This is a genomic window from Nocardia sputi, assembly GCF_023501985.1.
Map to the genome: position 1 here is coordinate 1 of NZ_JAMFLC010000019.1, position 57,671 is coordinate 57,671.

The 57,671-nt window shown below is 68.3% G+C and carries 53 protein-coding genes and 1 pseudogene; 20 read left to right on the top strand and 34 right to left on the bottom strand.

Annotation, left to right across the window (positions count from 1 at the left end; translation table 11 throughout):
- Window positions 1–577: 577 nt before the first annotated feature.
- From tyrS to M8859_RS23940, 3 genes are all read right to left on the bottom strand, one after another.
- Complete coding sequence (gene tyrS / locus M8859_RS23930; protein ID WP_159924011.1) at window positions 578–1,867, bottom strand: tyrosine--tRNA ligase; 1,290 nt, start codon at window positions 1,865–1,867, stop codon at window positions 578–580.
- Between the two features lie 220 nt (window positions 1,868–2,087).
- Entirely contained in the window at window positions 2,088–2,450 is a 363-nt protein-coding gene (locus M8859_RS23935) for a DoxX family protein (RefSeq protein ID WP_308221227.1), read from the bottom strand.
- A 12-nt stretch (window positions 2,451–2,462) separates the two neighbouring features.
- Complete coding sequence (locus M8859_RS23940; protein WP_159924009.1) at window positions 2,463–3,104, bottom strand: DNA-3-methyladenine glycosylase; 642 nt, start codon at window positions 3,102–3,104, stop codon at window positions 2,463–2,465.
- Between the two features lie 332 nt (window positions 3,105–3,436).
- Between M8859_RS23940 and M8859_RS23945 the strand changes: the two genes are divergently transcribed.
- From M8859_RS23945 to M8859_RS23960, 4 genes are all read left to right on the top strand, one after another.
- A complete protein-coding gene (locus M8859_RS23945; RefSeq protein ID WP_249644851.1) occupies window positions 3,437–4,951 on the top strand; it encodes a multicopper oxidase family protein in 1,515 nt (504 codons plus the stop codon).
- 88 nt (window positions 4,952–5,039) lie between these two features.
- Window positions 5,040–5,771 carry an ABC transporter ATP-binding protein gene (locus M8859_RS23950; RefSeq protein ID WP_249644852.1) on the top strand — a complete coding sequence of 244 codons (732 nt, stop codon included), beginning with the start codon at window positions 5,040–5,042 and terminating at the stop codon, window positions 5,769–5,771.
- Window positions 5,768–6,562: an ABC transporter permease gene (locus M8859_RS23955; protein ID WP_159924003.1), complete on the top strand. Its 795-nt coding sequence runs from the start codon at window positions 5,768–5,770 to the stop codon at window positions 6,560–6,562. The genes M8859_RS23950 and M8859_RS23955 overlap by 4 nt, the downstream gene beginning before the upstream one ends.
- A complete protein-coding gene (locus M8859_RS23960) occupies window positions 6,559–7,197 on the top strand; it encodes a TetR/AcrR family transcriptional regulator (RefSeq protein ID WP_159924001.1) in 639 nt (212 codons plus the stop codon). Before M8859_RS23955 ends, M8859_RS23960 begins: the two co-directional genes overlap by 4 nt.
- A gap of 21 nt (window positions 7,198–7,218) precedes the next feature.
- On the opposite strand, the gene M8859_RS23965 is transcribed toward M8859_RS23960, so the two are convergent.
- From M8859_RS23965 to M8859_RS23990, 6 genes are all read right to left on the bottom strand, one after another.
- Window positions 7,219–7,596, bottom strand: a complete 378-nt coding sequence (locus M8859_RS23965; protein ID WP_236565434.1) for a L,D-transpeptidase — start codon at window positions 7,594–7,596, stop codon at window positions 7,219–7,221.
- Window positions 7,597–7,952: 356 nt separating this feature from the next.
- The gene (locus M8859_RS23970; protein ID WP_159923997.1) at window positions 7,953–8,183 is read right to left on the bottom strand and encodes a Trm112 family protein; all 231 of its coding nucleotides are present in this window, start codon (window positions 8,181–8,183) and stop codon (window positions 7,953–7,955) included.
- 10 nt (window positions 8,184–8,193) lie between these two features.
- Complete coding sequence (locus M8859_RS23975; RefSeq protein ID WP_236565433.1) at window positions 8,194–8,697, bottom strand: GtrA family protein; 504 nt, start codon at window positions 8,695–8,697, stop codon at window positions 8,194–8,196.
- 86 nt (window positions 8,698–8,783) lie between these two features.
- Window positions 8,784–10,970, bottom strand: coding sequence for a hypothetical protein (locus tag M8859_RS23980; RefSeq protein ID WP_372492938.1), 2,187 nt, complete (start codon window positions 10,968–10,970; stop codon window positions 8,784–8,786).
- A gap of 137 nt (window positions 10,971–11,107) precedes the next feature.
- Window positions 11,108–11,599 (bottom strand): GtrA family protein, encoded by a 492-nt coding sequence (locus M8859_RS23985; protein WP_223516971.1) that lies wholly within the window; start codon window positions 11,597–11,599, stop codon window positions 11,108–11,110.
- Window positions 11,596–13,767 carry a hypothetical protein gene (locus tag M8859_RS23990; RefSeq protein WP_236565437.1) on the bottom strand — a complete coding sequence of 724 codons (2,172 nt, stop codon included), beginning with the start codon at window positions 13,765–13,767 and terminating at the stop codon, window positions 11,596–11,598. The genes M8859_RS23985 and M8859_RS23990 overlap by 4 nt, the downstream gene beginning before the upstream one ends.
- A 269-nt stretch (window positions 13,768–14,036) precedes the next feature.
- Between M8859_RS23990 and M8859_RS23995 the strand changes: the two genes are divergently transcribed.
- Both M8859_RS23995 and rffA read left to right on the top strand, forming a co-directional pair.
- On the top strand, window positions 14,037–15,137 hold the full coding sequence (locus M8859_RS23995) for a glycosyltransferase (protein WP_159923993.1): 1,101 nt from the start codon (window positions 14,037–14,039) through the stop codon (window positions 15,135–15,137).
- Window positions 15,127–16,266: a dTDP-4-amino-4,6-dideoxygalactose transaminase gene (gene rffA / locus M8859_RS24000; protein ID WP_159923991.1), complete on the top strand. Its 1,140-nt coding sequence runs from the start codon at window positions 15,127–15,129 to the stop codon at window positions 16,264–16,266. The genes M8859_RS23995 and rffA overlap by 11 nt, the downstream gene beginning before the upstream one ends.
- Before the next feature lie 35 nt (window positions 16,267–16,301).
- Here the strand turns inward: rffA and M8859_RS24005 are convergent, their stop codons facing one another.
- Both M8859_RS24005 and M8859_RS24010 read right to left on the bottom strand, forming a co-directional pair.
- Window positions 16,302–16,901, bottom strand: coding sequence for a class I SAM-dependent methyltransferase (locus tag M8859_RS24005; protein WP_159923989.1), 600 nt, complete (start codon window positions 16,899–16,901; stop codon window positions 16,302–16,304).
- A gap of 56 nt (window positions 16,902–16,957) precedes the next feature.
- Window positions 16,958–19,909: an acyl-CoA synthetase gene (locus tag M8859_RS24010; RefSeq protein ID WP_249644854.1), complete on the bottom strand. Its 2,952-nt coding sequence runs from the start codon at window positions 19,907–19,909 to the stop codon at window positions 16,958–16,960.
- A 787-nt stretch (window positions 19,910–20,696) separates the two neighbouring features.
- Here M8859_RS24010 and M8859_RS24015 point away from each other — a divergent pair.
- The 7 genes from M8859_RS24015 (at window position 20,697) to ilvA (ending at window position 28,561) form a co-directional block, all read left to right on the top strand.
- Window positions 20,697–22,103: a family 2B encapsulin nanocompartment shell protein gene (locus tag M8859_RS24015; RefSeq protein WP_159923985.1), complete on the top strand. Its 1,407-nt coding sequence runs from the start codon at window positions 20,697–20,699 to the stop codon at window positions 22,101–22,103.
- Between the two features lie 14 nt (window positions 22,104–22,117).
- Window positions 22,118–23,659 carry a family 2 encapsulin nanocompartment cargo protein terpene cyclase gene (locus tag M8859_RS24020; protein ID WP_195072373.1) on the top strand — a complete coding sequence of 514 codons (1,542 nt, stop codon included), beginning with the start codon at window positions 22,118–22,120 and terminating at the stop codon, window positions 23,657–23,659.
- 32 nt (window positions 23,660–23,691) lie between these two features.
- Window positions 23,692–24,564, top strand: a complete 873-nt coding sequence (locus M8859_RS24025; protein WP_159923981.1) for a geranyl diphosphate 2-C-methyltransferase — start codon at window positions 23,692–23,694, stop codon at window positions 24,562–24,564.
- Window positions 24,561–25,136: an isopentenyl-diphosphate Delta-isomerase gene (idi, locus tag M8859_RS24030; protein WP_159923979.1), complete on the top strand. Its 576-nt coding sequence runs from the start codon at window positions 24,561–24,563 to the stop codon at window positions 25,134–25,136. Before M8859_RS24025 ends, idi begins: the two co-directional genes overlap by 4 nt.
- A 303-nt stretch (window positions 25,137–25,439) precedes the next feature.
- Entirely contained in the window at window positions 25,440–25,790 is a 351-nt protein-coding gene (locus M8859_RS24035; RefSeq protein WP_159924066.1) for a hypothetical protein, read from the top strand.
- A 348-nt stretch (window positions 25,791–26,138) separates the two neighbouring features.
- Window positions 26,139–27,308, top strand: a complete 1,170-nt coding sequence (locus M8859_RS24040; protein ID WP_249644855.1) for a serine hydrolase domain-containing protein — start codon at window positions 26,139–26,141, stop codon at window positions 27,306–27,308.
- A gap of 47 nt (window positions 27,309–27,355) precedes the next feature.
- A complete protein-coding gene (ilvA, locus tag M8859_RS24045; RefSeq protein WP_372492936.1) occupies window positions 27,356–28,561 on the top strand; it encodes a threonine ammonia-lyase in 1,206 nt (401 codons plus the stop codon).
- Window positions 28,562–28,613: 52 nt separating this feature from the next.
- Here ilvA and M8859_RS24050 read toward each other — a convergent pair whose 3' ends face one another.
- Window positions 28,614–28,937: a DMT family transporter gene (locus M8859_RS24050; protein ID WP_195139858.1), complete on the bottom strand. Its 324-nt coding sequence runs from the start codon at window positions 28,935–28,937 to the stop codon at window positions 28,614–28,616.
- Window positions 28,938–29,058: 121 nt separating this feature from the next.
- Between M8859_RS24050 and M8859_RS24055 the strand changes: the two genes are divergently transcribed.
- A complete protein-coding gene (locus tag M8859_RS24055; RefSeq protein ID WP_249644857.1) occupies window positions 29,059–30,321 on the top strand; it encodes a cytochrome P450 family protein in 1,263 nt (420 codons plus the stop codon).
- 43 nt (window positions 30,322–30,364) lie between these two features.
- Here the strand turns inward: M8859_RS24055 and argH are convergent, their stop codons facing one another.
- The 9 genes from argH to M8859_RS24100 form a co-directional block, all read right to left on the bottom strand.
- Window positions 30,365–31,780 carry an argininosuccinate lyase gene (gene argH / locus M8859_RS24060; protein ID WP_249644858.1) on the bottom strand — a complete coding sequence of 472 codons (1,416 nt, stop codon included), beginning with the start codon at window positions 31,778–31,780 and terminating at the stop codon, window positions 30,365–30,367.
- A gap of 243 nt (window positions 31,781–32,023) precedes the next feature.
- Window positions 32,024–33,226: an argininosuccinate synthase gene (locus M8859_RS24065; RefSeq protein ID WP_159923967.1), complete on the bottom strand. Its 1,203-nt coding sequence runs from the start codon at window positions 33,224–33,226 to the stop codon at window positions 32,024–32,026.
- Window positions 33,227–33,459: 233 nt separating this feature from the next.
- Window positions 33,460–33,852: a tyrosine--tRNA ligase gene (locus M8859_RS24070; RefSeq protein ID WP_249644859.1), complete on the bottom strand. Its 393-nt coding sequence runs from the start codon at window positions 33,850–33,852 to the stop codon at window positions 33,460–33,462.
- 411 nt (window positions 33,853–34,263) lie between these two features.
- The gene (locus M8859_RS24075) at window positions 34,264–34,773 is read right to left on the bottom strand and encodes a DUF2247 family protein (protein ID WP_308221230.1); all 510 of its coding nucleotides are present in this window, start codon (window positions 34,771–34,773) and stop codon (window positions 34,264–34,266) included.
- Between the two features lie 144 nt (window positions 34,774–34,917).
- Complete coding sequence (locus M8859_RS24080) at window positions 34,918–35,280, bottom strand: hypothetical protein (RefSeq protein ID WP_249644861.1); 363 nt, start codon at window positions 35,278–35,280, stop codon at window positions 34,918–34,920.
- A 319-nt stretch (window positions 35,281–35,599) separates the two neighbouring features.
- Window positions 35,600–36,025, bottom strand: a complete 426-nt coding sequence (locus M8859_RS24085; RefSeq protein ID WP_195139861.1) for a HEAT repeat domain-containing protein — start codon at window positions 36,023–36,025, stop codon at window positions 35,600–35,602.
- Window positions 36,025–37,359 (bottom strand): polymorphic toxin type 24 domain-containing protein, encoded by a 1,335-nt coding sequence (locus tag M8859_RS37330; RefSeq protein WP_249644862.1) that lies wholly within the window; start codon window positions 37,357–37,359, stop codon window positions 36,025–36,027. Before M8859_RS37330 ends, M8859_RS24085 begins: the two co-directional genes overlap by 1 nt.
- Window positions 37,356–37,664, bottom strand: coding sequence for a WXG100 family type VII secretion target (locus tag M8859_RS24095; protein WP_159923941.1), 309 nt, complete (start codon window positions 37,662–37,664; stop codon window positions 37,356–37,358). Before M8859_RS24095 ends, M8859_RS37330 begins: the two co-directional genes overlap by 4 nt.
- A 19-nt stretch (window positions 37,665–37,683) precedes the next feature.
- Window positions 37,684–37,998, bottom strand: coding sequence for a WXG100 family type VII secretion target (locus M8859_RS24100; RefSeq protein WP_159923939.1), 315 nt, complete (start codon window positions 37,996–37,998; stop codon window positions 37,684–37,686).
- Window positions 37,999–38,476: 478 nt separating this feature from the next.
- Between M8859_RS24100 and M8859_RS24105 the strand changes: the two are divergent.
- Both M8859_RS24105 and M8859_RS24110 read left to right on the top strand, forming a co-directional pair.
- Window positions 38,477–38,752 (top strand): annotated as a pseudogene (locus M8859_RS24105) (DEAD/DEAH box helicase); the annotation flags it as partial.
- Window positions 38,753–39,072: 320 nt separating this feature from the next.
- Window positions 39,073–39,270: a hypothetical protein gene (locus tag M8859_RS24110; RefSeq protein WP_249644863.1), complete on the top strand. Its 198-nt coding sequence runs from the start codon at window positions 39,073–39,075 to the stop codon at window positions 39,268–39,270.
- A gap of 90 nt (window positions 39,271–39,360) precedes the next feature.
- On the opposite strand, the gene M8859_RS24115 is transcribed toward M8859_RS24110, so the two are convergent.
- From M8859_RS24115 to M8859_RS24145, 7 genes are all read right to left on the bottom strand, one after another.
- Window positions 39,361–39,876, bottom strand: coding sequence for an arginine repressor (locus tag M8859_RS24115; protein WP_195072334.1), 516 nt, complete (start codon window positions 39,874–39,876; stop codon window positions 39,361–39,363).
- Between the two features lie 121 nt (window positions 39,877–39,997).
- A complete protein-coding gene (gene argF, locus M8859_RS24120; protein ID WP_159923937.1) occupies window positions 39,998–40,942 on the bottom strand; it encodes an ornithine carbamoyltransferase in 945 nt (314 codons plus the stop codon).
- Window positions 40,939–42,141 (bottom strand): acetylornithine transaminase, encoded by a 1,203-nt coding sequence (locus tag M8859_RS24125; protein ID WP_249644864.1) that lies wholly within the window; start codon window positions 42,139–42,141, stop codon window positions 40,939–40,941. The genes argF and M8859_RS24125 overlap by 4 nt, the downstream gene beginning before the upstream one ends.
- Window positions 42,138–43,073: an acetylglutamate kinase gene (gene argB, locus M8859_RS24130; protein ID WP_159923933.1), complete on the bottom strand. Its 936-nt coding sequence runs from the start codon at window positions 43,071–43,073 to the stop codon at window positions 42,138–42,140. The genes M8859_RS24125 and argB overlap by 4 nt, the downstream gene beginning before the upstream one ends.
- On the bottom strand, window positions 43,070–44,287 hold the full coding sequence (argJ, locus tag M8859_RS24135; protein ID WP_249644865.1) for a bifunctional glutamate N-acetyltransferase/amino-acid acetyltransferase ArgJ: 1,218 nt from the start codon (window positions 44,285–44,287) through the stop codon (window positions 43,070–43,072). The genes argB and argJ overlap by 4 nt, the downstream gene beginning before the upstream one ends.
- Window positions 44,284–45,357 (bottom strand): N-acetyl-gamma-glutamyl-phosphate reductase, encoded by a 1,074-nt coding sequence (gene argC, locus M8859_RS24140; RefSeq protein WP_159923929.1) that lies wholly within the window; start codon window positions 45,355–45,357, stop codon window positions 44,284–44,286. The genes argJ and argC overlap by 4 nt, the downstream gene beginning before the upstream one ends.
- Before the next feature lie 134 nt (window positions 45,358–45,491).
- A complete protein-coding gene (locus tag M8859_RS24145) occupies window positions 45,492–46,199 on the bottom strand; it encodes an ArsR/SmtB family transcription factor (protein ID WP_159923927.1) in 708 nt (235 codons plus the stop codon).
- Window positions 46,200–46,263: 64 nt separating this feature from the next.
- Between M8859_RS24145 and M8859_RS24150 the strand changes: the two genes are divergently transcribed.
- On the top strand, window positions 46,264–47,091 hold the full coding sequence (locus M8859_RS24150) for an isocitrate lyase/PEP mutase family protein (protein ID WP_249644866.1): 828 nt from the start codon (window positions 46,264–46,266) through the stop codon (window positions 47,089–47,091).
- Window positions 47,092–47,240: 149 nt separating this feature from the next.
- On the opposite strand, the gene M8859_RS24155 is transcribed toward M8859_RS24150, so the two are convergent.
- A complete protein-coding gene (locus tag M8859_RS24155) occupies window positions 47,241–47,732 on the bottom strand; it encodes a pyridoxamine 5'-phosphate oxidase family protein (protein WP_159923923.1) in 492 nt (163 codons plus the stop codon).
- Between the two features lie 63 nt (window positions 47,733–47,795).
- Here M8859_RS24155 and M8859_RS24160 point away from each other — a divergent pair, with 63 nt between their 5' ends.
- On the top strand, window positions 47,796–48,767 hold the full coding sequence (locus M8859_RS24160) for a helix-turn-helix transcriptional regulator (RefSeq protein WP_159923921.1): 972 nt from the start codon (window positions 47,796–47,798) through the stop codon (window positions 48,765–48,767).
- Window positions 48,768–48,791: 24 nt separating this feature from the next.
- On the opposite strand, the gene M8859_RS24165 is transcribed toward M8859_RS24160, so the two are convergent.
- Window positions 48,792–50,009 carry an epoxide hydrolase family protein gene (locus M8859_RS24165; protein ID WP_195072331.1) on the bottom strand — a complete coding sequence of 406 codons (1,218 nt, stop codon included), beginning with the start codon at window positions 50,007–50,009 and terminating at the stop codon, window positions 48,792–48,794.
- Between the two features lie 62 nt (window positions 50,010–50,071).
- Between M8859_RS24165 and M8859_RS24170 the strand changes: the two genes are divergently transcribed.
- Window positions 50,072–51,040 carry a helix-turn-helix transcriptional regulator gene (locus tag M8859_RS24170; protein WP_195072330.1) on the top strand — a complete coding sequence of 323 codons (969 nt, stop codon included), beginning with the start codon at window positions 50,072–50,074 and terminating at the stop codon, window positions 51,038–51,040.
- A gap of 12 nt (window positions 51,041–51,052) precedes the next feature.
- Here M8859_RS24170 and M8859_RS24175 read toward each other — a convergent pair whose 3' ends face one another.
- Window positions 51,053–52,201, bottom strand: a complete 1,149-nt coding sequence (locus M8859_RS24175) for an FAD-dependent monooxygenase (protein WP_236565429.1) — start codon at window positions 52,199–52,201, stop codon at window positions 51,053–51,055.
- A gap of 65 nt (window positions 52,202–52,266) precedes the next feature.
- Between M8859_RS24175 and M8859_RS24180 the strand changes: the two genes are divergently transcribed.
- Window positions 52,267–52,824, top strand: a complete 558-nt coding sequence (locus M8859_RS24180) for a TetR/AcrR family transcriptional regulator (RefSeq protein WP_159923915.1) — start codon at window positions 52,267–52,269, stop codon at window positions 52,822–52,824.
- A gap of 90 nt (window positions 52,825–52,914) precedes the next feature.
- Here M8859_RS24180 and M8859_RS24185 read toward each other — a convergent pair whose 3' ends face one another.
- The 3 genes from M8859_RS24185 to M8859_RS24195 form a co-directional block, all read right to left on the bottom strand.
- Window positions 52,915–54,153 (bottom strand): type III PLP-dependent enzyme domain-containing protein, encoded by a 1,239-nt coding sequence (locus M8859_RS24185; RefSeq protein ID WP_195071710.1) that lies wholly within the window; start codon window positions 54,151–54,153, stop codon window positions 52,915–52,917.
- Window positions 54,154–54,268: 115 nt separating this feature from the next.
- The gene (gene ppc, locus M8859_RS24190; protein WP_249644895.1) at window positions 54,269–57,022 is read right to left on the bottom strand and encodes a phosphoenolpyruvate carboxylase; all 2,754 of its coding nucleotides are present in this window, start codon (window positions 57,020–57,022) and stop codon (window positions 54,269–54,271) included.
- A gap of 78 nt (window positions 57,023–57,100) precedes the next feature.
- Window positions 57,101–57,520: a VOC family protein gene (locus M8859_RS24195; RefSeq protein WP_201295215.1), complete on the bottom strand. Its 420-nt coding sequence runs from the start codon at window positions 57,518–57,520 to the stop codon at window positions 57,101–57,103.
- Between the last annotated feature and the right edge of the window lie 151 nt (window positions 57,521–57,671).

Consider the following 57,671-nt stretch of genomic DNA (forward strand, 5'->3'; position numbering starts at 1 on the left):
CGCCGCCAGCGTTCGTCCTGAGCCAGGATCAAACTCTCCGTTGAAGACTCACAACCACACCCCCGAAAGGGTGCAATCAGATCAAAAACTAGAGTCCGAAAACCTAGCAAAACAATCGCCAGCAAAAAGCTGACAAAAAATGCCCGACCCTCCACACGGGGAGTGCAAGAGCCGGAACCAAAAAATATTTGGCACTGACATTCATCGACACACTATTGAGTTCTCAAAGAACACACGCACACACATCCGGGCCGGTCTCAACCGAACCTTCTGTGAGGCAACTTTTCCAGTCTAAACACGTAGTCAACCGAAGTCAAGTCCTGCCGGATGACCCACGCCACTCTGTATATCAGGCGCTCCTCGTCCTACCTCGTTTCCCGGTCCATCCGCTCAGCGTCTCCGCTTCGCTTCTCGGCTCCGGGTCGGTGTCCGTGTCGCTCTGACTTGGACTAAGTTACGCGGCGGATAACGCTACGTCAAATCGCCTGAACAACTTAGCGTTTCCGCAGGTCAGAGGGCGGGATTCGGAGTGATTGGCGGCTTGAATCACACGGATGTGATTCAAGCCACCACGAGGTTACACCCCTGCCCGCAGAACTCCGGCGAGGTTCTTCTTGCCGCGCCGCAGGACGAGCCAGCGTCCGTGCAGGTAGTCGGCATCGGCCGGAGTCCAATCGATATCGGAGATCTTCTCGTTGTTCACCGAGGCGCCGCCTTCGTTCACCGCGCGGCGAGCGGCCCCACGGCTCTCGGACAAGCCGGTCGCGACCAAGAGATCCACGATGGTGTTCGGCTCGCCTGCCTTGACCTGCGCGACCTCGCCGTCGATCGCAGCTTCGCGCAATGCCGCGCCGAGGGTCGCCTCGTCCAGCTCTCGCAGTTCGCCCCGGCCGAACAGCGCTTGACTGGCCAGCTGCACGGCGCGCGTGTCGGCTTCACCGTGCACCAGGGTCGTCATCTCGGCCGCGAGCCTGCGCTGCGCTTCCCTGGCGTGCGGGCGTTCGGCGGTCGCCCGCTCCAGTTCGTCGAGTTCCTCGCGGGACAGGAACGTGAACCACCGCAGGTAGCGCACCACGTCGGCATCGGCGGTGTTCACGAAGTACTGGTACCAGGCGTAGGGGCTGGTCATCTCGCGATCGAGCCACAGGCTGCCGCCGCCGGTGGACTTGCCGAATTTCTTGCCGTCGGCGGAGGTCACCAGCGGAACGGTGAGGGCGTGCACGGACGCGCCGTCAACCCGGCGGTTGAGCTCGACGCCGGCGATGATGTTGCCCCACTGGTCGGAGCCGCCCACCTGCAGTGTGCAACCGTAGTTGCGGCGCAGCTGCAGGTAGTCGTTGGCCTGCAGCAGCATGTAGCTGAACTCGGTGTAGGAGATGCCCTCGCCCTCCAGTCGTCGCTTGACGGTGTCACGCGCCAGCATGACGTTCACCGAGAAGTGCTTGCCGACATCGCGCAGGAAGTCCACCGCGGACAACGGCCCGGTCCAGTCCATGTTGTCGACGATGACCGCACCGGTGGGTGAGTCGTCCAGGTCGACGAAACGCTCCAACTGGGATCGGATCCGTTCGGCCCAGCCGGCGACGGTGTCGGCGGAGTTCATGGTCCGCTCGCCGACGTCGCGCGGGTCACCGATCAGCCCGGTGGCGCCACCGGCCAGCACGATGGGGCGGTGTCCGGCTCGCTGGAAACGCCTCAGGGCCAGCAGCGGCACCAAGTGGCCCGCGTGCAGACTGGCGGCGGTGGGATCGAAGCCTGCATACAGGGTCAGCGGCCCGGCGGCCGCCGCCGCACGCAAGGCATCCAGGTCGGTGGACTGCGCGATCAGTCCGCGCCAGGTCAGTTCGTCGATGATGTCGCCGCTCACGCTGTCCTATCTTTCCGCACGAGGTCCACGGCCTCGTGCGGACCTCGGTGTGGTGGCACGGCGTGGACAGTTGCCGGACTCTCACCGACCGTCGCCGGCACCTGGGAGGCGCATCGACCTTGAACGCCTATCAGGTCGAGACTGCCGCGATGGCCGACTACAACGCGGCACGACGGCTGGTGGACCGAAGTCGACCGACCGTCCTCGTTCGCGTCTTCGCTCAACGAGACAGCGTTCCACGCACCGCGCGGCGATGCTGTCGTGCCGCTGGTAGGCGATCCAGGCGAACACCACGACCGGCACCAGCGGGAACGGCGCCAGCGCGGGTGCGCCCACGATGAATGAATGCCTGGGTGGCTCCCGCCGATGTCATGGTGACGGAGCGCCCGGCTGCGGTCGGACCGCTCAGCCGCGGCACCGGCAGCCCGACACCACCCGCGACCTCGATCAAGCCTGTGAGGTATCGGAGCCAGTCGCCGAAGCCGATCTCGTCGAAGATTCCCACGGCGTCGGCCTCACCGACGAGTTTCGGCAGCCCGAGGCGATGATCAGCAACAGGCCGAGCAGGATCCGGAGTGTCCACAGGATGCGATCGTCAGGCGGACTTCACGGCGGGCAGCGGAGCACGCGGACTGCGGCGGTACACCGACACCGCCCGCGAACCCGGAAGCCAGAACCGCCACGGCACGTCCGCCGCGCTGCTGACACCGACCCGCGGGCCGCTCGTGATCTCGGCGGCCTCGACCGGGCCGTTCAATTCCAACCGGATCGGCGATGACGGATCGAACAGTGGAGTTCCGTAGTCGCTCAACGTGATTCCCAACGCGCTGCCGAAGTTGCCCGGCCCACGGGCCAAGCCGAGATCGGAGCGCGCGCCCGGGCGACGCGCCCGTACGGTCTCGAGCCCCTCGATCACCTCGCCGGAGCGGATCAGCACGGCGCTGGCGACTCCATCCGGGCCGCTCGTCACGTTGATGCAGGTGTGCATGCCGTAGCTGAGATAGACGTACAGCACACCGGCAGGACCGAACATCACTTCATTGCGCTTGGTCCGGCCACGACCGGAATGCGAAGCCGGGTCCGGCCACGGCCCGGCCGGGTCGCCCCCGTAGGCCTCGACTTCGACGATGCGCACCGCGACCGGTCCCGACCGCAACGTGGCTCCGAGCAAGCGCCGGGCGGCGGCGGGTGGTTCGACGGCGAGTTCCTCGACAGTATGGGCACACACAGTCGCCATTGTCCTCGACGGCTCCGACATGGCTCGCCGAGCCACTGTGACCGCGGCGCGCAGCCCACACTCGGATCGATCACGCCGGAACCCTGGAGGGGTGCCGCTGAGCCGATCCAAACGGTCGGATCACCGAGGCAGGGTTCGCGGGTGGTGACGACCATAGGACAGGCGTACGGGCCGGGACGTGAGTCCCCGAGCTGTGTTCCGAGTCGGACGAGGCGATCGCACGGCGGCCGGACCACCCTGACGGTTGCGTCGCCTGCCGTCAGGGGCGGGACGGGGACGAAATAGGGACGCTCCCGGATGTGTTGGAGCGCCGTCGATTCTACCGTCGGTCCATGTCTTCGGATTCCCGGCCGCGCAGGTGGCGACGGTTGCTCCTGGTCCTCGTCTCCGTCGTGACTCTGCTGGTTCTGGCCATATTCGCCGGCGTGGCCCGGGTGTACGTCGAGGCGACCGTATCCACGGTCGGCAGTACCGACTTCCGGAACGAACTCGTCGTTCCTCCACTCGCGCCGTCCCGGCTCGGCACCGACGGAATTCGTACGTTCGAACTCGACATGCGACCGGGGCGGAGGGAATTCCTCCCGGGCCGGGCTACCGAGACCTGGGGTTTCAACGGCGACTACCTGGGTCCGACGCTGCGGGCGCGGCGCGGGGAGAAGGTGGCGGTCACCGTGCGCAACAACCTGCCGGAGGCCTCCACCGTGCATTGGCACGGTATGCACCTGCCCGCCGCGATGGACGGCGGCCCGCACCAGATGATCGCGCCCGCAGCGGCGTGGACGCCGACTTGGAGCATCGATCAACCCGCTGCCACGCTCTGGTATCACCCCCATCCGCACGGCGCGACCGAGAGCCATGTGCGCCGCGGATTGGCAGGCATGTTCCTGCTCGACGACGACGTGTCCACCGATCTGCCACTCCCCTCGACCTACGGCGTGGACGACCTGCCGGTGATCGTGCAGGACGTGAGATTCGACGGCGCGGCATTCGACTCCGCGCACAGGGTGTTCCGCGATGCCGGATTCCTCGGCGATCGGACGATGGTCAACGGGGCGCTCGCGCCCTACCGGAACGTCGCCGATGAACTCCTCCGCCTGCGACTGCTCAACGCTTCGACCGCACGCACTTACACCTTCGAGTTCTCCGACCTGCGCGTGTTCTTCCTCGTCGCCACGGACGGCGGCCTGGTCGAACGCCCCAGCAGCCTGGCTCGGCTGCGGTTGTCGCCGGGCGAGCGAGCCGAGATCGTGGTGCGGATGCGGCCGGGCGAGCGCACCGTGCTGCGCAGCGGCGAACTCGACGCCGGGCTCGATTTCTGGACCCAGCGTTTCTCCGGTGGGGACGACACCTTCGACCTTCTCGAACTGCGCGCGGCCCATACGCTGCGGCCCTCACCGGCCTTACCCGCGACGCTGGCTTCGCCCACCACGCCGGATGGCGGCGATTCGGTGCGGGAACGGCATTTCGACCTGAACCTGAGCGGGATCAACGGCACGCCGATGGATATGGACCGCATCGACTTCGCGGTCACTCGCGGCACCGCGGAGACCTGGGTGGTGCGCAACAACGACGGGATGCCGCACAACTTCCACGTCCACGACGTGCAGTTCCGCGTGCTCGCACTGAACGACGGCCCACCGCCGGCCGGGCCGAAGGACACCATCTACCTGCCCCCGGGGAGCACGGCGCGACTGGCCACGCGGTTCGACGGCCCGGCGGATACCGACTCGCCGTACATGTACCACTGCCACCTGCTCTGGCACGAGGACCTCGGGATGATGGGCCAGTTCGTGGTCGTGGACCCGGGCCAGGCAGCGGGCAGACCGCCGACACACCACGGCCACTGATTACTCGGTCCGGCGCTCTTGCCTGGTCAGCCCAGGCGAGATAAATTCATCACATAGTGAATTCAACACTCGATGAATTGAGGCGGCCGTGTCGCAACCCACCCCATCCCCCGCAGTCGAAGTACGGAACCTGCGGGTCCGCCGCGGCGGCCGGGAGGTCCTGCGCGACGTCTCGCTGACCATCCCGTCCGGTTCGATCACCGGGCTGCTCGGTCCGTCCGGGTGCGGCAAGACCACGCTGATGCGCTGCGTCGTGGGCACTCAGATCACGGAGTCCGGTGAGGTCACCGCGCTCGGCATCCCGGCGGGCTCCGCGGCGTTGCGCCACCGGATCGGCTACGTCACCCAGGCGCCGAGCATTTACAACGACATCAGCGTCCGCGAGAACGTCGCGTACTTCGCCGCGCTCTACGGCCGCGACCGCTCCGACGTCGACGACGCGATCACGGCGGTCGGCTTGACAGAGCACGCCGAGCAGCGCGGTGACGAGCTCTCCGGCGGCCAGAAGACGCGCGCGTCCCTCGCGTGCGCGTTGGTAGCCCAACCTCAGCTGCTGGTCTTGGACGAACCGACGGTCGGTCTTGATCCCGTGCTGCGGGTCGAGCTGTGGAAGCAGTTCCACGAGCTGGCCGCGAACGGGACGACCCTGTTGGTGTCCAGTCACGTCATGGACGAGGCCGAGCACTGTGACCGGCTGCTGCTGATGCGCGACGGTCAGCTGCTCGCCCAGCTCAGTCCCGACGAACTACGCGCGCGGACCGGGGAACAGAACCTGGAGACCGCCTTCCTCACACTGATCACGATGGGACAGAACGCATGACCGCCACCTCGGCAGCCGCGCCCCGGCGGACGCCCACGATGCGTCCCTACGCCGCGACCACCGGTCGCATCCTGCGGCAGCTGCGCAATGACCACCGCACCGTCGCCATGATCCTGGTGGTTCCCGCCCTGCTGATGACGCTGCTGTATTTCATCTACAAGGACACCCCGACCAACCCGATGAATCCGGTCTCGCTGTTCGACCGAGTCGGCATCAGCATGCTCGGCATCCTGCCGTTCATCGTGATGTTCCTGATCACCGCGATCGCCATGCAGCGCGAACGCACCTCGGGCACGCTGGAGCGGCTGCTGTCCACCCCGCTGACGAAACTCGACCTGCTCGCCGGATACGGCACCGCGTTCTCGCTGGCCGCCGCCGCTCAAGCGACCGTCGCCTGCCTGGTCTCCTTCGGGTTGCTGGGGCTCGGCGCGGCGGGCAGCCCCGGTTGGGTCGTGCTGATCGCGGTGGTCGACGCGGTGTGCGGGGTGGCCCTCGGCCTGCTGGCAAGCGCTTTCGCCCGCACCGAATTCCAGGCCGTACAGTTCATGCCGGTCGTGGTCGCACCGCAGATCTTCTTGTGCGGCTTGCTCGTTCCCCGCGACCAGCTGCCCGATTGGCTGGAGGTGATCAGCGACGTGATGCCGTTGAGCTACGCGGTCGATGCGCTGCAACAGGTTTCAGTGCATCCGGAGGTCACCGGTGCGATGTGGCGTGACCTGGCCATCGTCGCGGCATTCGCGATCGTCGCCCTGTGCCTGGGCGCGGCGACGCTACGACGGCGGACCGAGTGAGGGCAGGCGACGATTCCGGCGGTGCCGAGCGGCCCCTGCGCACCGGGCGTCGACCAGGGCGATCGGGCGCCCGCGAGGCCATCCTCGCGGCCGCCCGCGCGCGTTTCGCCGAGGCGGGCTTCGACAAGACCTCGGTGCGCGCGGTCGCCGCCGACGCGGGGGTGGATCCGGCCCTGGTGCACCACTACTTCGGCACCAAGCAACAGCTCTTCGCAGCGGTGGTGGAGCTGCCGGTGGATCCCGAGGCGACCTTGCGGATCCTCGATTCCGTGCCCCTGGAACAGTTGGGCGAGACCATCATTCGCGCGGTCGTGGGGGTATGGGACTCCCCGGCGGGTCCCGGTGTGGTCGCGGTGGTGCGCAGCATCCTGGCCGGCAACGACGACCCGGCGCTGGCCAGGACGTTTCTCTTGGAAGTCGTGCTGGAACGCGTCCGCCAGCGCATCGCCACCCCGGAGGACGACGGTCGCACCCGGGTCGCACTGGTGGCGTCGCAGATGATCGGCGTGCTGGTGGGCCGCAAAATCATCGGCGTCGAGCCGCTGGCCTCGATGCCCGCGGCCGACCTGGCGGCCACGGTGGGCCCGACGCTGCAACGCTATCTGACCGGTGACATCACGCGGAGACCGGCGTAAAGGTCACCGCTGCGCGGGCCGTCACTCCACGACTTCCACGACGTCACCCGGCCACAGGTACTCGTAAAACGCCTTCGCGCCCTCGTGGGTCATCCGGACGCAGCCGTGCGACTTCTTCTCGATCGGGCCGACGTGGAAGGCGATGTCGCCGTTGAAGAAGGTCGCGTACGGCATCGGAGCGTTGTGCATGGTGCTCCAATGGAACTCCTTCTTGAACGACACGCGGAAGACTCCGGGCGGCGTCTCGTATCCGGGCATCCCGTGCGAAATGGGGGTCGGGCCGTAGACCACCTTGCCCTCGTCCATCAGCCAGGCTTCATCCGTCGACAGCCGCATGCACGCACGGGCCGCCGTGGAACACGGCGCGACCGGCGGCGGGGGCGGAATCAGGGCGGGCATACCCGGAATGTCCGGTCCACCCGGCCAGAGCGGTTCCGCCTGCGCGGGCGCCGCTACGACCAATCCCGCCGCGGCCGCGCAGGCAATCGCACATCGAGCTGTCCAGTTACGTAAACGCGAGCTGCTCATTACGTTCCCGACCTCTCTCCCCATACGCCACCTGTGCCGCTCGTCAGGCTGGCCGCACCGCCCCTTTGCTGGAGCGAATGGACCGTCTCGAGGTGCAAATGATCATGGCGGACCCGGCTTCAAACGGTCAATGGAGGCAAAACGACCGTGACTCATCCGTTGCCCGGGGGACGCCCCGACCGCCGCGAGGCAGACGGGAGAGGAATGGCAGCAGGACGTGCGGAGGATCAGGCGTCGGCCTGCGCGATGAACGCGTCGTGTTCGGCGTCGGTGACGTCCCTGGCTTCGTCGACGAGCAGGACCGGGATGCCGTTCTCGATCGGGTATGCCCGGCGCAGGCGCGGGTTGTAGAGCAGCGCGCTGCCGTCGGCGGCACGGACCAGCCGCAGCGGTCCCTTGTCCTGCGGGCAGGCCAGCAGGCTCAACAGTGTGGCGTCCAGGGTGGTGTGCTCAGGCATACGAGAAAACCTACCTCCCGGGCGGACCGGACCGAGAACCGTCCACACCGAGCGCCGGCGTCCGGCGGAACGAGATGTGGCGATGCCCGAAGAAGCTGGCGCCGGCCACCAGCGCCATCACCGCGACCGCCGACGGGATGCGCGGCAGATGCAGGACCGACACCCCCACCTGGAGCAGCGCCATGTTCAGCGCCAGCCCGCCGGAGTTCACCGCGACGAAGGCGAAGAAATCGCGCCTCAGGCGTCCGCGCACGCGGAACACGAGGGTCCGGTGCAGGAGGAACGCCACGACGACGCTGACGCTGTAGGCCAGGGCGGGTGCGACGGCGGCGGGCACCCGCTCGCCCAGCACCGCCAGCCACGTCACCGTCAAGACCATGCCGAGGCCCGTGTTCACCATGCCCACGAGGGCGAACGCGATCTCTTGACGTCGCACCAATCGCAGCAGCGGACCGGGATCGGCGGGAAGCGGCGTGGTCTTTTCCGCCACGCCGGTGAGCCGGGCGTCCGTCACGAAGGCCCGAGGCGCCTCCGTCACACCCGCGACGTCGCGCCGCATACCCGTCGTCGGCGCGCCGACTCGATCCGCCGCGCCCCCGTTCATCGGACGGCGTCGGCCAAGTCGGTCTCCGGTGTCACGGCCGTGTCGCCCGGGGACGGCGCGTCACCTGCTTCGACCGATCGGTCCGGCCGCCGCCTGCCGCGCCGGTACACCCACTGCAGCAGCGCGATGCCGAGCATCCCGAGCAGCGCCGCGGCGACGCCGATCCGCCAGCCGGGCGGCTGCCAGGACAGCACCAGCTCACCGGAGCTGCCAGCCGGAAGATCGACCGCGACAAAGGTTTTCGCCACCAGGGTGGACGGGATCTCGCGGCCGTCCAGCGTCACCCGGTAGCCCGGCCAGCCGAGCCGCGCGAAGACGACCCGCCCGCCCTCCGGCGAACTCACGCGGACCCTGCTGGTCGTGTCCGATTCGGCGACCGATGTGGCCGTCACGCCCTGGACGGCCGCGACCCGGCCGTCGCGGGCCGAGATCAGGCCGTCGATGCGTTCCAGCACCGCGATGTACTTCTCGTGCCCCGGATAGTCGACCCACCTCCAGCCGGAGGGCGCGGGCTGGTCGCGCGCGTCCGGATACAGGGCGCGATGCAGCACGACCCGATCGACTTTCATCAAGTCGACGATGGTCCGGCCGGTGGTCGGCTCGGCGGCGAAGGCGCGCCGGTAGGCGTCCGGGCAGACGCTGGTGTCCCATCGCATGCACAGCGTCTCGCCGAACCAGTAGTGCCCGTTGGGGGTGTACCCGCTGACGTAGGTCAGCTCGAGATTTTTGGCGTAGTTGCCGAAAACCAGCGAGCCATACGCACCGGAGAGATTCCGTTCCGCCGGCGGGATGAGCATACGGTCCCCGAGTTGGAGCGTTGTGCCCGCGAAATCGGGGAACGCGGCCTTCATCTCCGACCGGTTCTCCGGCAGATTCCAGCCCATCGGCGTCGGTTGCGCGGCCGACACCTGCCAATACGCGATCGGGAACACCGAAACGACGACCAGCGCGCACGCGGCCGCCGTGCCGTGGCTGCGCCCGAGCCAGACCGCCACCGCGCCGAGCGCGGCCACACCGAGCGCCGCGAGGACGTGCCCGACCACCTCCTGCGGGGCGGCCGAGAACGAACGCGCCCACAACAGGCCGATGAGCACCGCGGCCGCGATGCCACGCCGCCGCCGGTCCTGGAAGGTCGCGAAGCGGCCCAGCAGCACGCACACCAGTACCAGCAGGCCGAGCGCGACCATCGGCAGCACCCGGGCGGGCCAGCGCAGCGGGCCGATCGCGCCGGGCCCGGCTGTCCACATCAGCGCCATCACCGCGAACAGCGCGGGCGCGACGAATTCGCGCGCGGCGCGCAGCGCCCGGGGCCAGTCGACGAAGGCCAACGCCGGAATCAGGAACCACGCGATGTAGACCACCGGCATCGGCTGCACGTACCCCCACCAGGAATTGAAGGCGGGCAGCGAACTGGGCAGGCTGGCGTTCAACGACTCCGACCACGGCACCGTGAGGAACTGGTCGTTGTTGATCTGCGCGGTGCCGCGCCAAGTCACCTTCGCCGACAGCATGCTCGGCAGGTAGGTCGCCAATCCGGCCAGAGCCGCACAGGCCGCGACCGTGAGCAGGCGCAGGGAGGGCCGCCACGCCTTCTGATGGACGAGTTCGCCGATCGCGACGGCGCCCACCATCAGACCGGCCTCGACCGCGGGAAAGATGTACTGCACCGAGATGGCCAGGTACAGGAAGACGAACGTCGGAATCGGCCCGCTGCGCCCGCGGGCGTACCGCACCCCCGAAGCCCACGCGTGCGCCATCCAGGCGGTGCCGGTGAACGCGGTCATCCAGCTGGCTTCGTCGAAGAACAGCAGCCATCCCGTGAACGGCATGGCGACGCCGGCCACCGCCGCCCAAGGGGCCTTCGCCCCGTAGGCCGAACAGATCCGATAGACGCCGAGCGCGAGGATGATCGCGAAGATCAGCTTCACCACGGTGGCGTACAGCGCCAGATTGTCGACCGACGGAGCGATCAGGTCGATCAGCAGTTGCGGCGGATTGAGCAGACCGGCTTCTTCGATGGCGTAGTTGCCTGCCATCCAATGCTCGGGCACCAGCGCGGGAAAACGTCCCTCGCGCAGATACCGGCCGAGCATCACCCAGAGCGGGGCGTACTGCGACTCCGTGTCGTCGGTATAGAAATGCCGGGAATTGGCTAGTAGAACGGCACCGTATCCCGCGATCACCCCGAGCGCCGTGATAGCGCCCCATGTGAGATCTTCTCGCGAAGGAAAGGTTCGACGTTCGGCCACGAGTCACAGACCATACCCGCAACTCGGCGCCGTTCCGGCAAGCCAGTGCCGGAAGGCCGTCGGCGAAGGCGCTATCCGGTCGCGTGCGCCGACGGGGTCTCCGGCCTACGGCGGAACGAGATGTAGCGATGGCCGAAGAAACTGGCGAACGCGACCAGCCCCATCACCACGACCGCCGCCGGAATCCGCGGCAGGTGCAGCACCGAGACGGCCAGCGACAGCAGCACCGTGTTCATCAGCAGCCCACCGGAATTCACCACGACGAAGCCGGCGAAGTCGCGCAATACCCGGCCGCGCACCCGGAACACGAGGGTTCGGTGCAGAACGAAAGCGACGACGATCCCCATGCCGTAGGCCAGCACCACCGAGACGGCGGGCGGCCACGCGTCACCGAGCACCGCGAGCCACGCGACCGTCAGCCCCATGCCGAGCAGGGTGTTGCACGCGCCGACCAGGGCGAATGCCACCTCCTGACGACGGACCGCCCGCACCAGCAGGCCTGCCTCGGGCTCCGGTGCCGCCGCGCCGGGATCCGCGACCACGGGACGCGCGTTCGTCTTCACGAAACGACGTCCGCCAATTCGCGATCCGTCTCGGCGGGTTCGGCGGCGCCGGTCTGCTCCGGCTGCTCGCGTCGCCGGGAGCGGATATACAGCCACTGCAGAACGCCGAGGCCGAGCACGCCGGCCAGCGCGGTGGCGATGCCGATCTTCCAGCCCGGGGGACGCCAGGTCAGCACCAGTTCGGCGTTCTGGGTACCCGCGGGAACCTCGACGGCGACGAAGGACTTGGCGACAGTCGTGATCGGAAGAGACTCGCCGTTCAAGGTGACGCGGTATCCCGGCCAGCCCAGCCGGGCGAACACGACCCGGCCGCCGTCGGCCGAGGACACGCGGACGCGGCTGGTGGTGTCGGTTTCGGATATGGACGTCGCGGTCACGTCGTCGGCGGCGGCGACGCGGCCGTTCTTCGTCGAGACGAGTCCGTCCACCCGTTCCAGCACCGCGATGTAGCGCTCGTGACCGGGATAGTCCACCCACTTCCAGCCCTCGGGCGCCGGTTGGTTGCCCGCGTCCGGGAACAGCGCTCGTTGCAGCACCACCCGGTCCAGCTTCATCAGGTCGACCAGCGGCCGTCCCGTGGACTGCTCCGGCGCGAACATCCGCCGGTAGGCGTCCGGGCAGACGCTGCCGTCCCAGCGCATGCACAGCATCTCGCCGAAGTAGAAGTGACCGCTCGGGGTGTAACCGTTCACATAGTCGAGTTCGACGCCGCGAGCGTAGTTGCCGAAGACCAGTGACCCGTAAGCGCCCTCGACGCTCTTGTCCTGAGGCTGCAACAGACCGCGGTCGCCGAGCTGGATCGAGGTACCCGCGAAGTCCGGGAACGCCGCCTTGGCCTCCGATCGCTTCGCGGGCAGGTTCCACGACATCGGAGTCGGTTGCGCGGCGCTGACCTGGAAGTACGCGATCGGGAACATCGCAAGGACGGTGAGAGCGCAGACCGCCGCGGTCCCCTTGGTTCGCCCGAGCCACACCGCCGCGGCCACCAGGGCGGCCAGCGCGAGCGCCGCGACTACGTGCCAGATCGCGTCGTGCGGGTCGGCGGAGAACGAGCGCACCCACAGCAGCAGGATCAGCACGCCCGCCGCTGTGCCGCGGTTCTTCGGGTCGCGCACGGTCCCGTAGCGGCCCAGCAGCACGCACACCAGCACGAGCAGGCCGATGGCCAGCATCGGCAGCACGCGCGCCGGCCAGCGCAGCGGTCCGACCGAGCCGGGACCCGCGGTCCACATCAGCATCATGATCGCGAAGATCGCGACCGCGCTGAGTTCCCGCCAGGACTCCTTGGCCCGGCGCCAGTCGATGAACGCCAGGGCGGGAATCAGGAACCACGCGATGTAGGTGACCGGCAGCGGCTGCACGTAACCCCACCACGAACTGAACGCGGGCAGCGAACTGGGCAGGCTGGCGTTCAACGACTCCGACCACGGCACCGTGAGGAACTGGTCGTTGTTGATCTGCGCGGTGCCGCGCCAAGTCACCTTCGCCGACAGCATCGACGGCAAGAAGGTCAGCAGACCCGCGAGCCCGGCGCAGCCCGCCGCGAGGGTCAGCCGGAGCACCGGCTGCCACTTGCGCTGGTACACGAGTTCGCCCACGGCCACCGCCACCAGCATCAGCACCGCTTCCACCGCCGGGAAGATGTACTGCGTCGAGATGGTCAGATACAGGTAGACGAAGACGGGGACGGGCCCGCCGAGACCGCGCGTGTAGCGCACCGAGGCCGCCCAGGCGTGCACCAGCCACGCGGTGCCGGTGAGCGCGGTCATCCAGCTGGCTTCGTCGAAGAACAGGAAGAAGCCCGACAGCGGCAGCGCGATGCCCGCCACCGCCGACCAGGCCGGCCGCCCGCCGTAGGCGAGGCAGACGCGGTACACCCCGAGCGCTGCGATGATCGAGAAGATCAGCTTCACAACGGTGGCGTACAGCGCGACGTTGTCCACCGAGGGTGCGATCAGATCGATCAGCAGCTGCGGCGGATTGAACAGTCCCGCGTCGTCCATGGTGTTGTTGCCCGACATCCACTGTTCGGGGACCATGACCGGGAACTCCCCCGCGCGCAGCGCACGGCCCAGGCCGACCCACAGCGAGGTGTACTGGGACTCGGTGTCGTCGGTGAAGAAATGCCTGGCGTTGGCCAGCAGGACAGCGAGGTAACCCGCGACCACTCCGAGCGCGGTGATGACCCCCCACCGGTAGACATCTCGCCGCGAATAGACATCCGGCCGCGAGCCGAGCACTGCACTGTCCGTCACGAGTTCCAAACCCTACAGGGCGGCTGTGCGGTTGGCATCGCTCGTGGACGCCGCCAAGATGGGGGCATGATCAGCTGCTCCGGTGGCCGCGTATCGCACCGTGCTAAAGTCCACACCGGTTCGGGCTCTGCAGTTCTGCAACGAGTACCGGCACGCACCGTCATCGAAAGTCGATCCAGCTGATGCCGATTCCCCCCGCCCGTACATTCCGTTCCGGCGCCCCCGCCACGAACGGTGACCCGGCACGGCCCGGCGTGGATCGGCCGCACCGGGTGTCGGTGGTCGTGCCGGTGTACCGGGGTGAGGACACGATCGCGGGTCTGGTCGCCGAACTGCACGATCTCACGCGCCCCGTCGAGACGCCGGGCGGCACCACGTTCACGGTCACCGAGATCATCCTGGTGCACGACCACGGCCCCGACCGTTCCGACGTGGTACTGCAGGAACTGCAGCGAACCTATCCCACGGTGCGCACCGTCTGGCTCAGCCGCAACTTCGGCCAGGACGCCGCCACGATCGCCGGGATGTCGGTCGCGGCCGGTGACTGGATCGTCACCATGGACGAGGACGGCCAGCACGATCCCCGCTTCATCAGCACGTTCCTGGACACGGCCTTGGCGCAGCGAGCCGACCTGGTCTACTCCAAGCCGAGCAACACCAGGCCGCACGGATTCCTGCGCAATCTGACCTCGCGCGGAGCCAAGCTGGTGCTCGCGACGCTGTTCGCGTTCCCGGATTCCACCCGGTTCGAAAGCTACCGGCTCATCCGTGGGGACATCGGCAGGCAGCTCGCCGAAGTCGCCTCCAACGGCGTCTACCTGGACGTCGCGCTGACCTGGGTGGTCGGCGCCGTCGCGCAGGCGCCGGTGGTGTTGCGGGCCGAGGGCAGGGAGGAGTCCGGCTACAACTACCGTCGCCTGTTCTCGCTGTTCTGGAAGATGGTCCTGTGCAGCGGCACCCGCGGATTGCGGCTGGTCAGCCTGCTGGGCGTCACGCTGGCCCTGGCCGGCGTCGTGATGGCCGCGATCGTCGTCTTCGAAGCGCTGACCACCGACGGCTGGGCACCCGAAGGCTGGGCCTCCACCATCGTGGTGCTGCTGCTGTGCTCCGGCGCAGTGCTCTTCTCGCTCGGGCTCATCGCCGAGTACCTGGGCGTGGCCCTGCACATCCTGGTGGGCAAACCGCTCTACCTCACCGTCGAGACGCCGACGCCGCGTCCGGCCGACACTTCGGAATTGACCGCGACCACCGCCAGCAGGGGGACCGACCGGGTTGAGCACTGACCGCGTCATCTTCAGCCGCCCATTCCGGGCGCGCCGGGAACTAGCGAACCTGGAGGCCGTGCTGGCCTCCGACCACAGCCATGGCGACGGACAGTTCACCGCGTCGGCCACCGCGAAGCTGAAGGCGATCACGGGCGCGCCGCACGCCCTGCTCACCACCTCCTGCACGTCCGCGTTGGAGATGGCGGGCCTGCTGCTGGAGCTGGGCCCCGACGACGAAGTGATCGTGCCCAGCTTCGCGTTCACCTCCACCGCCACCTCGATGGCGCTGCGCGGCGCCACATGCGTCTTCGCCGACATCGATCCGGCAACCGGCAACCTGGACCCGGCGTCGGTGGCCGCAGTGATCACCGAGCGGACCAAAGCCGTGGTGGTCATCCACTACGGTGGCGTCGCCGCCGACATGGACGGGTTGCTGGCCCTGGCGAACGCGCACGGCTTCGCCGTCGTCGAGGACAACGCGCACGGGCTCGGCGGCACCTGGCGCGGCAGGCAGCTGGGCACCATCGGCACGATGGGCACGCTCAGCTTCCACGACACCAAGAACGTGCACTGCGGCGAGGGCGGCGCGCTGCTGCTCACCGACGAGATCCTGATGGCGCGCGCCGAGATCATCCGGGAAAAGGGCACCGACCGTGCCCGGTTCCTGCGCGGAGCAGTGGACAAGTACTCCTGGCAGGACATCGGCTCCAGCTATCTGCCGAGCGAGCTGAACGCGGCCGTGCTCGACGCGCAACTGGACGAGTTCGACACCATCCAGGCCGGACGGCACCGGGTGTGGGACGCCTACGCCGCCGCCCTCCCGGACTGGGCCCGCCGCAACGACGTGCGCCTGATGTCCGTGCCCGCCGATCGCGGGCACACCGCGCATCTGTACTACCTGCGCACCCCGACCGAGCGACGCCGCGACGACCTCATCATGCACCTCGCCGCGCAGGGCATCTCCGCCCCGTTCCACTACATCCCGCTGGACTCCAGCCCGGCCGGCTTCAAACTCGGCCGCACTCCGCGACCGTGCGCCCGCAGCGCCGAGTTCTCCGGAACCGTCGTGCGCCTGCCGCTGTGGCCGGATCTCACCGACGCGCAGGTAGCCCGCGTCGTGGACGCGGTCACCGCGTTCACCGTGTGATCGCGTCGTCGCGATAGACGAGACCCGATCACGGCTTACGCGGTGAGGACGTAGAGCTTCTCCCTGCCGCCCGCGATCAGGGATCGCCGTGCCACGCGCGGCGCGTACGGCGTGAAGAACTCGTCCAGCGTCTGCTCGGTGAAGCGGTGCGCCTGCTCGCCGTCGCCCGCGTCGGTGAACCGCTTGCCGATCGTGGCGAGGACCGGATTGTCGCTGGTCGCCAGGTTTCGGACCGGTTCGGCGACGATCACGTGCTTGCCCGCGGCCGCGAGCATCCGATCGAGGAGGGGGCCCGGCTCGGGGAGGAAATGATAGAGGCTGGCCTGCATGATGACGTAGTCGGCGGCGGGCAGTGCGTCATCCGAACGCAGGTTCCATACCCTGCCCCGTCCGCCCGCTTCGTTCACGCGCGCGACGAAACGCTCGTTCAGGTCCAGGCCCGTGTAGTCGACCGACTTGCGGCGCAAGTAGCGGGTGTAGAGCGTCGCAGGTCCGCAGCACAGATCCACCACGCTCGCTCCCTCCGGGACGAGCTCCGCGATAGCGCGATACCGAGCCGTGTAGTGCCTGCCGTACAACCCGCGCATCAGCACCTCGTAGACGGTCCCGTTGCGGTAGATGAGGCTCGTTCTCACAGGCACTCACTATGCCATCGGTCGGTGAATCCGGCGCTTCGGCAACGTGAATCGCGTCAATCGCCGAGCAATGTGTGTGCTTGGTCCTCGGTGAGGATCTCGTAGGCATCGGAAGCCCGGTTGTACCACCAGGTGTCCGGTCCCGGCTCGGGGCGCCCGGCCGCCTGCACCGCACGGGCGGAGGGGCGGAAGGACGAGCTGCGGGGAATGTCGTTCACCACGTACACCAGGTCGGGCCGCTGATCCGGTTCCAGCGCGCGCAACGCCTCGGTGACGTCCTTCGGTTCCAGGTGGAAGCCTTCGCGCACGCTCACTGCGGCCACCGCGATGCAGTGGTCACCGACATTGAGGCCGTAGGTGACTTCCATGTCGACCGCGGTGATGTCGTTGAGCACGTCGACGATCGGCTGCCCGAACACCGGCCCGCGCCGGGTGTGGATCACCGTGTCCGTGCGGTCGATCAGCCAGTAGTCGCCGTCGCTGTCGCGGCGGAACAAATTCTCCGTCGGCATCCAGGAGTCGCCCGCCGTGAAGACCCCGCGCAGGCCGCCGGCGGAGATGTCGATGCCGTCGGACGCTTTGCCGATCAGCAAGCCCACCTCGTTGTCCGCGCAGCGCCGGGCGAAGCCCGAGCCGTCGACCAGAACGCGCTCGGTGAGCGGATCGTAGGCGACCAATTCCACCTTCGCGGTGCCGGGAACCGGCCTGCCCTTGCACCCGCGCTTCTGACCGGCCACATTGGCCAGCACCACGTCGCCCTCGATCGAAGCGTAGAACTCCAGTACCCGGGCGGGTTCGAACTGCTCGACGGTGCGCCGCCACAGCCCGGCGGGCATACCGGAGCCGATGAACAACCGGATGGGGTGGCGATGACCGGCCGGGAACACCTCGGCGTCGAGGATGTCGCGCAGCATGGTCCAGGTGTAGGTGACGACGGTGACGCCGTAGCGGTGCACCTCCTCGGCGAAGCGCTCCGGATTCAGCGACCGGGCCAGCGCGATCCGGCTCCCGCCGGCGACCGCTCCGCCGAGACTGACCAGCAGCCCGGAGGAATGATGCAGCGGGGCGAGGCAGTACACCGTGTCCTTACGGTCGAGATCAGCCGTGGTCGCGGTACCGAACGCCGACAGCGCCCAGCGATGGTTGGTGATGTACTTGGTCTCCAGTCGGTCGCCGGTGCCGGTGACGAGCACGAACGCCAGCTCCCGCGCCAAGCCCGGATCGGGCCGGTACCACGCGGGCAGCTGCACCCGGGCCGGGTCGATCTGCTCGAGGTCGATCAAGCGATCCCCGGAGGGCAGGGACAATTCGCGGGTGTCGCCGCCCCCGAGCACCAGCACCCGGGCGCCGGTCTCGGCGGCCTGCCGCAGGTTCTCCGGGTCGGCGATCAGGGTATCCACGCCGGTCAGCTCGATCGCGCGGCTCAGTTCGCTGTTCGGGGCCAGCAGCACCGCCACCGCGCCCAGCCGCGACAGCGCCGCGACAGCGGCCAACGCGCTCGGCCGTGTCTCCATCACCAGGCCGACCCGCATGGCGGGACGCACGCCCACCGAGATCAGGCCGCGCACCACGTTGTCGATGCGCGTGTTGACCGCCGCGTTGGTGTGCACCCGGTCGTCGAACAGGAACAGGTCCCGCCGCGGCGCGCGCCGCGCCTGCTCGGCCAGCAGTCGGCCGAGTGATACCCGGGTGTGCGGCTGGATCATGCCCAGTCGGGTCAGCCTGGGTAGTGCCCGTGCCGCTTCGCCGGCCAGTTCGATCGAGCCGCGCACCGTGTTGTTCGCGATGCCCTCGAGTGCTTTGCCCACCCCGGTGCCCGCCTCCGCCAGCGTCGCGGCGGTGTGCACCACCCGGGTCGCCGCCGACCGGGGGCGATTGCTCGCCACATGCTCGGCCATCGGCACGATCTCCGGGGGCAGCGGCTTGTCGCCGTCCATCCACTCGACCCACTGCCGCACCAGCGGCCAGGTGTGGTTGGTGGCCGTGCTTCCGGCCACGAGGCCGAAGTGCCCCGCCACCAAGGTCGCCTCGTAGACCTCGGCGTTGGGCGCGGCCCGCACGATGCCGCGCACGGCGGCGGGCTGTCCGATGTCGTCCACCTCGCCGACGAACGCCAGGATCGGGCATTTCAGCTCGGCCAGCGAGATCGGCTGATCGCGGATCACGAAACCGCCGAGCATCAGCCGGTTGTGCGCGACGAACTGCTTGAGCAGGTCCGCCGCGGCGGGGCCCGCGTAACCGACCCAGCCGTCGCTGTTGAGGAAACGGCGCTGGCGCTCCTTCGGCAGCAGCGCCTCCCGGTCGTGCAGCTGACGCAGGAAATCGATCCTGGACTTGGCCGTCTTCACCGGGTCGAGCAATTGGAAGCCGATCCGCACCATGGAGTCGGTGATCGGCAGCCGGGTGACCACGTGGTCGGCCAGGAAGTCGGCGACGTCGGAGACCATGCCGTAGGGCAGTCCGAACGGCATGCCCGCGACGATGTCGACCGGGCTGCCGAAGGTCACGATGCTGTCCACGCCCTTGCCGTACCGGTAGGCGGCGGACTGGTAGGCGAACATGCCGCCCTGCGAGTAGCCCATCAGGTGCACGCCGCTGCCGGTGGCCTCGTTGACGGTGTCGATGGCGCTGTTGACGGCGAGCACGTGGTCGGCGAGGTCGCGTTGCCAGCCGCCCTCCTCACTCGCGGGCGAGCCGAAGTCCACCACCCAGCAGTCGACGCCACCGCGGTGCAGGATCCCGACGGCGCCGTCCTCGGCGTTCACGTCCCAGATGTCGGCGTTCACCATGAGCGGCGGGACCAGCAGGGCCACCGGACGGCCGGGGGTGGCGTCGTCGGGGAAGTAATGGCGCAGCCGGTACATGCGTCTGCGCTCCACGACTTCGAACGGAGAGGACGCGACGTCATGGGTCAGCCCGCCGAAGCGGATGACCTCCAGGCCGTTCTGCGCGGTCGCCATCAACCGCTGCACCGAGCCCACCACATCCTTCGCATTCAACTTCACCATCGCTCCTGGCCCTACCTAGAACGTGACCCGCATCACACACCGCGAGGTGTTCAGACGAGCTTCCCATACCACCTGTCCATTATGTGTCCGCTGTGACACGACACATGCATGGATGCCGCGGTCGGCTTCCATGACGTTTACGCATCGGCTCGTGAACGGCGCCCGGCGAACGTGCGAGGCACCGGGAAACCGACAGCGGAGAGTCACCGGTGCGCCTCGGTGGGCACGCCGCCCCCCTGAGCGAATACCGACCCACCCTACCCAGGGAGACGAGCCGCTCCCGGCACAGCCACGCACACGTCAGCCATGGCTGAGCCCGATCTCTTGATAAGCGAACGAGCGCGCCGGTGGGAGCCGCCTGCGCATTGCCGGTGGGTCGCCGCGGTGGTCTGGTCATCACATCGAGTACGACGCCCGACCACAGGGCAGGAGGCATCGATACAGAGAGCTGATCATGGGCAATCGCAAGGCAATTGGCAGATTCATCTCTGGGCGCCACCCGCCGTTACCGGAATCGACTGCGTGTCGTAACCATCCGCAGGCACTCGCGCGAATCTTCGAAGTTTTCCTGTGCGCAGCAGCTTTCGGCGTCTACCATCGATCACGTCTGGAACGCCTTGGCGCGTAGGCAATCTCGTTCGATGAGCTCTTCGCGGACATACCCGCTGCTGTTTTGATGTGAACACCCAGCGACTCTGAACTATCGACACTATCGACGACTCCGTATTCACCCTGCCCCAAAACCCGTCACCGGCTCCCGGTGGCCGTCTCGAGGTGAGGACCACGCATGACCATAGAAATGCCAGTCGAAACGGAAAACAACGTGCGCAGGAGCCTGAGCACCAGCACGGCAGGCCTACTCGCGCACACCACCAAATCCGAACCGCAGATGCAGGGCATCAGCTCGCGCTGGCTCACCCGCGTGCTGCCGTGGACGCAGGTCAACGGCGGTGTGTATCGGGTGAACCGCCGCCTGACCCATACCGTGGGCAACGGGGAGGTGGAATTCGTCATCGACGGCGGCTCCGCACGGGTGATTCCCCTCGAATTGCAAGAGCTTCCGGCACTGCGCCATTTCGACGACGAGGACGTGTTGCGCGGCCTCGCAGAGCGTTTCGAACAGCGTGATCTCGAACCGGGCACTGTAGTAGCGGAATTCGGCAACCCGATGGATCAGGTTCTGCTGATCGTGCACGGCAAATTGAGCAAGATCGGTTCGGGCGAATACGGAGAGCAGACAAAGCTCGGCATGCTGGGGGGCGGTGACTACTTCGGCGACGTGATGCTCATCGAGCCCTCGGCGATCTGGCCCGTCACCGTAAAGACGGTGACCAAGACGACCATGCTGGTGCTTCCCCGGCAATCCCTGACGGAGTACCTCGACAGCGCTCCGGCGCTGCGGGAGCAACTCTCCCGCGTCGCGTCCGCGCCCACCCACCGCCAGAACAACAAAGGCGAGGCCGACATCGAGGTCGCCTCCGGCCACTCCGGGGAGCCGCTGCTGGAAGGCACGTTCGTCGACTACGACGCCTCCCCGCGGCAGTACGAGCTCAGCCTGGCGCAGAGCGTGCTGCGCGTGCATACCAGAGTCGCCGACCTGTTCAACGACCCGATGAACCAGGTCGAGCAGCAACTGCGCCTGACCATCGAGGCGCTCTACGAACGGCGGGAGTACGACCTGGTCAACAATCCCGACTTCGGCCTGCTGCACAACTGCGATCTGAAACAGCGCATCTACACCGAGACCGGCGCGCCCACCCCGGACGACATGGACGAACTGCTCAGCATGCGCCGCAGCACGAAACTCTTCCTCGCCCACCCGAAAGCGATCGCGGCGTTCGGACGCGAATGCAGCAAGCGCGGGCTCTACCCGGACCCGGTCGAGGTGGACGGACATCGTGTGCCCGCGTGGCGCGGCGTGCCGATCTTCCCGTGCGGCAAGATCCCGATCAGCGACACCCAGACCACCTCGATCCTGGCCATGCGCACCGGCGAGAAGGACCAGGGCGTGATCGGCCTGCACCAGACCGGGATCCCGGACGAGTACGAGCCCAGCCTGAACGTGCGCTTCAAGGGCATCGATGACCAGTCGATCATCTCCTACCTGATCAGCTGCTATTACTCGGCCGCCGTGCTGGTGCCCGACGCCCTCGGCGTGCTCGACAACGTCCTGGTCGCCCGGCAAGCGGACTGACCGGGGTGATGAGCATGTCGGTGCTCTCCCGCGCCGCGGCGGCGCAGGCCTCCAATGAGGTCGCCGCCACCGTCGTCGCGCTGCTCACCAACACCGGGACGGCCGCTCCGTCCGACCTCTTCGCGCCGAAAAAAGCTGACGCACCGGATATTCCGCCCCCGGATGGACCAGCGGGTGTGCGGCCCGCCGGGTTGCTCGGTCCATCCGGCCTCGGCGCCGCCGCCCTGCTGCTGCCGATTGGTGGCACGGACCGTGTCACGACGCCCGCCGTCGTGGCGGCGACCTCGGCCGCTGTCCACACCGACGGGCGGGGCACCGCCATCGACGAAACCAGAACAGCGGCCACGCCCGGCGGCATACCGAGATCGGTGAAACGGATGCCGGTGTCGTCGCCGCCACGCATCCCCACCGGACCGACCGGACTCGGCACAGCGTCGGCGTTCTTCGGAAGAGACGGCATCGCGGTGTCGCCACGCACGGCCGGGCACACGGCGCCCGGCCCGGAACCCGCCGGTGATTCCGCGCGCACGCCGCGAATGCCGACCAGCACGACGCACCGCGATCGACCGGATCCGATTCCCCCGCTGTACTGCCCGCCGCCGCTGCGTGACGATCCCGCTCTGGCCGAAGCCGTCAATACCGGGATCGTCGATTGGGCGAGGGACATCGGGCTGTACGAGGGCCGGCTGGAGGAGTTGCGCGACGCCGATTTCGGTCGGCTGATCATGCTCGCCCACCCGGACTGCGACGACGCGGACCGGCTGCTGGCAGCGGCGAAGTGCGCCGTCTCGGAATGGTCGGTGGACGACTACTACTGCGAGGAGGACGCCGACGACCGGGCTCCGGACGGCACGCCGTCCAGTGCCGAGGCCGAACTGGGTCCCCGGCTCGAATTGGCCGCCGCCGCCATGGACCCGGTTCACCTGCCCGTGCGATACGTCGCCCAGCTCGAGGCGGCTCTCGAGGCCGACCCCATCCTGCGCGCCTTCCGCACGTCCTTCGACCATCTGGCGCGCTACGCCAGCCCGGCGCAGCTGGCCCGGCTGCGCACCGAGATCGCGGGCTGGTTCATCGCGCTCGGCGCGGAAGCGGGTTGGCGGGCGGCGGGACGGATGCCGCCGGTGTGGGAATACCTCACCAACCGGCAACCGCACAGCTTCTTGCCCTGCATGGCGCCGACCGACGTGCTCGGCGGCTACGAGTTGCGAGCCGCGGAGTACACCCACCCGGCGGTGCGCCGTGTGGTCACCACGGCGGCGCTGGCCAGCCAGATGGTGAACGACCTGTATTCGATGGCGCGCGAGGACCTTTCCAACGGCAGAGAGTTCAATCTGCCGACCGTCCTCGCCGCCGAGGAGCGCTGCTCACGCCGCGAGGCCGTGCTGCGCACCGCCGAGGTGCACGACGAACTGGTGCACCGGTTCGAACGCGAGGCGGCGCCCCTGGCCGCGGCGGGATCGCCGCAGCTACGCCGCTTCCTCGCCGGCCTGTGGGCCTGGATGGGCGGCAACCGTGCCTGGCACGCCGACAGCAAACGCTATCGCGATGTGAAATGAAGCAGTACCGCACCGAGAGAGGATGATCGCGCATGACCATGCTCAACCCGGACACCGGGACCGTTCTGCGTACCAGTTACCAGAAGTCCGTCGCCGCGTACTGGAACAACAACCCGAACGACGACCGGGTCAACACCAAACTCGGTGAGGTCGACGGGCTCTACCACCATCACTACGGCATCGGCGACCCGGATCTGTCCGTGCTGACCGGCCCGGAGGACACCCGCGAGGAACGCATCGTCACCGAGTTGCACCGGCTGGAGACCGCGCAGGCGGAGTTCCTGCTCGACCACCTCGGCGACGTCCGCCCCGGCGACCGGCTGATGGACGGCGGCTCCGGCCGCGGGGGCACCAGCTTCATGGCCAATCAGCGCTTCGGCTGCCAGGTCGACGGGGTGACCATCTCCGAATACCAGGTCGGCTTCGCCAACGACCAGGCCGCCCGCCGCGGTGTCGCGGACAAGGTGAAGTTCCACTTCCGCAACATGCTGGACACCGGATTCGAGACCGGTTCCATGCGCGGCATCTGGACCAACGAGACCACCATGTACGTGGACCTGTTCGACCTGTTCCGCGAGTTCTCCCGCCTGCTGGAACCGGGCGGACGCTACGTGTGCATCACCGGCTGCTCCAATGATGTCACCGGTGGCCGTTCGTCCTCGGTCAGCTGGATCGACGCGCACTACGGCTGCATGATCCATCCGCGCAGCGAGTACTTCCGCGCCATGGCCGAGAACAACCTGGTGCCCATCGCCGTGACCGAGCTCACCGCCGCGACAATCCCGTATTGGGAGCTGCGGACGAAATCCGAGCTGGCCACCGGCGTCGAGAAGCCGTTCCTGACCGCCTACCGGGAGGGCAGCTTCCACTACATGCTCATCGCCGCCGATAAGGTGGGCAGGTGACCGACACCCTCGCCCAGCAGCACACCGACCGCGAGGCCCTGCCCGTCGAGCTCGTCGACGACATGGGCCGCGCGGTCGGCGAGTGCTCGGTCGCCGAGGCCCATCTAGCTCCGGGGCGACTGCACCGCGCGTTCTCCGTGTTGCTCTTCGACTCGGCGGGCCGGGTGCTGTTGCAGCAGCGTGCGGCGGTGAAGACCAGATTTCCGTCGCTGTGGGCCAACACCTGCTGTGGGCACCCCGCACCTGACGAACCGGTCGCGACCGCCGCAGGGCTGCGACTGAACGAGGAAATGGGCCTGACCTGCGCGCTCACCGAAGCGGGAATCTACCGGTACCACGCCGCGGACCCGCGGACCGGTCGCGTCGAATCCGAATGGGATCACGTGCTGATCGGGCGGTTGGACATCGGGACACCTCGGCCGGATCCGGCCGAGGTCGCCGACTACGCCTGGATCCAACCGGACGCGCTCCGCGACGCGCTGGTCGACAATCCGGACGCCTACACACCATGGCTGGCGGGAGTCCTCGACATAGCCGAGCCCGCGTACGTCCCGAGAAGCTCGACACCCTGACCGTCCCTCGACTTCTATGGCCCGAGGCAGCCGAGCACATCGTCGACTGCTGGTGGTCGACGCCGATCCGGCTGCCTCGATCCAGCTTCGCGACGTCGCGGCACCTCCCTTTCCCGGCTGTCTCGTAACTCCGCGTTCGAGCGTGCTGTTACCGGCAGCCGGGACGATCTCATTGATAGATGCGCATATCCCTGTAACACCATGGACAGAAACTGAGAGAAATCATAGGAACGGCACAGGCTTTGGCCAGGACCGTTCTGCATCGTTGACGTTGTTGGAGTTCTCGGTGAAGTGAGGTGCGTGATGGTCGAATTCGAGGTCACCGGAACGAGGGTGACCGTGCACGTGCGCGGCGCCCATCAGCTGCTCGCACTGCGCGACCAGCTGACGTTCGATTTGTCCGACATCACCGCGCTCGGCTTGGCCGGGGTCGATCGCCGCCCGCCGTGGGTGCGCGCGCCCGGCGCGTTCTTCCCCGGCGTCATCGCGGCGGGAACGTTCCGGGGCAAAGGCCGCAAGGAATTCTGGGACACACGCTTCGACGGGCACGCCATTCGTATCGACTTGGCAGGCGCCGACGTGACACGCCTCGTGGTCGACGTGGCAGACCCCGACGCCGAGTTGCGGAAGCTCGCGACCGCCGTGGCCGCCTGATCCCTCGGACGCTGCACGAACTCGGCGAGCCCCCGTCCGGGTCAGGGCAGTGCGCTCGTGCCCGGACGGTAGCGCCCCCTCCCCTACCCGACTGCGCGACTGCGCGTGAGCCGCGTTTACAACGTCGGCGCCGCCGCCACGCCGCCACTCGACCATCATGGCCACGCTGACCACCGCCACGCCGACCTCGGTACGCAGGTGCGCTGCCGCCCCCACATTCCGAAACGATCGCGTCGGACAGTCCGCCTTCCCCCACGCCTCGATGATCTGGCGGCCGCTCGGACGAGGGCCATAATGGGCCGCGAGCACGCAGCGTCCCATGCGCTGGAAATCGAGCACGAGGTTTCGATGACAGTTTCGGCAGCACAGCACGTCGATCGCCGCTTCGCACGTTTGGTCGCCGAATTCGACCGGCTGTTCCGGCGGCCGTCCGACGGCGGCGGGGCGCTGGCGGTCTATCTGCACGGCGAGCCGGTCGTGGATGTCTGGGCCGGATACGCGCATCCCGACGTCCCGTGGGCGCACGACACCGTCGCGATGGCGTATTCCACCGGCAAAGGTATCGCGAGCACACTGGTGCACCGGTTGGCCGAGCGCGGCCTGATCGATTACGACGAGCCGGTCGCGACATACTGGCCCGAGTTCGCGGCCGCGGGCAAGGACCGCGTCACGGTGCGCGCGATGCTGACCCACCGGGCCGGGCTGCACCGCCTGCGCGGACTGCTGCCGGGCCCGATCGAGCTGTTCTTCGACGACGCGGCGGTCACCGCGGCGCTCGCGGCCGCCGCTCCCGATCCGCGGCACGAGGTGACCAGCGGCTATCACGGCATCACCTACGGGCATCTGGTCGCTGAGCTGGTGCGCCGGGTCGCCGGGTCGGAGTTCACCGATGTGCTGCGCACGGAGATCGCGCAACCGCTCGGGGCGGAGGAACTGTGGTTCCGTGTTCCGGAATCCGAGCGCGGGCGTATCGCCACCAACTTCCCGCGTCTCACCGTCGCTGGGATGAGCTGGGAGCGCGGCTCACGGCTACTGGCCCGCACCCGCTTCGCGGCCGCGGCCGACACGACGCCGACGGGGTTCGCCGAACTGGTCGCCGACCCGCGCCTGCACGATTCGGTGATGCCCGGCCTCAACGGCGTCTTCTCCGCGCGGGCGCTGGCCCGGGTGTACGGCGCGCTCGCCGACGGCGGACGGTTGGACGGCTACCAGCTACTGCACGGGGACACCATCGAGCGAATGACCCGGCGACAGGTCTTCACCCCCGATTACGTGCTGGCCTTCCGCATTCCGTGGGCACTCGGCTACCACGGCGTGCCGATGAAACCATCCAGGGCCGAACCGATCTCGGCGTTCGGCCATTTCGGGCTCGGCGGCTCCGGTGGTTTCGCCGATCCCGCGACCGGGATGTCGCTGGGCTTCGTCACCAACCGCCTCGGCAGCAGGCTGACTCCTTTGGGCGATGCCCGCTTGGCCCGCCTCGGTGCGCTGGCTCACAACCTCGCCCGAGCCGCCTGACCGTCTGGCTGCCCGAATGGCAGCATGGCGGTATGGAGTCGGTTGACATGTCGCGAATCGAGGCGGCCGCGCGGCTGCTGGCCCCGGTGATCAGGCGCACGCCACTGCTGGCGTCGCGGGCGCTGTCCGAGCGCGCGGGCACCGAAGTGTGGTTGAAGTGCGAGAATTTGCAGCGGACCGGCTCGTTCAAGCCGCGCGGCGCCTACAACCGGATCGCCAACCTGTCGCAGGAGGCACGCGAGCGTGGCGTCGTCGCCGCGAGCGCGGGCAACCATGCGCAGGGGGTCGCGTGGTCGGCGTCGTCGCTCGGCATAGCGTCCACGGTGTTCATGCCGGTCGGGGCCTCCCTGCCGAAATTGACGCCGACCAAGGCCTATGGCGCCCAGGTGCGCCAGGTCGGCGAAACCATCGACGAGTCGCTGGACGCGGCGCTGGATTTCGCCGAACGGTCCGGCGCGACGCTGATCCACCCGTTCGACCATCCCGATATCGTGGCCGGTCAAGCCACCATCGGCCGGGAGATCCTGCGGCAGCTGCCGCAGGTGGGCACGGTGCTGGTGCCCACCGGCGGCGGCGGGCTCCTCGCGGGTGTCGCGGTCGCGATGCGGCACCTGGCGCCGGACGTGCGCGTCATCGGGGTTCAGGCGGCGGAAGCGGCCGCCTGGCCTGCCTCGCTGGCGGCGGGTGCGCCGGTGCGGATAGACCGGATGTCGACCATGGCCGACGGCATCGCGGTCGGGCAGCCCGGTGCGGTGCCCTTCGCCCATGTCGCCCAGTATGTTTCGAGCATCGTGACGGTGGACGAGGAAGCGTTGTCGCAGGCGCTGCTGCTGTGCCTGGAACGCGCGAAGGTGATCGTCGAGCCCGCGGGCGCCGCGGCGGTCGCCGCCCTGATGAGTCACGTACCATCGGAGCTCGGCCTGCGCGGACCGGTCTGTGCGATCTTGTCCGGCGGCAATATCGACCCGCTGCTGCTGACCCGGGTGATCGGGCACGGTTTGAGCGCCGCGGGCCGGTATCTGGCTGTGCGCGTGACGATCTCCGATCGCCCCGGTGCGCTGGGCACGCTGCTCGCGGTGATCGGCAAGACGGGTGCCAGTGTCGTCGACGTGGCGCATTCGCGCACCGGAACCTGGCTGGCGGTGGACGAGGTCGAAGTGGCGCTGACGCTGGAGACGCGCGGGTCCGAGCATCGTGACGACGTGCTCACCGCGCTCGCGAACGCGGGATACGCGGTGCGCGTCTCGGATTGACCGGTGACCGCCGGTGTCTTGGTCGGCAGGCGAGGACGCGGCAAGCCGCAGGTCAGTGCGCGCCGCCGAGTTCCAGAGCCAGTACTCCGAGAATCACCAGAGCGATGCCGCCCACCTGCACCAGGCTCAGTCGCTCGTCCAGGAACAGCACGCCGATCAGTGCGATAGCGGCCACACCCACCGCCGACCAGATGCCGTAGGCCACCCCGATCGGCATGCCCCGCTTCAGTGCCTGGGCCAGGAAGAAGAACGCCGCGCAGTATCCGACGACCACCACGATCGACGGAACGAGTTTGGTGAATCCCTCGGAGATCTTGAGTGAAACGGTCGCGGTCACCTCGGAAGCGATGGCCAAGGCAAGCAGCAGCAAGGTCATTTTCGCAGCGTAATCGAGCCTCGCGCGGCTCATACCGGGCAGCGTTCCGCAAACGCGTACGCTCCCCATCGCAGGGAATTCGCCGACGGGTTGCGGGACGACGCGCGGCTACGCTCGGCACATGCGTAGCTCGAACGTTGCGGTAACCGCTTTTCCGTTCCATGAAGTGACCTGCAACGAGTTGCCGTACGGCGAACGCGACGAGCGGTACCGGCGGTTGCACGCCTGGCCCGAACCTAGCTACGCACATCCGTCCGGACTGCGCATGATCTGGAAATACGCCGACGTGCGCGAGGTGCTGGAGGCGAGGACGCCCGGCATCTCCAACGCGAATTCGCTGGACCCCTTGGTGGGCTACGCGCGCATCGCGGCGACTCCGCGAGCCATCCCGCATTTCGTCCGGCACCTGGTTCCGCCACCCGCGAAAGCCACCGCGAACCTCGGCGACGACCGCCTGCACAAGCGCGTGTGGAACACCATGGCCGGACCCACCGGACACTTCACGATCACCCCGGCCGAGCGTCCGAACCGGGCGGCGGAGATGATCGAGCATTTCCACGACGCGGTGCGCGAGGCGAGGTTTCGACCGGGGTCGCCGGTCGACGTGAGCGCGGTGTCGATCGCCTATGCCGCCCGGACCGTCGGCGCGGCGGTCGGCTTGCCCGCGGCGGACTGGCCGCACGTGGCAGCCTGGAGCGGCGCCCAATCGGGGCTGCTCGGCCGGGTGCTGCGGGGCCGCGAACTGGCCGACGCGGTGAGCGCGCTCGGCTGGTTGTTCACGGTGAGCGGCAAGGCGGTGCGGGAGGGCCGCGGCAGCGAGGCGACCGGCTTCGCGCGCAGGCTCCGCGATGCCGGGCTCTCGCATCGGATCGCGGTGTCGGTCATGGCGAATTCCCTGGCCGCAGGCGTGCACACGGTGAGCGGCAGCATTCAGCAAGGTGTGCAGCGACTGCTGGGCGATCCCGACCGCGCCTGGTGGGACCTGCTCACCGACCCGCGGGACGCCGGCCGGGTCGCGGCGAAGATCCTTCAGCTCGATCCCGGGCTGGTGGCGTGGAAGCGCCGAGCCCGAACGCCGGTCGAGTTGTCCAGCGGCACGCGGCTGCCCGCCGGGCCGTTACTCGTGCTGTTCGCCGCGGCCAATCGCGATCCGGAGGTCTTCCCCGACTGCCTCGACCTGCGCGGGACCGGCAAGATGCCGTTGACCTTCGGGTTCGGCAGGCACGTCTGTCCCGGCAAGAGCATGGCCACGCTGGCCGTCGAAGTGTTTCTCCAGCAGCTGCGCGAGCTGGCGCCGGAGGCCGAACTCGTGCCGGATTCAGGTCGTGCCGTTCGGCGCAGCGATCTGCTGTTCAGCGGCGCCGACATCACCATCGTCGGGTAGGCATCCCGCAACCGGCTCAGCAGCAACTGCTCGGCTGGCCGGATCAGCCGAGCCAGGCCCGCGCCGTGTCCGCCGCCCCGCGCACCTCCGCGAGCTGTGCCGTGACCTGCGCACCGGCCGTGCCGCCCCGGGCGTTGCGAGACGCGATGGAACCTCCCACGGTGAGTACCTCGCGTACTTTCCCGGTCAGCGCCGGGTCGACGGCGGCGAACTCGTCGTCGGTGAGTTCGTCGAGGCCGACGCCGCGGGACTCGGCTACGCGCACGCACGCACCCGCCGCCTCGTGCGCGACCCGGAACGGCACGCCCTGGCGGACGAGCCATTCGGCGATGTCGGTGGCCAGCGTGAAACCGGCCGGCGCGAGTTCGGCCATGCGGTCGGTGTGGAAGGTCAGCGTCGACACCAGGCCCGCGATGGCCGGGAGCAGCAGTTCGAGTTGCGCGACCGAGTCGAACAGGGGTTCTTTGTCTTCCTGCAGGTCACGGTTGTAGGCCAGCGGTTGCGCCTTCAGGGTGGCCAGCAGACCGGTGAGGTTGCCGATCAGCCTGCCCGCCTTGCCGCGGGTCAGCTCGGAGACGTCCGGGTTCTTCTTCTGCGGCATGATCGACGAGCCGGTCGACCAGGCGTCGGCCAAGGTGACGTAGCCGAATTCCGGTGTGCTCCAGAGGATCACCTCTTCGGCCATCCGGCTCAGATCGACGCCGATCATGGCGAGCACGAACGCGGCCTCGGCGGCGAAGTCCCGCGCCGAGGTGGCGTCGATCGAGTTGGCGGCCGCCGCATCGAAATCCAGTTCCGCGGCGATCGCCTCCGGGTCGAGACCGAGCGAGGAACCCGCGAGCGCGCCGGAACCGTAGGGCGACACCGCGGCGCGGCGGTCGAAGTCGCGCAGCCGGTCGAGATCGCGCAGCAGCGGATGGGCGTGCGCGAGCAGATGGTGGGCCAGCAGCACCGGCTGCGCCGCCTGCAAGTGCGTCTTGCCCGGCATCACCGCGTCCGGGTGCGCGGCGGCCTGCTCGACCAGCGCGTCGATCACCGCGAGCACACCCGCAGCCACCCGGCGCACCCCATCGCGCAGCCACATCCGGAACAGCGTGGCCACCTGGTCGTTGCGGGAACGCCCGGCCCGAAGACGGCCACCGAGCTCCGCGCCGACGCGCTCGATCAGGCCGCGCTCCAGCGCGCCGTGCACGTCCTCGTCCGACTCGGCGGGACCGAACGCACCGGACTCCACGTCCGCCGCGAGACGATCCAGGCCCTCCAGCATGCCCGCGAGATCGGTGTCCGACAGCAGGCCGGCTTTGTGCAGCACCCGCGCGTGCGCCTTGGAGGCCCGGATGTCGTAGGGGGCCAGCGCCCAGTCGAAGTGCGTCGACTTGCTCAGCGCGGCCATGGCCTCGGCCGGGCCGGAGGCGAATCGCCCGCCCCAAAGCGCGCCTTGGTTCGTGCCGCTGCTCATGCTTGTCCGCCTCTCCGGTTATTCAGGCTCCCCCGCCGCTGCGTGCTTCAAGCCGTACAAGTCGGGAGACAAAACAATTTCGTTCAGGTGCCGCTCGAGGTCTTTGTTCGAATGTCGTGCCCTGGTGAAGCCCTCGCGTACCAGCCCGAACAGACGCACACCGAGTCATCCGGCTCCGAGACTACGACTTCACATGAGCAGTCGGCGCGCCGGTACGCGTTCGCGCACCGGCGCGCCTGGCGCTTACTTCTGGTTCAGGTCGCGGCGGGCGGCGACCTTGGAGGACAGGCCGTGGATCTGGACGAAGCCCTTGGCCAGCGACTGATCGAAGGTGTCGCCCTCGTCGTAGGTGGCCAGGTTGAAGTCGTAGAGCGACTGCTCGGAGCGACGGCCGTTGACCACGATGGAGCCGCCGTGCAGGACCATCCGGATGTCGCCGGAGACGTGCTGCTGGGTGTCGCCGATGAACGCGTCCAGCGCCCGCTTGAGCGGGGAGAACCACAGACCGTCGTAGGCCAGCTCGCCCCAGCGCTGCTCGACCTGCCGCTTATAGCGGCCCAGCTCGCGCTCGATGGTGACGTGCTCGAGCGCTTGGTGCGCCGTGATCAGCGCCATGGCGCCCGGCGCTTCGTAGATCTCGCGGCTCTTGATACCGACCAGACGGTCCTCGACCATGTCGAGCCGGCCGACGCCCTGGCGGCCAGCGCGGTGGTTCAGCTCCACGATGGCCTCCAGCACGCTGACCTGGCGGCCGTCGATGGCCACCGGCACACCCTTGTCGAAGGTGACGATCAGCTCGTCCGGAGCCTCGAAGTTGACGGTCGGGTCGGAGGTGTAGTCGTAGACGTCCTTGGTCGGAGCGTTCCACAGGTCCTCGAGGAACCCGGTCTCCACCGCGCGGCCCCAGACGTTCTGGTCGATGGAGAACGGCGACTTCTTGGTGACGTTGATCGGCAGCGCGTTCTCCTCGGCGAAGGCGATGGCCTTCTCCCGGGTCCACGCGTAATCCCGCACCGGGGCGATCACGTTCAAATCGGGCGCGAGCGCGCCGATGCCCACCTCGAAGCGGACTTGGTCGTTGCCCTTGCCGGTGCAGCCGTGCGCGACGGTGCTGGCGCCGTGGAACTTGGCGGCCTCGACCAGGTGCTTGACGATGAGCGGGCGGCTGATCGCCGACACCAGCGGATACTGGCCCATGTACAGCGCGTTGGCCTGGATGGTGGGCAGGCAGTACTGGTCGGCGAACTCGTCGCGAGCGTCGATCACGATGGCCTCGACGGCGCCGCAGTCCAGGGCGCGCTGACGCACCACGTTCATGTCCTCGCCACCTTGGCCGAGGTCGATGGCCACGGCCACCACTTCGGCGCCGGTCTCCTTGCCGATCCAGCTGATCGCCACGGAGGTGTCCAGCCCACCGGAGTAGGCGAGTACGACGCGCTCGGACATGTTCTGTGTGCTCCTCGAAGTTCAGTAGGTGTATCAGCAGTATGGCGGGTGTCCGAGCGTGGGAACGGCCCGGCCCCGACGCCTCGAGACCAGCCTGGGCAGGCCCGCGTCGTTCTGCAAATGATTATGCACGATGATGCAAGCCCATTCACAATTGGGGTGGCCTCCGCGATCCGCGCCGATCTGGCGCCCCGATGCCTGGGCTGTCCTCCTTCGCACTGAACTCACTGGGGTCAACCTGACACACAGAGTGCCGGATTCGGGGGTGCGGGCAGATTGCCGGTGCCGACCAGCGCCTGGCCGGCCGCACGCACCCGCTGCATCGTTTCCTCACCGTGCACCAGGGCGGTGACGTCCTCGGCGAGTGCGCGCTGCGCGTCCCGTTGCGCGGGACGATCCCGGGTGCGCTCCTCGAGCGCCGCGATCTCGTCCCGGCCGCGAAAGGTGAAAATAATCAGATAGTCGGCGACCTTGGCGTCCTCGGCGTTGAGCCAGAACTGGTAGAAGTCGTACGGCGAGGTCATCTTCGCGTCGAGCCAGATCGCACTCCCGTCGGTCTTGCCGAACTCGGTGCCGTCGGCCTTGGTGATCAGCGGCGTAGACGTGCAGGCTCGCGCCTTCGCCACCTCCGTCGGTGGCCGCCGGCTGAACCTGATTCTGGAGAGCCTCGGCGGCAAGTCCATCACCGCCGCTGCAACGCCGTTCCTGCTGATCCGGGAGGACTGAGCCGAGAGTTCGGCCGGTACCGCAGTCAGCAAGACCTGGTCCCTGAAATGGAGCGAGGCAGACGATGGCGACGAACACGATCGCCTCCAGATGCGAAATACTCACCTCATGGTGCGAACGGGACGGCGCGCCGTCCTCGACCCACCGGACCACTCGAGCGACTATCTTGGGCGAACATTTCAAGTGCGTCGTGCGGATTCGACGGTGCCACAGACCCGACTCGAGCCGAACCTGCGGACTACCCTGACGCGACAAGGTGTAGCCTTCACAGCGAAGTGACAGGCCCACCACCTGTCGAGCGGGTTGAGAATTCACGAACTTTCTCGGGAACCATCAACCGCGTCCGATATCCTCGCGCGGAGAAATTCGGAGCGTTTTTGTTCGAGGTACTTCTGCCAACGTTGACGAAGGCCAGGATATCCTGAAACACCGCCGGGTGGCGGCGGCATGAAGGTGACGAATTCCCCGACATCTTGCGGGTAACCAAAATCGGCGAAGAGCAGATCGACAGTTTTGAAGGGATCCTCGAATTCTGCCTGGTTCTCATGCACCCAAGCGATTGCTAGATAGGACCAGACACGGTCATGACTGTCGACGAGTTGATCCATCAGATGAAGGAGACGATCCAACTCATCCGAGAGCAAAAGGGAGATCTCCTCGATAGAACCCGCCTTGGAATCAGCTGGCACGACATAGCCCAGCGCCAACTCGACCACGTCCACCGGCGATATCCATCGGTTGACATAACCATAATGAAGCTCGCCTGGAGTCAGGCGAGCCCAGTCCGTGATGAATGATGCAGGAATATTGAATCTGACGATGGCTCCACCGTTTCATCCATGAATCCGAGCCCCGGGTCCCTACTAGTCAGCAGGTTTCGCCATCGCAGTCGGATTCTCCACCACCTCGAGAAGCAATCCCCAACCGAACGCAGCGACATACGTTCGCCCGGAGCGTTCGAACAGTTACTCCGCGTTAGGCAGCAATTGCTCTCCCTCACTGAGGGGACCGAAAAGCTCTTCGAACTCGTCGACCGTCACGCTCCAAGGTGGCAGTTCGGTCGGCTCATCGACTGCCGGAGGGCTGCCCGAGATTCTCCTGAATGGCGCATCGCCGATCGCCCCGAAATGCGTGCCCTTTGCAACGAATTCGAACTGTGGCCAAAATGCGCTGGCATACCGCACTGTGGACGTACCTGGAGCATGAACACCGATGAGCTCTGGTAGTTTCAAAAACTGCAGTCGCCCCAGAGACAGCATGCGTGACACCTTGTCAGCAACGCGCTCAGCCTCTTGTAGCGTGACGCCATACGCTTCGAGTTTGGCCATCTTCACATCATCGGAACAGCGCATGCACATCAACTGATGGATCTCGAAATTTTTAGGCTTTCTTGGATACCCTGAATACATCAACTACCTCTCATGAGCTTATCATGGGGGATGTACTGAAGAAACTCCGAGAGGTCGCCCCTGGACTCGACAATTGACCCGTCGGGTTCGACCACTAGCGCAGTTGCGTTATGTGCCGGGGAAGTTCATCCATCCGTTCCTACGTTGCCGATCTCAACGAATGCGCGCAAAGTGGCTCCCGGCGCGACCGCGACAGATCTCTCTTGCGATAAATGCAGATCACTACAGCTAGAGGTGATCATTTCGGATTATGGTGTCCCATATAGCGCTCGACCTCACTCAATCCGGCTCGAAAGTTGGCCGACTCCCGGGAAGCGTCGAACGATCTTGCCACATCCAGGATCGGCGCCTCACCGAGCGCCTCCAGTTCTTCGAGCTTGTACATGACGTAATCGACGTCCGCATCGTCCCCACTTCGACCAATTTCTTCCAATATCCCCCGTATACCGGCCGCCCCGCCCCTACGGGCCAATACCTCTGCCGCATCGACCATCACCGTGACATTCTGGTCGTGCAACATTTCGGTCAAACGATTCAGCGCTGCCGGTTGATCGATCCACTTGGCCAGTTCCTGCACGGAGGCAACCCTGGTCCCGGTATCGAGATCGCGCGATCTGGCGACGATGACTTCCACCGCAGCCTGGGGTTCACTGCTACCGTGCATTATGGGATCTCCTCCGGTAAGGCCGGCCTGACACTATCCGGCAGTGTTTGGCCGAACTTTTCTCCCGTTTTCGGATTCACATTCTTTCTCACTTCGACGACATGCGGCGTCGGAATTTCTTGACCAGTTGCCTTGTCGTAGTGCGGCTTTCCGGTCAGATCGACACGCTTGGTGGCAATACCGTCTTCGTCGAAGTACGAGTAGTGTGTGATATTACCATTGGCATCCTTCTTCACCAGATACCCGTTCGGCGGACCTTTTGTCGGCAGTGTTCGCCCAGTCCACACCTGAGCGCTGCTCAACTCATCCGTCAAGGAGTTCTTCGGAACCTTGTTCCGGATCTTTTCGATGAGCTTGACGGTGAGATCCTTGATGCGTTGGACAGTCCCTTTTGTTTTGGTGGTGACGCGTTCGACCACGACGGCGGTGCGGAGTTTCGCGGCTTTGACCGCAATTTTGATGAGGTCGGCGAATTTATCGATGATCCTGGCGACCGCAGCGGTGGTTCTTGCGGCCACGGCGGCGGCGCCGACGCCGAAACTGACGCAGGAGACAAGGACCGACAGCGCGAGGCTGACGGCCACTTCTACGGCAATTTCCTTGGCGAGGTCCCCGAGTAGTCGCTCGAGCTCGGCCCGCAGGGCGTCGTGGGCTTGTTTCTGGTCGCGGCAGGATTGGGCCATCTCGCCATAGGCGCCGGCCAGGTCGGAGGCAACGGTTTTCAGTTCGCGCAGATCTTCATCGATGAAGCTGGCGTCCGGTGACGTGACCTGTTCGAACATCACCGCGGCGCGTTCGAGTTCGGTCGCGACAGCGGTGACGGACTCGTGAGTGGACAGCGTGTGCCACACATCGGCCGCGTGCGACAACTTGGCGGTGTCGCCATCCGGGATCGGGATACCGACCTTGGTGGCAAGTTCCAGACCGTCGTCGACCAGGCCGCGCCCGTCGCCGCCTGCGGAGGGCGGAATCGTCGACAACAGTTCCAGCGGTGTGTAGCCGAATGCCGCCGCCAGGCTCGGCAGCTGAGGCTCGGGCCGACCGCCGGCAGGGTCGTGATCGGCGAGGGCGTGGTTGTATCCGGCCTGATTCAGGACTTGGGCGTAGCCGTCGAGCGCCATGGTGAGGTCGAGCGAAATCTTCCACATGTCGCTGGCCTGCTGGTCATAGGACTCGGCCCAGATCTTGCCGTCGCCGATGCTGCCGGCCATGCCTCGTGTCTCATCGAGGGACTGCATCTTGTTCTGGAAAGCGTTGATGAAACCGGATGCGGCGGTATTGCACGCGACGGCGGCGTCGTAGTAGACCTGCGGCGCGACATCGAGCACCGTCACGACGCTGCTCCACCACGGCCGAGCATCTCCAGATTCGCGGCCACGGCCGCGGTGTAACGCTGATGCGCGGCGACCGCGGCGGCCTGCATCTCGCGGATCCCCTCGGCGACATCCTGTGCGCCGGTGAGCCAACGAGCGAAGGCATCGTTCGCGGCGGTCGCAGACGGGCCACTCCAACCGGCTTGAACGGCGGTGATCCGCTGCTGGATGCCGACGAGACTGTCCTCGAGGAAACCGGCGAATCCGGCCACGCGCGCGGTGATGTCGTCGAGTTCGGTCAGATCGACCCGAAACGGTTCGGCCATGCGTCATCTCCCCCGAGATCTACGGCAGATCGAGTGAACTGGTATTCGTGGCGCGGTCGGTATCGAGCTGGATATGCGTATCCGCGGTGACACCCATCAATTCGGCCAGCGTCGCGAGCGCGTCCAGAACGGTTTGCGCGCCTTGACGGGTTTCCTCCCAGCCTGCCTGGTACGCGGTCGCCGAGACCCCGGTCCATCCCTGCAAGAGGGCACCGATTTCAGTGTCCAAGGTACGGACTCCGTCGACCAATTCTTGGGCAGTCAACTGCAAGTAACGCCCCGCATCGGAAACCTCGGACGGGACGACATCGAAAGTCCCATCACCCTGCGCCATACTCCCCCTCCCCAGGCCCTGATGCCGGCAACCTTACCTCACCTCGTCCGATGGTTGCGTCCATAGCGTTGAGATGCGGCTCGAGCATCGGACCGGGTCAGAGCGTGTCGCAGCCGAACCGGCCTGGCCTCTCGCCGGGCTTCGGTCCGGCGTGTGCCGGCTCGGATTGGTTGCGGTGGTTGATCGCCCGGTGGGCAACCGAGGGTGCGTGCAACTTTTAATCCGCTTCAAGCGCGCAGAACAAGGCGGGATACGGAGGCCCGATCGTGCAGCGCGCCGCCCCGCACGGATTGCACCTGATGCCCTCGATCATCACCTGCGGCCTGTGGCTGCCGCTCTGGCTCATCCACTACCTTGTGGCCGGCAACCGCTGACCGCGACAACCACCTTTCGACGCCAAGGATCACTCGACATGTGCCGCACGCTCGTCGCCGTCATCGCCTGCGGCGCCCTCACCTCGCTCGCCATCGGACTCGCCCACGCCGACTGGAGCGACTCCAAGCGCAACCGTATCCGTCGTGAGCATCCCGGCATTCTGCTGACCACACCGGAATCTTTGGAAGCCATGCTGATCGGCACAAAGACCGATCATCGGGAATTGCTCGGCCATATCCGGGCGGTCGTGGTCGATGAGGTACACGCCTTCGCCGGTGACGACCGTGAATGGCATCTACTGGCCGTCTTGGAGAGATTGCAGCGGGTCACCGGGACGCCGATCCAACGGGTCGGATTATCGGCGACAGTCGGCAATCCGAATTGATCAACGGAGCCTACACATGTCGATAGCCCAACGGATGAGTCTGCTCGGGCGGTTCACCGGATTCAGCCTCCTGGCCGTCGCCATAGTCGTGCCGGTAGCCATCCGTCTGCCTGGTCGTCTGGGGCACGATCCGTAAGAGGTTGGACCCGCCCGCCGAGATGCGGCATACCTCCGCGACCGAAGTGGACCGGATACGAAACCGTTTCCACCGAAAAGGAGAATCTCGGCTGCCTGCTCGTTTCGAAGGTCTTCATCGGTCCCGTAGTCGACCGGCCACAAGACCGCATAATCGCTCCGGGGCGACGCTCTAAGACATGGGCAAACCGGGCCCGGCCGGAGTCTATTGGCTTGTCTACGGTGATTACGCAGACGGTTGTCACATCAGCGTCGATCGCGTGGTCGGCGGAGACGCCCTGCGCACAGTCCACAAGTTGTCGAGCACTCGACGCGACGAAGTATCCGGCGGCGAAAAACTGGTGCTGGTCGCGAAATTCACCTGCGGGGAGGGTTGATACCTCCAAGCGGCCATCCGGTCTCGTCCAGTCGGCGCTTGCTGCCGATCCCGTCACTGTCGAGCTAGAGATCGGCGGACGAGTGAATAATCAGGCTAGTTGTTCGATCTTCGCGGCTACCTCGGCGCCGGTCAGCGGCTCGCGCGCGATGACGGCGATGGTGTCGTCGCCCGCGATGGTGCCGACGATGTAGGGCAGTGCCGCGCGATCGAGAGCGCTGGCCAGGTAATGGGCGGCGCCGGGCGGGGTGCGCAGGACCGCGATGTTGCCGCTGGCGTCGGTGGAGACCAGCAGGTCGCCGAGCAGCTTGGACAACCGGTCGGTGCCGCCGGTGACGCCGCGGACGGGGCTGCCGTCCTCGGGCACCACGTAGACGCCCGCACCGCCGTCGGCGGCGCGCAGCTTCACCGCGCCCAGTTCGTCCAGATCCCGCGACAGCGTGGCCTGGGTAGTCTCGATGCCTTCGGCCGCCAGCAGGGCCGCCAGTTCGGTCTGGCTGCGCACCGCGTGCGCCGTCAGCAGCTCGATGATGCGCGACTGCCGTCCGGCGCGAGTACGCGCGATGGCGGGGCCGCTTCGCCCCGATTCCGACTGCGAAACGCTCACGACCGCGCCTCGCCTGAGCTCGGCGGCATCATCCGCGCTCGCACGCCGTCGCTTCGGTGCGCCGTCCGGCCCGGCTCGCCGCGACGGGAAGACGTCGCGGCGGTTCGCCCGCCCCCCTCGTTCACGCCCCGCTCCCGGATCGTCGCTCCAGCAACCAGACCAGCAGCGCTTTCTGGGCGTGCAGGCGGTTCTCGGCCTCGTCCCACACCACACTGCGCGGCCCGTCGAGCACCTCGTCGGTGATCTCCTCGCCGCGATGCGCGGGCAGGCAGTGCAGCACGACGGCATCCGGTTGGGCGTGCGCGAGCAACTCGGCGTTGAGCTGGAACGGCCGGAACGGACCGACGCGGTCCAGGCCGTCGTTCTCCTGCCCCATGGAGGTCCAGGTGTCGGTGACCAGCGCGTCGGCGCCCCAGGCCGCGGCGACCGGATCGCCGGTCACCGTGATGGTGGCTCCGGTCTCGGCGGCGCGCTTGCGCGCGGCCTCCACGATCCACGGCTGTGGCTCGAAGCCCGCGGGCGCGGCGATGGTCACGTTCAGACCCGCGGTGACGCCGCCGAGCAGCAGCGAGTGGGCCATGTTGTTGGCGCCGTCACCGAAGTAGGCGAGATCGCGCCCGACCAACTCGCCCTTGTGTTCGGCCAGCGTCTGCAGATCGGCGAGCACCTGGCACGGATGGAACTCGTCGGACAGCGCGTTGATCACCGGAACCGTGGCGGTGGCGGCCATCTCGTCGAGCCGGGACTGCTCGAAGGTGCGCCACACGATCGCGTCCACGTAGCGGGAGAGCACCCGGCCGGTGTCGCCGAGCGTCTCCTCCCGGCCCAGCTGGGTGTCGCGGCCGTCGACGACCACCGCGTGCCCGCCGAGCTGGGCGATGCCCATCTCGAAGGAGAAGCGGGTGCGGGTGGAGTTCTTCTCGAAGATCACTCCGACGCCGCGCGGGCCCTCGAGCGGGCGCCGGGCGAAGGGTGATTTCTTGAGTTCGGCGGCGAGCGCCAGGATCTCGGCTTGCTCGGCGGGGCTGACGTCGTCGTCACGCAGGAAGTGCCGCACGGAAGTCATTGCGCCGCAACTCCTTTCGTGTCCTCGAGCGCGCCGTCGAGGATCTCCGGCAGATCGGCGACGAAGTTGTCCGCCTGGGTCTCGGTGAGCACCAGCGGCGGCGCCAGCCGGATCACGTTCGGTTTGGCCGGGTTGACGAGGTAGCCCGCCTCCCGTGCTCGCGCTTCGACCCGCGCGGACACGTCGTCGGTGAGCACGATGCCCAGCAGCAGGCCCGCACCGCGCACCTGATCGATGAGCGGATGTTGCAACAACTCGATGCCGTCGCTGAGCCGCTTGCCGACCGACTCGACGTGCGAGAGCAGATCGGTGTCGTCGATCGTGCGCAGCACCGCGAGCGCCGCAGCCGCGCACACCGGGTTGCCACCGAAGGTGGTGCCGTGCAGGCCGGGGGTGAGCAGATCGGCCGCCCGCCCGTTGGCCAGTACCGCGCCGATGGGCAGTCCGCCGCCGAGGCCTTTGGCCAGGGTGATGACGTCCGGCACGATGCCGACGGCCTGGTGGGCGTAGAACTTCCCGGTCCGGCCGATGCCGGTCTGCACTTCGTCGAGCACCAGCAGCGCCCCGCTGCGCGCGGTGATCTCGCGCGCCTTGGCGAGGTAGTCGAACGGCGGTACCACCACTCCGCTCTCCCCCATGATCGGCTCGAGGAACACCGCGGCGGTGTCCTCGTCGACCCCGGCGTCCAGCGCCGCGGCGTCGCCGTAGGGCACGTGCACGACACCGGGCGGCATCGGTTCGAAGGGGGTCCGCTTGGACGGCTGGCCGGTGAGGGCGAGCGCGCCCATGGTGCGGCCGTGGAAGGCCTCCTCGCAGGCGACGATCTTGTGGCGCCCGGTGAGCCGGGCGATCTTGAACGCCGCCTCGACCGCCTCGGTCCCGGAGTTGCAGAAGAAGGCGCGGCCCTCGCCGTCGGCGAAGTGCGCAAGCAACCGCTCGGCCAGCTCGATGACCGGCTCGCTGGCGTACAGGTTCGACACGTGCCCGAGCGTGCCGAGCTGCTGGGTGACCGCCTCGAGGATCGCGGGGTGCGCGTGGCCGAGGCTGTTGACCGCGATGCCGCCGAGGAAATCGACATAGCGCTTGCCGTCCGCGTCGTAGACCACGGCCCCCGCGCCGCGCACCAGCGCGACCTTCGGCGTGCCGTAGTTGTTCATCAGCGCGGCGGACCACCGCTTCTGCAGTTCAGCTGTGCTCATTGTTTCGTTCCGTCCGGTGCGCCGGACCCGTTCGGGGTGAGCGGGGCGGGAGTCACCATCGTTCCGATTCCTTCTCCGGTGAACAGTTCCAGCAGCACGGCGTGCGGGACGCGACCGTCGATGACATGCGCGGTCGGCACCCCCGCCGACACGGCGCGCAGGCAGGCTTCCATCTTGGGCACCATGCCCGCATCCAGGCGCGGGAGCAACTCGGCCAGCGCCGTCGTATCGATGCTGGAGGTGAGCGAGGAGCGGTCCGGCCAGTTCGTGTACAAGCCCTCGACGTCGGTGAGCACGACCAGTTTCTCGGCGCCGATGCCTTCGGCCAGCGCGGCGGCGGCGGTGTCGGCGTTGATGTTGTGCACCACGCCGTCGGCGTCCGGGGCGATGGTCGACACCACGGGGATGCGGCCGGCATCGATCAGGTCCAGCACAGCGTCGGGGTTGACCTCGGTGACGTCGCCGACCAAGCCGATATCGGTGGGCTCGCCGTCCACCTCGACGGTGCGGCGGGTCGCGGTGAACAGCCCGGCGTCCTCACCGGAGATGCCGACCGCGTAGGGGCCGTGCGAGTTGATCAGGCCGACCAGCTCACGGCCGACCTGCCCGAACAGCACCATCCGCACCACATCCATCACCTCGGGGGTGGTCACCCGGAAGCCGCCGCGGAATTCGCCTTGCAGGCCGAGCCTTTTCAGCATCGCGCTGATCTGCGGGCCGCCGCCGTGCACCACCACCGGGTGCACGCCGACCGTGCGCAGGAACGCCATGTCGGCGGCGAAGGCCTGCTTCAAATGCTCGTCGACCATGGCGTTGCCGCCGTACTTCACGACGACGATCTTGTCCCGGAACTTCTGCAACCACGGCAGGGCATCAGCCAGGACGTGTGCCTTGTCCAGTGCGGAGAGCGTGTGCAACACCTGACTGGTCATGAGCTGTAGGCCGAGTTCTCTTCGACGTAACCGTGCGAGAGGTCGGTGGTTCGGATGGTCGCGCTCGCGGAGCCGACGTTCAGCTCGATCAGCACCTCGATGTCGGTGCCGGACAGGTCGACCGCGCGGGCTCCGGGGGCGCCGACTCCGTCGACGCACACCGGCTTCCCGTTGAACGACACCGAGATCCGGTTCGGATCGAGCGTGATCGGCGCCATGCCCACCGCGGCGAGCACGCGACCCCAGTTCGGGTCGGACCCGAACAGCGCCGTCTTGACCAGGCTGTCGCGGGCGACGGTGCGCGCCGCGGCCACGGCCTCGTCCTCGGTGGCCGCGCCCGCGACGGTGACCAGCACCCGCTTGGTGACGCCCTCGGCATCGGCCATCAACTGAGCGGCCAGATCGTCGCAGACCGCGAGCACGGCGGCGTCCAGTTCCTCCTGGCTGGGGGTGACCTCGCTGGCACCGTTGGCCAGCAGCAGCACGGTGTCGTTGGTGGAGCAGGAACCGTCCACGTCGAGCCGGTCGAAGGTGCGGGCGGTGGCGTTGCGCAGGGCCTGGTCGAGCTGATCGGCGGTCACCGCCGCGTCGGTGGTGAGCACCACCAGCATGGTCGCCAGGGACGGGGCCAGCATGCCCGCGCCCTTGGCCATGCCGCCGACATTCCACTTGTCGCGGTGGTGGAACGCCGCCTCCTTGGGCACGGTGTCGGTGGTCATGATGGCCCACGCGGCATCCGAGCCACCGGAGAGGCCGCCGCCCATCTCGTGCACGATCTCGGTGACGGCGGGGATCAGTTTGTCCATCGGGAGCCGGTCACCGATCAGCCCGGTCGAGCAGACGGCGATCTCGCCCGCGCCGGTCTCGGTGCCCCAGTTGCTCAGCGCGGTGGCGAGTTCCTCGGCGGTCTTGTGCGTGTCCTGGAATCCGCCCGCCCCCGTGCAGGCGTTGGCTCCGCCGGAATTCAGGATCACCGCGCGCAGCCGCTTGCCGGTCAGCACCTGCTGCGACCACAGCACCGGTGCGGCCTTGACCTTGTTGCGGGTGAACACGCCCGCGGCCGGGTACTCCGGCCCTTCGTTGAACACCAGCGCCAGATCCGGCTTGCCGCTGGCCTTGATGCCCGCGGCGATACCCGCCGCGCGGAAGCCGAGCGGTGCGGTCACGCCCTGGGTCCGGACCAGCTTGCCGTCGGCGATGTCGGCTGTCGTCACGGTGCCACTCCTACGGTGGAAAGTCCTGCGGCCTCGTCGAATCCGAGCGCCAGATTCATGGATTGGACCGCGGCTCCCGCGGTGCCCTTGGTCAAGTTGTCGATCGCGCCGATCACCACGAGCAAGCCCGCGTCGGCGTCCACCGCCACCTGCAGGGTGACGGCGTTGGAGCCGAGTACCGACCCGGTCTGCGGCAGCACGCCTTCCGGCAGCAGGTGCACGAAAGGCTCGTCGGCATACGCTTTCTCGTACACGGCGCGCGCCTGGGCGGCGTCTACACGGATCGGCGCCGTGCAGGTGGCGAGGATGCCGCGCGGCATCGGCGCCAGTACCGGAGTGAACGACACCGAGACCTCGGCGCCACCGGCCGCCGCGAGATTCTGCGCGATCTCCGGCGTGTGCCGGTGCGCGCCCGCGATACCGTAGGCCCGCGCCGAGCCCATCACCTCCGATCCCAAGAGCCCGATGTCCAATTTGCGGCCGGCTCCGGACGCGCCGCTCACCGCCACCACGTGCACGGTGGGCTCCACGATGCCCGAGGCGACGGCGGGGGCCAACGCGAGGCTGGCGACGGTCGGATAGCAGCCGGGGACCGCGATCCGCGTCGCTCCGCGCAGTTTCTCCCGGCCGCCGGGCAGCTCGGGCAACCCGTAGGGCCAGCTGCCCGCGTGCGGGCTGCCGTAGTATTTCTCCCAGGCATTCGGGTCGGTGAGCCGGAAGTCGGCCCCGCAGTCGATGATCACCGTGGAATCGGGCAACTCGGCGGCGATGGCTCCCGACTGGCCGTGCGGCAGCCCGAGGAAGACCACGTCGTGGCCCGCCAGCTCGTCGACCGTGGTCGGTGCGAGCACCCGATCGGCCAGCGGCAGCAGATGCGGCTGCAACTCCCCCAGCGCGGTGCCCGCGTTCGAGCCCGCGGTGAGCGCCCCGATGACTAGGCGCCCGCTTCGGTAAGCGGGATGTCCCAGCAGCAGACGCAACACTTCGCCGCCCGCGTATCCGCTGGCGCCGGCTACCGCGACCCGCACGGCGGGTCCGGGCGGGCGGGGCGCATCCGAGGAATCAACCATGTGATGATTATGCATGACCATGCAAGCTCATTCACAGCCTGGGTTGCCGCTCCCGGTCACGACCACCTGATACCCGCCGCCTCGCTGACCAAACCGCGCGACCGAGACCTCGGCGCGAGCCGCCGTGCGACGGCTCAGCGCAGCACGGCCGGGTCGATACCCAGCGCTTCGGCCAGCCCGGCTTCGCCCCGCGCGGTGACCCGCACGGCACGGCCGCTACCGACGCCCTTGACCCACTCCAACTCTTTCAGGCGGCGGCACAGCTGTGCGCCCGCCGAGCCGCCGAGATGGACGCGGCGCTCGGTCCAGTCGAGGCAGGGCCTGGCCACCGGGCGTCGCGTGGCGCGCAGGGCGGCAGGGTCGACGCCCATCGAGCCGGTGAGCCACGCCGAGCCGGAATCGGTGAGGGCGAACCCGCCGTCACCGTGGAGCAGGCCACGCGCGGTCATGGCGTCGGTGATCGCCACACCGAGCCGGCCCGCGAGATGGTCGTAGCAGGTGCGGCCACGAGCCAGCGCGGCGGCGACCGCGGCGGTGCGCAAGCCGGTCACCGGGCGGCCGGACGGGCCGAGATGAGCGACCATGCCCTCGAGCAGTTCGGCGACCTGCGGACCGGCCAGCTGGACGTAGCGATGCCTGCCTTGACGGTGTTCGACCAGCAGGCCGCCGTCGCACAGGCGGTCCAGGTGCTCGGTCGCGGTGGACGCGGCGACACCGGTGTGGCGCGCGAGCTCGCCCGCGGTCCACGCCCGTCCGTTCAGCAGGGCGAGGCAGATGTCGGCTCGGGTGCGGTCGGCGAGCAGGGCGGCGAAACCCGCCAGTTCGGCTCCTGTGGTCGGCACCACTCCATGATGGCGGCCCCTCGTTTCGGCGGGCGCCGAAACGTTCCGTGGCTACCGTCGCGGCATGACTTCGTCTTCTCCGGCGCCCGGCGCGGCCACCTCGCCGACCAAGTTCGAGATCTTCCACGGTCTGCATCACCGTGACCGGCCCCTCGTACTGCCCAACGCCTGGGACTTCGCGTCGGCCGCGCTGCTGGCGACCGAGGGATTCCCGGCGATCGGCACGACCAGCCTCGGCGTCGCCGCCGCGGCAAGGCTGGCCGATGGGGCGGGCAGAACGAAGGCGGAAACGCTCGCTTCCGCCCGTCGCCTGGCGCGGCTGCCGATCCCCGTGACCGTCGACATCGAGGGTGGCTTCGACGAGCGGCCCGGCGCTGTAGCGGATTTCGTCGAACAGCTCGCCGCCTGGGGGATCGCGGGCGTCAACCTGGAAGACGGCCGTGCGGGATCGGCGCTGGCGACGCCGGAGCACCAGGCCACACTGATCGCCGCGATCAAGGAACGCACGCCTGAAATGTTCGTCAATGCCCGTATCGACACCTACTGGCTGGGTCTCGAACACGGCTCGACCCACGCCCGCGTGCGACGGTACGCGGCGGCCGGAGCCGACGGCGTCTTCCTGCCGGGCCTGACCGACCCGGAGCGCATCCGGCGGCTCGTGGCGGCGACGGAATTGCCGGTCAACGTCCTCTATGCCGCCACCGGCCCCGGCGTCGCGACGCTGACCGGACTCGGCGTGCGCCGGATCAGCACCGGGTCGCTGCTCTACCGCTCGGCGCTGTCGGCCGCGGTGGAGGTCGCACGCTCCGTGCGGGACGACGCCTCCCCTGCGTCCGGCGTCGTGAGCTACACCGATATCCAACGCCTGCTGCCTGCGCACACCAGCCAGTGAGCAGCGATTCGTCCGGAACTCGAGAAAGCGTGGACCACTTCGCCCTCAGCCGTCGGCGAGCGGGTCCACTCCGGCCGCGTCGCCTGCGACGCACGAGTGGCGATGCCCCCGACGCGTCCGGCCGGAGCAGCGCCGTTTCCGCCACCGAGTCAGTGCTTCTGCACCACGCGCTCTCCTTCGCCGGGTTTCCAGATGGTGATGTCGAGGTGGTCGCCCGCTACCTCCACCGTCGACGCCCCGGTGAGCTCGGCGACGTAGAAGTGGTCGAACTCCTGACCTCGGATGTCGAAGCCGGTCTCATCGAACAGTTGCTGAGCGAAGCGGGTGTGCACCTCCCGGTCGGGGAGGTCCATGACGGTGCCGAACAGTTTGGCGTCGCCGTCGGACACGTTCGTGTCGACCGTGGCGGTGTGCAGGCAGAAGCGCGGATCCCGGGCGAGGTCGCGGAACTTGGTGGTGCCCGGCATCCCCGCGATCACGAGCAACCCCTCGAAGACCCGCGGCTCGATCGGGCTGATCCGCGGGTAACCGTCGGAACGGAGGGTGCCGAGCATGCAGAGATTCCCCGCGGCCCGGTGCCTGCGCAGGAAGACCTCGGCGATATGCGGCGCTTCTTCGGTGAATCGGCTCCAAGTGGTCATGCCGAGGACGGTACGGCGAAAACTTGCCGTCTTCTGTCAAGGTTTCCGGCTAGTGTCGCGGGCATGCGGGCGAGTCGACTGGTGCAACTGCTTCTGCTGTTGCAGACCCGGGGCCGGCTGACCGCGCCGGAACTCGCGCGGGAACTGGAGGTCTCGGTGCGCACCGTCTATCGCGATGTCGAAGCCCTCTCGGCGGCGGGTGTCCCGGTCTACAGCGAGCCGGGTCGCGCGGGTGGCGTGCGGCTGCTGGACGGCTACCGCACCCGGCTCACCGGCCTCACCACCGACGAGGCCGACGCGGTGCTGCTGGCCGGATTGCCCGGCGCCGCAGCCGATCTCGGGCTCGGCACCGTGCTGGCCACCGCGCAGTTGAAGGTGCTCGCCGCGCTGCCACCGGAACTGCGCGGACGCGCGACGCGCATCGCCGAGCGGGTGTACGTCGACGCGCCGGGCTGGTTCCACCGACCGGACGAGACGCCGACGCTCGCGACGATCGCCGACGCGCTCTGGCACGACCGCACGCTGCGCGTGCGCTACGGTCGCAAAGACACGGTGGTAGAGCGCTTGCTGGACCCGCTCGGGCTGGTGCTCAAGGCAGGCACCTGGTATCTGGTCGCCCGGAGCGGGCGCACGCCCCGCTCGTATCGGGTGGGCCGGATCCTCTCCGCCGAACCGACCGGCGAATCGTTCGACCGCCCCGCCGAATTCGACCTGCGCGCGCACTGGAGCGACGCCGCCGACGATTTCGCGCGTTCGATGCTGCGCGTCCGGGCGCGCTGCCGGATCGCCGCCACCCACCTGCGGTTGCTGCGGCTGATGAACGATCCGGCAGCGGTCGCGGAGGCACAAGCCTCCGCGGGACCGCCCGATGCCGAAGGCTGGGTGGAAGTGGTCGTGCCGTCCGAGTCCTTCGAGGTGCTCGCGCACGCTCTTCTTCCCCTCGGCGAGTTCGTCGAAGTGCTGGAACCGCCGCAGCTGCGCGCACAGCTCGCGGCGACGGCCGCCGCCATGCATGCGCGCTACCGCGGAGGTTAGCTCTCCCGCACCCGCCCGGTTCGGCTAGCGCCGGGTGCGGAAGAACTCGCGGACGTCCGCGGTCAGCAGGTCCGGCGCTTCCATCGCCGCGAAATGCCCGCCGCGGTCGAATTCGGTCCACCGGACGATGTTGTGCGCGTTTTCGGCGAGTTTGCGGATCGAGAGGTCACCGGGGAACAGCGCCGCCGCGGTCGGCACGTCGGACTTCCGCACGGGCGCTCCCCAGGCCGCGGATTCGCTGTAGAGCCGCAGCGAGGAGGCGAAGGTTCCGGTGAACCAGTACAGGCTGACATTGGTCAGCAGCGCGTCCCGGCCCACCGCGTCCTCGGGCAGTTCGATCGCCGGATTCGTGTACTGCCGGAACAGGTCGGCGATCCAGGCCAACAGCCCGGCGGGCGAGTCGTGGATGCCGATCGCCAGCGTCTGCGGACGGTTGGCTTGCAGCGTCGCGTAGTCGTAGCGGGCATAGCTCTCCGGGCCGGTCAGCGTGGCCAGCTTCGCCTGATCCTCCTGGCTGTACCCGGCCTGCGCACCCGCCGAGGACCACTCGCCCGCAGCCGCCGATTCCTCCGCCCCGCCCCACGAGTCGGTATCGCCGCTGTCCCACGCGGGGATCGTGATCGGACCGTTCACGTGCAGGCCCGCGAGGTGCTCGCGGGCGATATGGCCCAACCGAGCGGCGATGAAGTACCCCGCGTCGCCGCCCTGCACGCCGTAGCGGTCGTAGCCGAGGCGCGCCATGAGCGCGGCGACCACCTCCGCGAACCGCTCGGTCGAGCCAGCACCCGGGTCCGGGGACACCTCGGAGAACGCGAAGCCCGGCAGTGAGGGCACGACCAGGTGAAACGCGTCGGCCGGGTCGCCACCGTGCGCGCGGGGATCGCTCAGCGGTCCGAGCACCTCCAGGAACTCGACGAACGACGCGGGCCAGCCGTGGTTGAGCACCAACGGCAGCGCATCCGGCTCCGGCGAGCGGACGTGCAGGAAGTGCACCTGCCGCCCGTCGATGCCGGTGACGAAGTGGGGCAGTTCGTTCAGCTTCGCTTCGACGGCGCGCCAGTCGAATTCGGTGCGCCAGTACTCGGCCAGCGGACGCAGATAGGACACCCGCATACCCTTGTCCCACTTGGCGCCGGGCAGGTCGTTCGGCCATGGCGTGCCGGCGAGGCGGCGATGCAGGTCGTCGATCTTCTCCTGCGGGATATCGATGCGGAAGGGGCGAATGTCCTGGTCGGTAGTCATGTCCACCACGGTAGGAAGCGCTTAGGACGCGATCGTTCCTAAGTTTCCGGCATTGTGGCGTAATGCTCGAAACGTCGGCTCGCCTGCTCAAACTGCTGGCCCTGCTGCAGACCCATCGCGACTGGACCGGCGCCGAACTGGCCGAACGGCTCGGCGTCACCGGGCGCACGGTGCGCCGCGACGTCGATCGGCTTCGGGAACTCGGCTACCCGGTCCACGCCACCCAGGGCGCCGCCGGATACCGCCTCGGCGCGGGGGCCGCGCTGCCGCCGCTGCTGCTCGACGACGAGGAAGCCGTCGCGGTGGCGGTGGGCCTGCGCGGCGCCTCCGCCGGCACCGTGACCGGGCTCGAGGAGGCGTCGCTGCGCGCGCTGACCAAGCTGGAACAGGTGCTGCCGCCCCGCTTGCGCCATCGGGTCCGCACGCTGCGCGGCGCCACCTTGCGCGTCGGCACGCCCGGCAGCGACGTCCGGCCGGACACCCTCCTGGCCGTCGCTGAAGCGTGCCAGCGCCACGAACGGTTGCGGTTCGACTATCGCGCGCTCGACGGCGCGCCCAGTGTCCGCACCGTCGAGCCGCACACCCTCGTGCACTTCAGCAGACACTGGTACCTGGTCGCCTGGGACGTGGACCGCACCGACTGGCGCACCTTCCGTGCCGACCGGATCACCCCGCGGATCCCGACCGGTCCCCGATTCGCACCGCGGGAACCGCCGGAAGGCGATGTCGCGGCGTATCTTTCGATGCGGCTGTCCACCCGGGCCTGGCCGCGGCAGGCGACGGTACTGCTGCACGGCTCCGCGGAGTATGCCGCCGATCGTGTCTGGCCCGGGATGGGCGTGCTGGAGGCCGTCGACGACCACAGTTGCCGCCTGCTAGTAGGGGCGGAAACACCGGAGCAGTTGGTGTGGATGATCACCTCGGTCGATCTCGACTTCACACTGCTCGCCGGTCCGCCGGAACTCGTCGAAGCCCTGCGGGCCCAGGCCGCCCGATGCGAGCGAGCGCTGCGCGCCTTCCCCGCACCGTAGCGGCCGCGGCGGCTAGCAGCTCCAATCCAGAACGGAGGCGAGCGATCTGAGCTGCACCGAGGCGGGGATCGCCCGCACCACGGCGTCACGGAACGCGACGGCGGGCGGAAACGACAGTTGCGCCGCCGCGCCGAGTCGGCGGGAACGGGACGCGATCATCCGGGTGCGCCGCCCGCGCTCCCGGTCGTAGCCGGCCAGGCCGCCGCCCGCGGCGGCCACCCTGCTCAGCACCACCGCGTCCTCCAGGGCTTGGCAAGCGCCTTGCCCGAGGGTGGGCATCATGGCGTGCGCCGCGTCGCCGACGAGCGCGATCCGCCCTGCTACATAGGTTTTCAATGCGGGCAGGTCGTAGAGGTCGTGCTTCAGCACCTCGGCTTCCCCGGCCGCGGCGAGCAGAGCGGGAATCGGCTCGTGCCATCCGCCGAAGCGCGCGCGCAACTCGGCCAACCCGCCGCTCGGCGTGGCCTCGGGCAGGTTCGCGGTGGCGAAGCAGTAGACCCGGCCGTCGGCGAGCGGGACGTAACCGAAACGTTCGCCGCGTCCCCAGCTCTCGCCCATCTCACCGACCGGCTCGTGCGGCGTGACGACCACACGCCACGCGGTGTAGCCGCCGTAGCGGGGCCGTACCTCGCCGCACACGGCACGACGCACCACGCTGCGAATGCCGTCGGCGCCGACGACGACGTCGCCGCTGGATGTGCCGGCCGAATGCACCACCGTGCCGTCGGTTCCGGCCTCGGTCACGGTGACACCGGTGCGCAGCTGCTCCCCGGGGATCGCGGAGCGCAGCGTGTGCACCAGATCGGCACGGTGCAGCATGATCGGACTGCCGTATCGCGCCCGGATCGCCTCGGCGTCCATCCTGGTCAGCCAGCGCCCCGCCTGGTCACGGATGCCCGCCGCGCCTTCCTCGACGGCCCGTGCACGCACTTCCTCGCCGACACCGAGCGCGTCGAGGGCGCGAAGAGCGTTGGGCCACAGGGACAATCCCGCCCCGACCTCGGTGATCTCGGCGGCGCGCTCGAGCACCTCGACCTGCCATCCCCGCCGCAGGAAGGCCACCGCCGTCGCCAGACCACCGATGCCACCGCCCACGATGAGCGCCTTCGACATGGCTTCCCCTTTCTCCGGACCGCTCGGCGAGCAGCTGTCCCGGACCATACTACGAATGTAGTAGCGAATCCCGGGCCTGTAGCACGGATCACTACTGCTGTAGTATCAGTGGCATGTCCACCAAGCGCGAGATCGTGTTGGACGCAGCGATCGACCTGCTGGGATCCCGGGGCACCCGCGCGCTCACCCACCGCGCGGTCGACGAGGCCGCGGGCATGCCGGCCGGCTCGGCCTCCAACTACTTTCGCACCCGAGAGGCGCTGCTGACCGGAATCGCCGAGCGGCTCGAGGCGCGCGACTACGCGGATTGGGCAGCGCTCAACCGGCAACCCGCCCCCGGCACGATCGAGGAACTCGTCGACGGCATGGCAGCCTTCGTCGTATACGCCGTGCGGACCGACCGTGTGCGGACACTGGCTCGATACGCGCTGTTCCTGGAGGCGCAAACCACGCCCGCGTTGCGCGAGACCGTGCGGCGCGGGCACCGCAGGTTGACCGAATGGGCCGCGGGCCTGCTGGCGGCGGTCGGCGGCGACCAGGCGATGACGCAGATCTTGGTGGGCCAATTCGACGGCATCATCCTGCACCAATTGGTGGACCCGGCGCCGGACTTCGATCCGCGCCCCATGCTCGGCCGGTTGGTGCGCACACTGATCGCTTCCAGAGGTTGATGTACGCGCGACATCGGCATCCCGGCACCGCGTTCCACCGAAGGCCCCGGCGCTGCCAGGAACTCGCTGAATCTCCCTGAGGGTCGTCTCTCAGAAGAACGTGTGCAGGAGATCGACCACCCGGGGCGTCGCAGCGTCGGCGTCATCGATCACGGGAATGAGCCGCCATTTGTCGAACGCCGTGCACGGATGCGAAAGACCGAGGCGCACGACCGCGCCGATCGGCAATTCCGTCGCGGCGCCACCCGGCAGCCGGAGGAAGGCGTGCTGGTCGTTGAGCGCGGAGACCGAGGCGCCCGGGTCCAGCGCGTCGCCGCCAGGTCCCGCGACGCGTTGCGGGATCGGAAGCCCCTCGTCGAACGGCAGATCGCGTTTGCCCGCGTCGAGCAACGCGAGTCCGGGCTCCGGGCGCGAGAGAGTACGCGCCCAGCCGTGCATCGCCGAACGCAGCGGCCGCGCGCATCCGGGCGCGACCAGAGGCGACATGCTCGCGTAGAAGCCGTCGTCGTGGATGACGTACGCCCCAGAGCGCAGGACGACCGTCGTCGCGACACCGTGGCTGCCCTGTTCGTCGGAGAGCGGGGCGAGGTACTCGAGCGCCAGCTCCGGATAGGCGCTGCCACCCGCGGTGACGATCGCCGGACCCCGGTATCGCCCGGCCGCGGCGAGTTCCCGGTGCAGGCGGGCGAGTGCGGCGAGATAGTCGTGCACCGCGCGGAGGCCGTTGGCGGTGCGGTCGTGCGCGAGCGCGCCTTCGTAGCCGCCCACCCCGGCCAGCGACAGCCGGGACGCCGCGTCGATCGCCCGCGCCACATCGTGCGCTTGCTCCACCGTGCGCGCGCCGGTCCTGCCGTTCGGGCCGCCGAGTTCCACCAGCACCCGGATCCGCTCTCCCTCCGGGGCGGTGCGCAGGTGCGCGTCCATCAGCGCGACCGTTTCGACGCTGTCGGCCCAGCAGACGAACTCGAAAGACGGGTCACGCGCCGACTCCGCCGCCACCCAGCGCAGTCCGACCGGATCGACCAGCGCGTTGGCCAGCAGTACCCGCGCGATGCCGAAGGATCGCGCCACCTGCGTCTGCCAGATGGTGGCCAGGGTGATGCCCCACGAGCCCGCCGCCAGCTGGTCGGCCCACAGCTGCGGGGCCATCGTCGTCTTGCCGTGCGGCGCCAGCCGCACGCCTGCCGCGCGGACCCAATCGGCCATCACCGCGATGTTCGTCGCCACGGCCGCGCGATCCACGGTGAGCACCGGCGTCTCCAGCTGCTCGAGCGTCGGCGCGGTGGCGCGGAACTCCCGCACGGTGCGTCCCCAGGCCGCCGGTGGCATGCCCTTGTGCTCGGGACCGATCCGGCGGTCCGCGAGCGCCGCTACGGCTGCTTCGTCGATCTGCACGACGTTCTTCCTACCGGACCGGACTGCTCGGCGGTACGGCCCAGGCGGCTCAGCCCGAGTTGCGCAAGGCCGTGGCCAGGCCGTTCATGGTCAGCAGGATGCCGCGTTTCACCAGTTCGGAGTCGTCCCCGGCGCGCAGGCGGCGCAGCAGTTCCACCTGCATCTGATTGAGCGGCTCCAGGTAGGGGAAGCGATTGTGGATCGACTCCGCGAGCGACGGGTTGTCGGCCAGCAGGTGATCGTTGCCGGTGATGGCGGCGTGCATACGCACGGTCCGGGCGTGTTCGTCGCGGATCATGCCGAAGATCTGCTCCCGCAACGACCCGTCCTCCACGAGTTCGGCGTAGCGTGCCGCGATGTCCAGATCGCTCTTGGCCATCACCTGCGCCATGTTGGACAGCACGGTGCGGAAGAACGGCCAGCGGCGGTACAGGTCGGCCAAGGTGGCCAGTCGCCGCGGGTCGCCGCCGATCCACTCCTCCAGCGCCGTGCCGGTGCCGTACCAGCCCGGCAGCATCACCCGCGCCTGGCTCCAGGACATCACCCAGGGGATGGCGCGCAAGTCGGCCACCGAACTCGTCGGCTTGCGCGAGGCAGGCCTGCTGCCGATGTTCAGGTCGCCGACCTCGGCGACCGGCGTGGATTGCCGGAAGTACTCGACGAATCCGGGTGTTTCGTGCACCAGCCGCGCGTATGCGGCGCGAGCGCGGGCGGCCAGGTCGTCCATGATTCCGTAAGACGGCTCGGCGTCGGGGCCGAGGCCCTCCACGTCCAGCAGGGTCGACTCCAAGGTGCCCGCGATCAGCGATTCCAGATTGCGGTGCGCCGCACCGGGTTCGGCGTATTTCGCGGCGATCACCTCACCCTGCTCGGTGAGCCGCAGCGAGCCGCGCACCGCACCCGCGGGCTGGGCGAGGATGGCGTCGTAGCTGCGGCCACCGCCGCGACCGACCGTGCCGCCGCGACCGTGGAACAGTCGCAGCCGGATCCCCGTCTTGCGGGCGACCTCGACCAGGTCCAGTTCGGCCCGGTACAGCGCCCAGTTCGCGGCCAGGTACCCACCGTCCTTGTTGGAGTCGGAGTAGCCGAGCATGACCTCTTGGCGCATCCCCTGCGCGGCCACCAGATCGCGGTAGACGGGCACCTCCAGCGCCGCGGACAAAGTCGCCGCCCCGGCCCCCAGGTCCTCGATGGTCTCGAACAGCGGGACGATGCCCACCAGGCAGCTCGGCGGCCCGTCCGGCTCCCCGGGGTCGAGCAGTCCGCCTTCCTTCAGCAGCAAAGCGGCTTCGAGCAGATCGCTGACCGACGTGCACATGCTGATGATGTAGTTCGGCACCGCCTCCGCGCCGAGGGTGCCCACCACATCCCGTGCGGCGCGGACGATGCCCAGTTCCTTCGCGGCGAGTTCGCTCAGCCGTGCGTGCGGGCCGAGCAGCGGGCGGCGGGTGCGCAGTTCGGCGGCGAGCAATTCCACCCGGCGCGACTCCGGCAGGCTCGCGTAGTCGGGGTGCACCCCGGCCCAGGCCAGCAGCTCGGCGACGACCTGCTCGTGTACCTCGGAGTTCTGTCGCAGGTCCAGGCCTTGCAGGTGGAAGCCGAAGGTCTCCAAGGCATAGCGCAACGCGGCGAGACGATCGTCGGCGAGCAGGCCGTCACCGCTGCGCCGCAGCGAGGCGTCGATCGCGTCCAAGTCGTCCAGCGCCGCCTGCGGCGTCGGGTAGGGCCGCGCCCCGGTGTCCAGGCCGTTGGCCGGAACCTCTCCGAGCGCGGCCAGCGCGGTGGCGGTCAGCCGGGCGCGAACATGGTGCAGCGCACGGCGATACGGCTCGTCGGCATGCGTGGCCGGATCGGGATATCCGGTCTCGGCGAGGGCGGCGACTTCGGGCGTCACCGTGACCAGCCGAGCCGACAGCGACAGCGTCTTCTCCAATTCCACCAGCTCGCGCAGGTAACGCTCGAAAGCGACGCCCGCCGCGCGGAAGGCGGCCTGACGCACGACATCGGCGTCGACATAAGGGTTTCCGTCACGGTCGCCGCCGATCCACGAGCCGGGACGCAGGATCGGGCGCGGCAGCAACTCGACACCGGGCCAGCGCGAGCGCAGCGCCGCGCGCACCTCGGCGTTGATCTTCGGGATCACGTCGAACAGGGTGAGGTCGTAATAGCGCAGACCCACCGAGATCTCGTCCTGGATGCGCAAGCGGGCCAGGCGGATCAGCGCGGTTCGCCACAGGCTCAGCACCTGGCGACGGATCCGCAACTCCAGATCGGCTCGCTCGCCCTCGGCATAGCGCTGACGCAGGCGCATCAACTCGGTGATCCGGGCCTGCGCGTCGAAGACGGTGCGGCGGCGGGTCTCCGTCGGGTGCGCGGTGATCACCGGCGACACCAGCGCGTCGGCCAGCAGATCGGCGACCCGGGCCCCGTCGAGCGCGGCCGCGTCCAGTTTGCGGTAGGTCGCCGCCAGCGAGGAGTCCTGCGGAGGCTCCCCCGCCGCCTCGTGCGCGGCGCGGCGGCGGTCGCGTTGGATGTCCTCGGCCAGATTGGCCAGCAGCACGAAATAGCTGAACGCGCGGATGAGCGGAAGAGCCACCGCGATGTCCACACCGTCCAGCATTTCCGCGACGGCGCTGCGCCCGACTTCCTCGCGGCGTACCCGGAAAGCCTCGATACGCACCCGCTCGATGAGGTCGAAGACCTCCGGTCCCTCGTGGTCGCGAATGGTGTCGCCGAGCACGCCGCCGAGAAACCTGATGTCGTCGCGCAGCGGCCGGATGGCGTCCTGTTGGGTCTCGCTCATCGTTTCGCCCATGATCAGACAGTATTGCCCTCCGGCCCGCGCGGGTATGCGACGCGGCCCACACCGGCCGCGCCCGGATCAGTCCGGGAGTTCGGAGAAGCGCAGGTGGTTGCCCCACGGGTCGCGGAATCCGCAGTCGCGCACCCCGTACGGCTGCGAGATCGGCTCCTGCGTCACCTCGACCCCGGCGTCGCGCAGCCGGGCGAAGGTCGCGTCCACGGCGTCGGTGGTGAAGATCAGCGTGCCCTGCGCGCCGTTGGCCAGCCGAGCCCGCGCCGCCGCACCGGCGGCCTCGTCCGGCACCATCTCCGGGGTCTCGAGAATGAACTCGATACCCGGCTGCTTCGCGGGGCCGACGGTCACCCAGCGCCCACCGGCGAACGGCATGTCCGCGCGCACCTCGAGTCCGATGACGTCGCGGTAGAACTCCAGGGCCTTGTCCTGGTCACCGACCAGCACGCCGATGTGGGTGAGGGCGAGGTCCGCGCCGTTGCTCACGATGATGCTCCTTGTCGTCGTTCGGGAGGGGCAACAGTACAGACGCCGGACGCGCGGCGAATTCATCGGTGACGACCTTCGGATTTTCGGCCGGTGCCGCAGTGCACCCTCGTTCGAGCGACCCATCTGGCACCGGCCGGAAACTTCGTAC

Bases quoted from the DNA above. Each gene is read 5' to 3' on its own strand.
- M8859_RS24110 (WP_249644863.1), top strand. From the start codon at position 39,073: ATGGGCAAACCGGGCCCGGCCGGAGTCTATTGGCTTGTCTACGGTGAT.
- ppc (WP_249644895.1), bottom strand. From the start codon at position 57,022: ATGAGCGAGACCCAACAGGACGCCATCCGGCCGCTGCGCGACGACATC.
- M8859_RS24155 (WP_159923923.1), bottom strand. From the start codon at position 47,732: ATGACCACTTGGAGCCGATTCACCGAAGAAGCGCCGCATATCGCCGAG.
- M8859_RS23995 (WP_159923993.1), top strand. From the start codon at position 14,037: ATGCCGATTCCCCCCGCCCGTACATTCCGTTCCGGCGCCCCCGCCACG.
- M8859_RS24125 (WP_249644864.1), bottom strand. From the start codon at position 42,141: ATGAGCACAGCTGAACTGCAGAAGCGGTGGTCCGCCGCGCTGATGAAC.
- M8859_RS24175 (WP_236565429.1), bottom strand. From the start codon at position 52,201: ATGGTCCGGGACAGCTGCTCGCCGAGCGGTCCGGAGAAAGGGGAAGCC.
- M8859_RS24065 (WP_159923967.1), bottom strand. From the start codon at position 33,226: ATGTCCGAGCGCGTCGTACTCGCCTACTCCGGTGGGCTGGACACCTCC.
- M8859_RS23965 (WP_236565434.1), bottom strand. From the start codon at position 7,596: ATGCCCGCCCTGATTCCGCCCCCGCCGCCGGTCGCGCCGTGTTCCACG.
- M8859_RS24055 (WP_249644857.1), top strand. From the start codon at position 29,059: ATGCGTAGCTCGAACGTTGCGGTAACCGCTTTTCCGTTCCATGAAGTG.
- M8859_RS24180 (WP_159923915.1), top strand. From the start codon at position 52,267: ATGTCCACCAAGCGCGAGATCGTGTTGGACGCAGCGATCGACCTGCTG.
- M8859_RS24160 (WP_159923921.1), top strand. From the start codon at position 47,796: ATGCGGGCGAGTCGACTGGTGCAACTGCTTCTGCTGTTGCAGACCCGG.
- argF (WP_159923937.1), bottom strand. From the start codon at position 40,942: ATGACTTCCGTGCGGCACTTCCTGCGTGACGACGACGTCAGCCCCGCC.
- M8859_RS24035 (WP_159924066.1), top strand. From the start codon at position 25,440: ATGGTCGAATTCGAGGTCACCGGAACGAGGGTGACCGTGCACGTGCGC.
- M8859_RS24080 (WP_249644861.1), bottom strand. From the start codon at position 35,280: ATGGCCAAACTCGAAGCGTATGGCGTCACGCTACAAGAGGCTGAGCGC.
- argH (WP_249644858.1), bottom strand. From the start codon at position 31,780: ATGAGCAGCGGCACGAACCAAGGCGCGCTTTGGGGCGGGCGATTCGCC.
- M8859_RS24165 (WP_195072331.1), bottom strand. From the start codon at position 50,009: ATGACTACCGACCAGGACATTCGCCCCTTCCGCATCGATATCCCGCAG.
- M8859_RS24085 (WP_195139861.1), bottom strand. From the start codon at position 36,025: ATGCACGGTAGCAGTGAACCCCAGGCTGCGGTGGAAGTCATCGTCGCC.
- M8859_RS24025 (WP_159923981.1), top strand. From the start codon at position 23,692: ATGACCATGCTCAACCCGGACACCGGGACCGTTCTGCGTACCAGTTAC.
- M8859_RS24100 (WP_159923939.1), bottom strand. From the start codon at position 37,998: ATGGCGCAGGGTGATGGGACTTTCGATGTCGTCCCGTCCGAGGTTTCC.
- M8859_RS24050 (WP_195139858.1), bottom strand. From the start codon at position 28,937: ATGACCTTGCTGCTGCTTGCCTTGGCCATCGCTTCCGAGGTGACCGCG.
- M8859_RS24015 (WP_159923985.1), top strand. From the start codon at position 20,697: ATGACCATAGAAATGCCAGTCGAAACGGAAAACAACGTGCGCAGGAGC.
- ilvA (WP_372492936.1), top strand. From the start codon at position 27,356: ATGTCGCGAATCGAGGCGGCCGCGCGGCTGCTGGCCCCGGTGATCAGG.
- M8859_RS23945 (WP_249644851.1), top strand. From the start codon at position 3,437: ATGTCTTCGGATTCCCGGCCGCGCAGGTGGCGACGGTTGCTCCTGGTC.
- M8859_RS24150 (WP_249644866.1), top strand. From the start codon at position 46,264: ATGACTTCGTCTTCTCCGGCGCCCGGCGCGGCCACCTCGCCGACCAAG.
- M8859_RS24010 (WP_249644854.1), bottom strand. From the start codon at position 19,909: ATGGTGAAGTTGAATGCGAAGGATGTGGTGGGCTCGGTGCAGCGGTTG.
- M8859_RS23940 (WP_159924009.1), bottom strand. From the start codon at position 3,104: ATGGCGACTGTGTGTGCCCATACTGTCGAGGAACTCGCCGTCGAACCA.
- M8859_RS24020 (WP_195072373.1), top strand. From the start codon at position 22,118: ATGTCGGTGCTCTCCCGCGCCGCGGCGGCGCAGGCCTCCAATGAGGTC.
- M8859_RS24095 (WP_159923941.1), bottom strand. From the start codon at position 37,664: ATGGCCGAACCGTTTCGGGTCGATCTGACCGAACTCGACGACATCACC.
- M8859_RS24185 (WP_195071710.1), bottom strand. From the start codon at position 54,153: ATGCCACCGGCGGCCTGGGGACGCACCGTGCGGGAGTTCCGCGCCACC.
- M8859_RS24040 (WP_249644855.1), top strand. From the start codon at position 26,139: ATGACAGTTTCGGCAGCACAGCACGTCGATCGCCGCTTCGCACGTTTG.
- argB (WP_159923933.1), bottom strand. From the start codon at position 43,073: ATGACCAGTCAGGTGTTGCACACGCTCTCCGCACTGGACAAGGCACAC.
- M8859_RS23970 (WP_159923997.1), bottom strand. From the start codon at position 8,183: ATGCCTGAGCACACCACCCTGGACGCCACACTGTTGAGCCTGCTGGCC.
- M8859_RS23955 (WP_159924003.1), top strand. From the start codon at position 5,768: ATGACCGCCACCTCGGCAGCCGCGCCCCGGCGGACGCCCACGATGCGT.
- M8859_RS24170 (WP_195072330.1), top strand. From the start codon at position 50,072: ATGCTCGAAACGTCGGCTCGCCTGCTCAAACTGCTGGCCCTGCTGCAG.
- argC (WP_159923929.1), bottom strand. From the start codon at position 45,357: ATGGTTGATTCCTCGGATGCGCCCCGCCCGCCCGGACCCGCCGTGCGG.